Here is a 55,477-nt window from a genome sequence, read left to right on the forward strand (position 1 = left end):
CATCGTCAACCTGATTCACGGCGGGCCGCACTTCTACCTCGGGGTCTACCAGGCCGGTCGGGCGCACGACTTGCTCGACCACCTGCCCGGCATGCTCCTTCTCATACGCGGCAGGTGTGGCCGAGACAAAAATCGCCTGCCGCATCTTGCCTTCGAACTCTTCAAATTTCAGCGGCCGGTTGTCCAGCGCACTCGGCAGGCGAAAACCGTACTCGACCAGCGTCGTTTTGCGCGAGCGGTCGCCGTTGTACATGGCGTTGAGCTGGCCGATCATCACGTGGCTCTCGTCGAGGAACATCACCGCGTCTTTCGGCAGGTAGTCGCACAGCGTCGAAGGCGGCGAGCCCGGCGGCGCGCCGCTCAGGTGGCGGGTGTAGTTTTCGATGCCCTTGCAGTGGCCGATTTCGCTGAGCATTTCCAGATCGAAGCGCGTGCGCTGCTCGATACGCTGGGCTTCGACCAGCTTGCCGTCGCCGACAAACTGCGCGACGCGCTCGGACAGCTCCAGCTTGATGGTTTCGACTGCCGCCATGACCTTGTCGCGCGGTGTCACGTAGTGGCTTTTCGGGTAAACCACAAAACGCGGCACCTTCTGGCGGATACGCCCGGTCAGGGGGTCGAACAACGAGAGTGTCTCGATTTCGTCGTCGAACAGTTCGATGCGTATCGCGAGTTCTGAATGTTCGGCCGGAAAAACGTCAATCACATCGCCCCGTACACGAAAAGTGCCGCGCGAGAAATCCTGATCATTGCGCGCGTACTGCATGCGGATCAGCCGCGAGATGACGTCGCGCTGGTTCATCTTGTCGCCGGTGCGCGCGATGAAACGCATCTGGGTGTAATCCTCGGGCGCGCCGATGCCGTAAATCGCGCTGACAGTCGCCACGATGATGGTGTCGCACCGTTCCAGCACACTTTTGGTGGCCGAGAGCCGCATCTGCTCGATGTGTTCGTTGATCGCCGAGTCCTTCTCAATGAACAGGTCACGCTGCGGCACATAGGCCTCGGGCTGGTAGTAGTCGTAATAGCTGACGAAATACTCGACCGCATTTTTCGGGAAAAACTCGCGGAACTCGCTGTAGAGCTGCGCGGCCAGCGTCTTGTTGGGCGCAAACACAATCGCCGGCCGGCCCAGACGGGCAATCACATTGGCCATGGTGAAGGTCTTGCCAGACCCCGTCACACCCAGCAGGGTCTGGAACACCTCGCCGTCATGGATGCCTTCGACCAGTTGTTCAATCGCCACCGGCTGGTCACCGGCCGGCGGGTAAGGCATGAAGAGCTCAAAAGGCGAGTCCGGATAACGCACAAACTCGCCTTCGGAGGAGGCAGCGCCGGCCTCTGGCATGACTTCAATCAGTTCTGGCATAAAAAACCTATTCCTGGCCCGCTAAAATCTGGGGCAACCAAACAGAATACGACATTTGGCGGGCGCGCGGAACCTTGGGGCCGACGATCTGCCGACTGTCCGCGTAACACCCGGTAAACCAGATGACCTGCCGGACCGTTTGAAACACAAACCACCCTTCAGAGGATTTTCATGTCGCTTTTCACCGCCGTCGAAATGGCCCCCCGTGATCCCATATTGGGCCTGAACGAGCAATTCAACGCCGACACCAACCCCAACAAGGTCAACCTCGGCGTGGGCGTGTATTACGACGACAAGGGCAAGCTGCCGCTGCTGCAATGTGTGCAGATCGCCGAAAAAGCCATGATGGAAGCGCCCAAGCCGCGCGGCTACCTGCCGATGGACGGCGTGGCTGCCTACGACGCAGCGGTAAAGGCCCTGGTGTTCGGCGTCGACAGCGAACCGGTCAAAAGCGGCCGTGTCGCGACGGCCCAAGGCATAGGCGGCACCGGCGGCCTGAAGATTGGCGCCGATTTCCTGAAAAAACTCTCGCCGAATGCAAAAGTTCTGATCAGCGACCCCAGCTGGGAAAACCACCGCGCGCTGTTCGCTCAGGCCGGCTTTACGGTCGAAAGCTACCCCTACTACGACGCGGCCAAACGCGGCGTCAATTTCGACGGCATGCTGGCTGCGCTCAACACTGCGGCTGAAGGCACCATCGTTGTGTTGCACGCCTGCTGCCACAACCCGACCGGCTACGACATCACCGCGGCCCAGTGGGACCAGGTGATCGCCGCCGTCAAGGCCCGCAAACTCACGGCCTTCCTCGACATGGCCTACCAGGGCTTTGGCCACGGCATTCTTGAGGACGGCGCCGTCATCGGCAAGTTTGTCGCTGCCGGCCTCAATTTCTTTGTCTCGACCTCGTTTTCCAAAAGTTTCAGCCTTTACGGCGAACGCGTCGGCGCCTTGTCGGTGCTGTGCGAGAGCAAGGAAGAAGCCGACCGCGTGTTGTCGCAAATGAAAGTCGTGATCCGCACCAACTACAGCAACCCGCAGATCCACGGCGCCACCGTCGTTGCGAACGTGCTGAACAACCCCGAGCTGCGCGCACTCTGGGAAAAAGAACTGGCCGAGATGCGTGTGCGTATCAAGGCCATGCGCCAGAAACTGGTGGACGGCCTGAAAGCCGCCGGCGTCAAGGAAGACATGAGCTTCATCACGACCCAGATCGGCATGTTCAGCTACTCGGGCCTGACCAAGGACCAGATGGTGCGCCTGCGTACTGAATTCGGCGTCTACGGCACCGACACCGGCCGCATGTGTGTGGCTGCGCTGAACAGCCAGAACATCGCCCACGTCTGCGCGTCCATCGCCAAGGTCCTGTAAGCACAAAAAGCCTGATTTGCCGCCGGGACAAGCAGGTATCAGGCACCCAAAGTGGTCTAAGCCCTTATGCAGCGGACTTAAGCAGCTATTAAAACAGGAGCATATGTCAGGGCCTGTTGACCTTAGACCAGCGTCTCGCCACACATGTGCTGGCCCAGGAAGTCCAGGAAAGTGCGTACTGCCGGCACCTGGCCGCGCCGCGAGGTGAACACGGCATGCGTGACCCCGGCGCGTAGCGCCCAGCCGGGCAGCACCGGCACCAGCAACTGCGCCTGCTGCTCGGCCGCGCTCATGGACTCCGGCAAAAAACTCATGCCGGTGCCAGCCAGCACGGCCAGCTTCAGTGTCTGCAAATCGTCGGCCACATAACGCGGTTGGTGCTGCAGCACAAACTCCCTGCCGTCCGGGCCCAGCAGCGTCCAGGCGGCGCGCCCATCGGTCCAGGACATCGCCACCGTATCGAGTTTGTGCAGGTCTTCCGGCTTGTCCGGCACGCCCTGCCTGCGCAGCAGGTCCGGGCTGGCCAACAAATGCCCGGCGCTGGGGCCCAGGTTCTTGACGACTAGGCTGCCGCTGTCGTCCAGCGTGGGCCGCACGCGCAGTGCGATATCCACGCCCTCCTCCACCAGGTCCACCACCCGGTTGGTCACCCGCATGTCCACCTTGACCTGCGGGTACTGCGCCATGAAACGCGGCACCAGGAAACCCAGCGTGCTTTGCGCCAGCGTGACCGGGCAACTGATGCGCAGGGTTCCGCGCGGCTCGACCTGCAGTTGCGCGACCGCCTCGTCAGCGGCCTGCGCCTCGTCACGCATGGCGCTGCAGTGGCGCAGGTAAATCTCACCGACCTCGGTCAGTGACAGCTTGCGGGTGGTGCGCTGCAGCAGCCGGGCGCCCAGCCGCGCCTCCAGCTCGGCCACGCGCCGCGACAGGCGTGATTTGGGCAGGCCCAAGGCGCGTCCGGCAGCGGCAAAACCGCCCCGCTCCACCACCTCTGCGAAATACAACATGTCGTTCAGATCCTGCATGACTTGGCTCCATTGTCCTGTTTATAGAACAATGTATCGCGATTTTGCTGACTTATCAATCAATCGACCCGCCAGCACAATCTATTCATGGCCAAGATTCAGGTGAATCCGCCAACAACCCGAATCAATCTTTCAAGGAATCCACCATGAGCAAACTTCTTCACATCGACTCCAGCATCCTCGGCGGCAACTCGGTCTCGCGCCAACTCACGGCCCAGATCGTGGCCTCCTGGCGCGCCAGCCACCCTGCCACCGACGTCAGCTACCTGGACCTGGCCGCCGACGCGCCCAGCCACCTGTCGGCCGAATCGCTCGGTTTTCGCCTGCCCGACGGCAGCACATTGAGCGATGTTCAGAAACAGGAAAACGCTGTGTCCGAAGCGCTGGTGTCGCAGTTCCTCGCTGCCGACGTGATTGTGGTTGGCGCGCCGCTGTACAACTTCAGCATCCCGACCCAGCTCAAGGCCTGGATTGACCGTGTGGCACAGGTCGGCCGAACTTTCAGCTACACCGACAAGGGCCCGGTCGGCCTGGCCGGCGGCAAGACGGTGATCGTGGCCTCCTCACGCGGCGGCATGTACTCGACCAGCGAAGCCGGTCAAGCCACAGAACACCAGGAAAGTTACCTCAAGGTGGTGTTTGGTTTCTTCGGCATCACCGACGTGCGTTTTGTGCGCGCCGAAGGCCTGGCCATGGGTGAAGCTGCCAAAGCCAGCGCGCTGGCCGCTGCCGAGCTGGAGATCAAAGCCGTCGCCACGCTGGCTGCCAACCAGCCGGAAGCCGCGCTGGCCGCATAAAGGCAGCGCTTAGCCACGAAAAGCCCGCTTTGCGGGCTTTTTTATGCGCAAAAATTACGCGCTGGTCTTGACGAAGGCCACGTAAGCATCGACCCAGGACTGCAGGAATTTTTTACTCGCCTCGCCGATGTTGCCGGCCTCGTCGTACAGGCCTTCCTTGTTGTGAATAAAGGCCTCGGGCTGGCCCAACGTCGGCATGTTCAGGTAAGCCAGGATGTTGCGCAGGTGCTGCTGCGCCAGCGCTGTGCCAATGGGGCCGACCGAGGCGCCGATGACACCGGCGGGCTTGCCGTTCCACACACTTTTGCCGTAGGGGCGCGACGCGTGATCGATGGCGTTTTTGAGCACACCGGGGATGGATCGGTTGTATTCGGGGGTCAAAAACAGCACGCCCTGGGCGGCCGTGATCTCGCCTTTCAGGCGCGTGACCGAGGCCGCCGGGCTGGCGTCGTCGTCCTGGTTGTACAGCGGCAAGTCGTCAATGCGTACATGGGTGAAGCTGAACTCTGCCGGGAACAGCTTTTCAAGCGCCTTGGCGAGCTTGCGGTTGAAGGAGTCCTTGCGGATGCTGCCGACGACGACGGCGATGGTGTATTGGGCCATGGAATGCTCCTGACTGCAGAAAATGGAAAAGTCCATTGTGCAAAGCAGCCAGCGCCCATGCCCTGACCAGCCTGCCGCATCGAATGTAGTATTAATTCCCTTTCTTGCCTTCTTTTTCCGCCACGTCCCGGCGCCTGCGATCTCCCGCCATCAATCAGCAAATGGCAGCGCCCACTGCGCTGCGTCAAAGGCCCTCGGGCTGCTTTCCGGGGCGCCCGGCCGATGCGGCGATCTCCGCCCAGGATTTGCCATCGGCCCTGAGCTGCTCCACCGACGGCCCGGTGGTGTTGCCATACTGCGCCAGGCTTCGGGCCTCGATCACGGCCAATGCCGCCGGCGGTGTTTTGCCGCGGTAAACCTGCTTGAGCCGGTCGCGTTGACCCGCCGCCCAACGCGCGACCTGCTCCTGCGCCACGCCGGCGGCCAGCATGCCCGACACCTGCACACCAAGTTCTGCCACCGCGCGCTCGTACGCCAAACGTAAATCTGCCATGACCCGAATTTAATACCCCGTCCTGTATTTCTTGCGTATCCACCCAGGACTTGGTGGGTTTTCCGAACTGCGAGCCAGATTGGCTGGTTTGAGGCCAGGCCTTGCAACTACTGGCGGTATTGGCTGGCAAGCCCAGCCCTGTCACAACGCTACAAACAAGGCATGCTCCCGTCCCCGCGTCCACACGCCACTGCCAACGCGCAGCCCCGCACCCGGTGCCCGCGCTGGGGCCGCTGGCTGGTGGCCGTGCTCTGGGGTCTGCTGGTCGCCGCCGGCTACAGCGTCTACAGCGGCATACTCACTCTTCCCGAGCGTTTCAACCCTTGGGCGCGGCTGGATGTGGCAGCAACGCCCAACGTTCTCACGCCGTTCAAACTGTCACGCGCCAAAAGCGAACCGGCGCCTTGTCTGGCCGCCTTGGCGCAGACCGGCATGCGCTACAGCGTGCTGCCGGATCGCGTCACCGGACCGGGCTGTGGCTTTGAGAACGCCGTTTTGCTGCGGGAGGCCGGCGTACGACTCGGACCGCCGGTGTCGCTCAGTTGCCCGATGGCCTTGTCGTTCGCCATGTGGGAGCGGCATGCGCTACAACCCGCAGCGCAGTTGCATACCGGCCAGCGGGTGACAGCCATCACCCACCTCGGAAGTTACGCCTGCCGCAACGTCAATGGCGGTGAACCGATAGCGCCCCCACGTTCGTCCACTTCGTGTGACTCTCTGCCCCCCCAGGGGGCTGTGCTTGCTCGGGGCGGCCCTTCGCGGTGTACGCCTGCGCTCAATGCACCCCCAGGAAACCGCAGCCGGCACGCCACCGCCGATGCGCTGGACATCGCGGGCTTCACGCTGGCCAACGGCAAAACCATCGCTGTGCTGCGCCAGTGGCAAGCCGATGATGCGGTCCCCGTGACCGGGCCTGACGCGCTGTTTCTCAAGGAAGCGCACCGCGGCGCTTGCCGCTACTTCAAGGGCGTGCTGGGACCAGACTACAACGCCGCGCACAGCGACCACTTTCACCTGGAGACCGGCGGCTACAACATGTGCCGATGAGCTGATTTGCTCCTCTTTTCATAGCTTCTCGCGACCGTCCGGTAAGGGCTGGAGGCTGTTTTTACTTATAAAGCCTGGCCCGCGCAGCGAAATGTCAGGTTGATACGCCGCCGGCCCAGCAGCGCATGGTCACCGTCGGCCAGCGGCGCCACCCCATGAAAGGCCAGCCGCGCTGGTCCGCCCCAGACCACCACATCGCCATGCTGCAGCCGGTGCCGTTGCGGCCGGTCGCTGCGCTGCGGCGTGCCGAACAGGAAAACCGCGGGCAGGCCCAGCGACACCGACACAATGGGCGCTGAAAAATCGTTTTCGTCCTTGTCCTGATGCAGCGACAGTTTGCTGCCCGGCTGGTACTGGTTGACCAGGCAGGCGTCGGGCGTGAAGCCGCTGAAGCCAGCCTCGGTGGCCGCGCGGGCGGCGAGTGCACGCCAGTTCTCCGGCATGGGCGGCCAGGGCTGGCCCGAGAGCGGGTCTTCCCTGCTGTAGCGGTAGCCGCGCCTGTCGGAGACCCAGCCCAGCGGGCCGCAGTTGCTCATGGCGACCGACATGGTGTGACCGCCCGGCGTGACGAGATGGCGCAATGGCGCAGCGGCCAGCACAGTGTCCAGCGCTGCCAACAGCTCAGCCCCCGCCTCGCGCGCAAAGCCGCGCAGCAGCACGGCGCCGGGCGCCAGCGTCTGATGCGCTGGCTCCGATGTATGGATGTCTTCAAACAGGTCGGCTGTCACGCGTCCATTGTCTACGGACCCGTTCTTATTGAGCGTCATGAAAAATAATGCCCAGTGTGTGGCGCTGGCCGCTGCGCACCTCACTCACGCCGTGGCCCATGTTGACGCGGTAAAAGCCCCGGCTGCCGGCCACCGGTCGCTGGTGCACGGCAAACACCACCGCATCACCCTGAGCCAGCGGCACCACGGTGGCGCGCGACTGCCTGTGCGGCCGTTGCTCGGTCAGCACAAACTCGCCGCCGCTGAAGTCATGCTCCGGCCGCGACAGCAGGATGGCGACCTGCAGAGGGAACACATGCTCGCCGTACAGGTCCTGGTGCAGGCAGTTGTAGTCGCCCTCGGCGTATTGCAGCAGCAGCGGTGTCGGCCGTGTTTGCCCAGCCGCATGACAACGCGCCAGAAACGCTGCATGGTCGGGCGGGTATCGCACATCCATGGCCATGGCCTCGTTCCAGCGGTTGGCCACATTGACCAGCAGCGGGTACAGCGCGCTGCGCAACTGCTGCACCCGCGCGGGCAGCGGGTAGCTGAAGTACTGGTATTCGCCCCGGCCAAAACCATGGCGCGCCATCACCACGCGGCTGCGGAAGTTGTCGGCCTGCGGGTAAAGCCGGCCGATGGCCAAACACTCGTCCAGACCGAGCAACTGCGGCAGCACCACATGGCCGTGCACTTGCAGCGCCTCAGTCAACAGCCCCCAGTCGCGTGCGGCGGGAGAAATTGAAATCGTGGTTGGTGTCATGGCGCGTGGGTTCCGGAAAAGCTTGAGGCAGGGGCACCAGCTTAGGCAGTTCGCCGTGGCCGGGCTCGCCAAAAACGGACATCTCGCCGCCGTGCAGCTTGCTCAGGCCCAAGGAAGGCCGGGATCCAGTTTTTAGCCGCATCTATGCATCAAATCGGGCTCGGGCCCCTACGCAGAAAGCGTGAGCTGCTACTCTATTGATAGCAAGCTGATGCTCTGGCAGAAGCAGGTTGACGCGGTAAAGTCAGCCCTCGGGCGGCAACAGCATGGCAATACGCTCGCTCAGGCCATCGGCCCGCTCGGCGCCCGCGACTTCCTGCACATTGAGAATGATGTCGCGGGCAATCGCCATCATGGATTCACGGTCACGCGCCTCACGCAACTGGTCGCGGTAATGCCTGGCCAGCTCCGGCATCTTTCTGACGAACATACGCTCGCAAATGTCAAACAGAAACATGCGTGTCGTCGCCAGCGAACGTTTGCCTTCAAAGTTATCACCCTGTGGTGCAGGTGCAGGGATAGCTGTAGCCACGGGCAAGGAAGGGCTTGGCAACGGCGGTGCATAAAAGGCCTGCGGCGCCAGTGCCGGATCTTTGGCAGGCGTCATGCCTGCGCCTTCCGCTCCCAGCACGATCAGGTAGCCGTCGGCGATCAACTTTTGCAGGATGCGACCGTCGTCTTGCAGCAGGCCCTGCATTTCGTCGCGCGTCTTGAGGCCGTCCGCGAGAAAAAGCGCTCCGCGCTCACGCACGTTGAGTACGCGCGCCCTGGAGGCTAACTCGAGCTTGGCCTTTTCTGACTTGTGTAGTTGCATGGTGCGACTCAAACGGCCCAGATTGTAAGAATCTGTGAATCGTAGGCAAGGCGTATGTCCGGCACATGACACGCGGCATGGCGCGTATCACGCCGCGCAGAAAAAGCAAGATATCCCGGAGCTCAGAGCGCGTGAAACTTGGCCCAGCGCACGATGTCAGCCGCACCCATGGCGCCGGCCTGGCGCGCGACCTCACGGCCGTTGATAAACAGCGCCAGCGTCGGAATGCTGCGAATGTTGAAGCGAGTACCCAACGCGGGCGACGCTTCGGTATCAACCTTGACGACCCGAAACGCCGGCTCAAGCTGAGCAGCGACGTGCGCGTAGGCTGGCGCCATTTGCAGACACGGGCCGCACCAGGGCGCCCAGAAATCAACGAGCACCGGGATCTGGTTGCGGCTGATGTGACGGTCGAATGCGTCCCCACCGAGCGCCACCGGATGCCCCGCGAACAAGGTCTTGTGACAGTTGCCGCAGTTGGGCACCTTGACCAGGTCGTCCTGGCGGACGCGGTTGGTGGTATGGCAATGCGGGCAGACGATGTGCAGCGGCTCAGCCATCGTGGCCCTTGTTGTCACCCGGTTTTTTCTTCAGCGCGGTCTCAGCTACCGGCCTCGTCCAGCGCCTTGCATGAAGGCGCACAGACGGCGTGCGACTTGCCGAGCACCTTGCGGGTGCCCATTTGTGAACGCGGGCGGTGTTTGCCACACATGAAACACGACATGGTGGCCGCGCCGAAAGAAGCGGACGCCACAAAGGGCGAACCCGATACCTTGGATTTGTAGCGCAGCCCATCGGCGAGGACAGTGGTTTTGGCATCAGCTCTGGCCATAAGGGTTTCCTTTGTTGGATGAGCGCATGGCGCGCTCGATGACTTGCCTGGCTTGCTGCTCGGCGCTGAGGGCGGTTTCCAGCGGGGAGCGGCACAAGCCCGCGTACTGGTAATTGACATTTTCGTACAACTCGGCCGCGGCCGGGTGGGTATCGAGCAAAGCCCCCAGTTCAGCGCCCGGCGGGGCGTCGCCAAAGGCCTCGACCAGATGATGCACGACCGACAGGTATTGCTCCGGCCCGACTGGCTCTTGGCTGTGCTCCAGCCGCTCAAGCAGTTCGGCAAGCACGTGCGTCACGGTCAGGCTGGTGCTGGGAGAAGGGGTATGGATGGTGGTCATGCTTCAGAACTGGGGGTCCCGTGCCGAAAAACAAGCGCCGGACCTGTCATTTTACCAGCAGCTGCAGGCATCCACCGGGCCAGGACAGACTCCGATCACTCTTTTTTTTATAGCAGCTTGTCCAAACGGGACGTGGGCTGGCAGGCATTTTAGCTTCAGGAACTGGCCGCGACGGGCGGCCGGCGCCACGTCAAGCCTCGCGCGGCCGTCGCAGCCCGCCTACACGCGGATGCAGCCGGGGCCGACGGCGCTGGCTGCAGCCACCTGAAACACTTTGTACTGCTGGCGGCTTTGCCGGTATTTGCAGGACCCGCTGTGCATTTCAAGCTTTTTTACCGCCTTGCCCGGCAATCCGTCACCGCCTGGATCGACGACTACGCACCCAGCATGGGCGCGGCGATCTCCTACTACACGGTGTTTTCGATCGCACCGTTGCTGATCATCGTGATCGCCGTCGCCGGGCTGGTCTGGGGGCGCGACGCTGTGCAGGGCGAAATCGTCGCCCAACTGACTGGCCTGATCGGCCGGGACGGCGCAGTGGGTGTGCAGGCCCTGATTGAAAGTGCCAACAAACCCGCCAAGGGCGTGATCGCCACCCTGATCAGCGTGGGTGTGCTGCTGGTCGGCGCGACCACTGTGTTTGCCGAGCTGCAAAGCGCGCTGGACCGCGTCTGGGACGTGCCGCCCTCGCAAAAGGCATCGGGAATATGGGCCACCCTGCGTGCGCGGCTGCTGTCGCTCGGGTTCATCCTCGGGCTGGGTTTTTTGCTGTCGGTGTCACTGGTTTTCAGTGCCGGGGTGGCGGCTTTTGGCGGTTGGGCCACCGGCCTGTTTCCGGGATGGGAACTGCTGCTGCAGGTTGTGAACACCGCCATCTCGCTCGGAATTTCCAGCCTGCTGTTTGCCATGATTTTCAAGCTGATGCCACAGGCCAGCGTGAGCTGGCGCGATGTCTGGGTCGGCGCAGCCGTCACGTCCGTGTTGTTTGAAGTCGGCAAGGCGCTGATCGGTCTGTACATCGGCAAAAGCAGCGTGACCTCGTCTTTTGCGGCCGCCGGCTCGCTGGTTGTGCTGCTGGTCTGGGTGTATTACTCCGCGCAGATCTTTTTGCTGGGCGCGGAATTCACCTGGGTGTTTGCGCACGAACACGGCTCGCGGCGCGGTCAGGTCGATACCCCGGCCACATTGGCTGCTGAAGCTGCAGCGCCCGCGGCCAGCGCAGGCAGCGTGCTCGCGCCAGCGGTCGAAGCGCCGCGCCGCAGTGAATCGGCGGGCAAGACGGTGCCGTCGGCTCCGACCGGTACGCAAACCTCCTCGCCGGCGCGCAGGCGGTCGATCACGCCCACGCTGGTCCAGCGCGCCTGGGTTTACGGCGCGGCGTCCGGCACGCTGGTCCTGCTGTCCCTGCTGCTGAAAAAGCGTCGCCGCGTCCCGCAGCAGCGCATGGACCGGCGTTGACCTGACCCTTTGCATGCCTAGAAGGCCGGCACGCCTGTACCGTCCTCCAGCACCCCCAGCACGGGCCGACCCGGTATGTGCAGGATGAACCAGGAACCGGCCTGCACCCCGCCGACATCGACAAACTGATCGCGCAGTTGCAAGGATTGGTGCACGCCGGCAACACCGTCATCCTGGTCGAGCACGGACTGCGCGTGGCGGCGGCCAGCAACTGGGTCAAGCGACGTCCGCCCTGGTGACGGCGGACAAGGCGTCCGCATCGTGGCCGTCGGCACGTCGGCAGAAATTTGCATGATCACTGGCAGCCGAACCGGGCCCTGTCTGCCTAGACACCGCGACTGATCGGCGACTGGCAACGGAGTCTGGTCATTCTGCATCCGGGACGTTGTCTGTGCCGGGCGATGGCCTTTTAAGGACCGGCGGGTGGAAACCTTCCTAAAATGGTGGATTCAGGGCCACCGGTCTGCTTTCCTTGTCGGGTGCATTGGCATGCGATGGAGGCAAAGAGCGAAATTCTGCAGGCTTGGTCCCGCCGCATTCATAACGTCCCTCACGAAAGAACTCACATGGCACGCACCGTCAACTGCATCAAACTGGGCCGCGAAGCCGAAGGCCTGGACTTTCCTCCCTACCCCGGCCCGCTGGGCAAACGCCTGTGGGAGGAAGTCAGCAAGGAAGCCTGGGCCGAGTGGATGAAGCAGCAGACCATGCTGGTCAATGAAAACCGGCTGAACCTGGCCGATGCCCGCGCTCGCCAGTACCTGGCGCGGCAGATGGAAAACCACTTCTTCGGTACCGGCGCCGACAAGGTGCAGGGATACATTCCTCCGACAACCTGATTGCGGCTGTGCCCGAGCGCATCGAGTGGCTGGCTGACGGTACGCCCTACAGCCCGCGCTTTGGCGACCGTTATCGCAGCGAACTCGGCGGGCTGGCGCAAGCACGCGAGGTTTTTCTGCGCGGTTGCGGGCTGCCTGAGGCCTGGGCCCACCAGCCGCAGTGGCGCATCCTGGAAACCGGGTTTGGCCTGGGACTGAATTTTCTGGTCACCTGGCAGGCCTGGCAAACGGACCCTGCACGCCCACGCATGCTGCATTTCGTCTCGACGGAAGCTTTTCCGGCCGGCGCCGCCGACCTGCTGCGCGCCGCAGCCGCACACCCTGAACTCTTGCCTTTGGCCACACAACTGCAGGCGCAGTGCTGGGGCCTGCTGCCGGGCGTGCACCGGCTGGTGTTTGAAGAAGGCCGGGTGTTGCTCAGTCTGTGCATCGGTGACACCCAGGCCGTGCTGCGCGAACAGCAGTTCGAGGCTGACTCGGTGTACCTCGATGGCTTCAGCCCTTCAAAGAACCCGGACATCTGGGACACACACACGCTCAAGGCGGTGGCGCGCTGCTGCCGACGCGGCACCCGCATTGCGAGCTGGACGATTGCGCGCAGCGTGCTCGACGGCTTGAGCCAGTGCGGCTTCACCGTGCGCAAAGTGCCAGGCCAACCGCCCAAGCGCGACAACCTGCAGGGCGAGTTCGACCCGCGCTGGGAACCGCGCAAGGCGCTGTCGTTCCAACCCTTGGCGCCGGTCACCCCCGCCAGTTGCGTGGTGATAGGCGCCGGCCTCGCGGGGGCGTCTGTGGCCGCCAGCCTGGCGCGGCGCGGCTGGCAGGTCGAGGTACTGGACAGCGAAACAGCGCCGGCAGGCGGCGCCTCGGGGTTGCCGGCCGGCGTGCTGGTGCCGCATGTCTCGCCGGACGATAGTGTGCTGTCCCGGCTGTCGCGCTGCGGCGTGCGCGCCACCTGGCAGCAGGCTGAAGCGCTGCTGCAGGCAGGCTCGGACTGGCAGACCTGCGGCGTGCTGGAGCGGCGCCTGGACGGCAGTGCCGGTCTGCCCGCCGACTGGCCAGAGGCCGGCCGCGACTGGAGCGACATCGCATCCGAGGCGCAACTGACGCAGGCCGGTCTCAGCACGAACGACGGGCCCGCCTGCTGGCACCACCGCGCGGGTTGGATCAAGCCGGCGCGGCTGGTGCTTGCGCTGCTCGCACAGCCGGGCATACGCTGGCGAGGCGGCAACCACGCCGCACGATTGCAGCGAGACCTGGAGACCGGCCACTGGCAAGTGCTGGACGAGCAAGGACACTGTCTGGCGCAGGCGAGCATGGTGGTGCTTGCCGCCGGCCATGCAAGCCGCCTGCTGGTCGAAAGCGGCTTGCAGCTGCAGGCGATCCGCGGGCAGATGTCCTGGGGCCTGCAAGACGACGCGCCGAGCACGGCAACTTTCCCGCCTTTTGTGGTCAACGGCAGCGGCAGTTTTATTCCCGCCGTGCCGACCGATCAGGGCCTGGCCTGGTTCGCAGGCGCGACTTTCGAGCGCGACCAGGACAGTACCGAAATCCGGCCCGCCAATCAACACGCCAATCTTGCGCGCCTGCAAGCGCTGTTGCCAACGACGGCTCAAACACTGGCGCCAATTTTTCAAAGCAACGCAGCACGTGCCTGGGCCGGTGTGCGCTGCGCTGCGCCGGACCGCCTGCCGCTGGTGGGCCGGGTTGACGCCAGCGCTTTGCCGGGATTGTGGGTCAGCACCGCCATGGGTTCGCGCGGCCTGAGCTTTGCCGTGTTGTGCGGCGAGTTGCTGGCGGCCCGCCTGCATGGCGAGCCTTTGCCGCTGGAACAGCGTTTGGCGCAGGCCCTGGCGCCGCAGCGCTTCCGGGCTTGAAGTTCCGAAATTGAGTATCTTTTCAGCCTCTAGCCCATACCCTCCGGGCGTAAGCAGCTATATATTTTGTAGCAAATTCTTGAGTTTTTCGGGATCCAGCGGCTTGGACAAATAGACTTGCGCGCCCGAAAACCGGGCCCGCAGCCCGCGCCGCCAAGCCGGCTCGGCGCCCGTGATGAACAGATGCGCAATCGCTGGCCGGGTACGGTCCACGGCCTTGATCACCTGCCAACTGTCCATGTCAGTCAGGCCCAGGTCCACGATGACTAACTGGTACGCGGCGCTACGCAGCAGTTCCATCGCCTCCGCGCCGCTGGCGGCTTCGTCCACCTCATGCAAACCCGCCGCGGCCAGCTTGGCGCGCAGGTAGAGACGCTCGTCTCGGCCAGCATCCACCAACAGCACACGCCGCGCGGCTGCGCTAGCCGCGCCCTCCAGCGCCATCGGAGCGGTGTCGTCAACACCCTCAAAGTGAACATCCAGATCCGTATCGTGGGCCAGCGCCAGGTCAAGTGACAAGGCTTTTGATGTCACGGGCAAAAACGCCTCGTCCATCGCCTCGATCAGGGCAGACCATTTGACCGGTGACGCAAATACCCGCCAGGCCGAGGCCGGAGCGCCCGCACCCACCCAGGCCAGCTTGAGCTTGTCGTGCGAGGGATTGGCCAGGGCCAGGGCAGCCTCCCAGCTATCACCGTCTACCAGCACGACCTGGGCGGCTTCCGGGCCGTCGGCCGTCCAGGGCGCATACACCACCGGGTGCGATTCAGAGAGCCGAAACAGGGTGTGCAAGGCATGGCGCTCGGCATCGCTGAAGCCGTAGTACTTGACGAATATTGGTTTCACAGCCCCCAGCGCTCCCATGGATGTCATTTGCGGTGGATTATGCGGGGCGCGCGCCGCGGCTCGCAGCGGGCTTGCCCCAATCCAGCGCCGGTGCGGGCTTGGCAGGCCTGAAAGAATCGGGCAGCCAGAACTGTGTAAGCCCGCATGAACACTGATGAATAAGCTTATGCGAATAAGCCAACAACAAATCTGTCGTTTGTTTTCATAAACAGCGGTTTTACAGTCGACCGCATATGCATGATCTTGTTTTTGTCTTCGCCGGTTTTGCGGTGGGCCTGGTGGTTGGCCTCACCGGAGTCGGTGGCGGCTCGCTGATGACGCCCTTGCTGATTTTCTTTTTCGGCGTCAAACCACATCTGGCCATAGGCACCGACCTGCTGTTTGCCGCCTTCACCAAGATGGGCGGCACCGTCAGTCTGGCACGCGCCCGTATTGTCGACTGGAAAATCGTCGGCCAAACCGCCGCCGGCAGCATCCCGGCCGCGCTGGTCACACTGTATGCCCTGCACCTGCTGGGTCCGGCCAGCCCGGCCGCCCATGCGGTGATGACCACCACGCTGGGCATTGCGCTGCTGCTGACCGCTGCCGCGATGCTGTACAAGGCGCTTTACGGCAAGGCCGCGCCACGCCATATCGATGCAGCCGCCCTGGGCGCCGCGACGCAGGCCCGGCACTGGGCCCTGCCGGTGCTGTTCGGCGCGGTGATTGGCGCCATGGTGACCATCACTTCGGTGGGTGCGGGCGCCATCGGCGTGATTGTGCTGATGCTGCTGTACCCCGCCCTGCCGCTACCGCGCATCGTTGCCGCCGACATTGCCCACGCCGTGCCGCTGACATTGGTGGCCGGTCTCGGTCATGCGTCCATCGGTTCGGTGGACTGGGTCTTGCTGGCCAAGCTGCTGGCCGGTTCGCTGCCGGGCATCTGGCTTGGCGCCCGGCTGGTGACACGCACGCCCGACCGCTGGATACGTTCCCTGCTCTCCGTGTTGCTGGCCTATGCCGGCGTCAAACTGATCGCCATCTGAAACCACTTTTTGATCTCTGACAGCCATGTACCAATACACAGAATTTGACCGCCAGTTCGTGCAGGCACGCGCGGACCAGTACCGCGACCAGCTCACGCGCTGGCAATCCGGCCAGTTGGCCGAGGACGAGTTCCGCCCGCTGCGCCTGCAAAACGGCTGGTACGTCCAGCGTTATGCGCCCATGCTGCGCGTGGCTGTGCCCTATGGCGAGTTGTCGAGCGCGCAGGTGCGGGTGCTGGCAAAAATTGCCCGCGAGTACGACCAGCCGAACGCTGCGCTGTTCAATGACGCCCAGGCGGCACAGGACAAGCTCGGCCCGGTCAACCTTAAAAGCGGCCTGTCGGTGGCGTCCAAACTGACCGCCGGTTACGCCCACTTCACCACGCGCCAGAACATTCAGTACAACTGGATTCCGCTCGACAAATCAGCAGACGTGATGGACCTGCTGGCCAGCGTCAACATGCACGGTATCCAGACCAGCGGCAACTGCATCCGCAACATCACCAGCGATGAACGCGCCGGCATTGCGGTCGATGAAATCGCTGATCCGCGGCCTTTCGGGGAGATCCTGCGCCAGTGGAGCACGCTGCACCCCGAGTTCGCTTTTTTGCCGCGCAAGTTCAAGATCGCCATCAGCGGCGCCAGGGAAGACCGCGCAGCCACCGCCTGGCACGACGTGGGCCTGCACCTGATCCGCAACGCCGAAGGTGAACTCGGCTTCAAGGTGCAGGTTGGCGGCGGCATGGGCCGCACGCCCATCATCGGCACTGTGATCCGCGAGTTTTTGCCGTGGCACCAGGTCATGAATTACATCGAGGCCATCGTGCGTGTGTACAACCGCTACGGCCGCCGCGACAACATGTACAAGGCGCGCATCAAGATCCTGGTCAAGGCCGAGGGCCAGAAGTACATCGACGACGTGGAAGCCGAGTACCAGCAGATCATGGAACATGACGGCGGCCCACACACCATCACCCAGGCCGAACTGGACCGCGTCACGGCGTGTTTTGTGCCACCTGCGCTCAAGTGCGACCGCAAGAGTGCCGACGCCAAAATCGCCAACATCCTGCGGGCCGCGGCCGAGGACGACATCGAGTTTGGCCGCTGGCTCAAGCAAAACGTCGCGCCGCACCAGAACCCTGACCTGCGCTGCGTGACGCTCTCGTTCAAACGACTGGGCCAGGCGCCCGGCGACGCGACCGCCGACCAGCTCGACACGGCCGCCGACCTGGCCGACCAGTTCAGTGCCGGTGAGGTGCGCGTCACGCACGACCAGAACCTGCTGCTGCCCTGGGTGCGCTGCGACGAACTCCCCGAGCTGTGGCGCGCCGCACGCAAGTCGGGTTTTGCACGCCCCAACATCCGGCTGCTGACCGACATGATTGCCTGCCCCGGTGGCGACTTCTGCTCGCTGGCCAACGCACGCTCGATCCCGATTGCCGAAGCCATCACCGAGCGTTACCAGGACATGGACGAGCTGCACGACCTCGGTGAGATCGATCTGCACATCAGCGGCTGCATCAACTCCTGCGGCCACCACCACAGCGGCCACATCGGCATCCTCGGCGTCGACAAGGACGGCAAGGAGTGGTACCAGGTCACGCTGGGCGGCTCGGACGGCTCCACCCTGAGCGGTGCGCCCGTGCCTGGCAAGGTGGTCGGACCCTCGTTCTCGGCCGCCGAAGTGCCAGAAGTGATCGAGGCCGTGCTCGAGACCTACCGCCAGCACCGCGAAACCGGCGAAACTTTTATCGCCACCCTGCGCCGCACCGGCATTGACCCGTTCAAGCTGGCCGCCAACAGTGCGCGTTTTCCCGCTGCCGCGTCTGCAGTCGCCTGAGGAGCACACCATGAAACTTTTGCCACTGACCGATCACGCTGCCGCTGAAGACAGCAGCACACTCGTCCTGCCCAACGACGCCGACCCGCTGCAGGCTGCGCTGGACGGCGTGACACGCATCGACCTGCACTTTCCGAAATTCACCGACGGCCGCGCCTTCAGCCAGGCGTTTCTGCTGCGCCGCCGCCGCAGTTTTACCGGCGAGATACGCGCCACCGGTGACGTGCTGGCCGACCAGCTCGCACAAATGGAGCGCAGCGGTTTTGACGTCGCCGTGCTGCGTGCTGACCAGGACATGGCGACCGCCCAGCGTGTGCTGGCGGCTTATCCCGGGCGCAAAGTCGGCAAATACCAGGGCGACGCCGTCAAGGTGCAACCCCACTTCAAGGATGTCCAGGAACGGGCTGCGGCCTGAACACGATGAAGCTTGACCTTGCAAAAATCAACGCAGAACTCGGCCACAACGCGCAGGGCCTGGTGGACTGGGCTGTGGAACTGGGTCGGCCCGCCATCGTCACCACCAATTTCCGTCCCTTCGAGGCGGTCATTCTGCACATGGTGACACGTGCCAACCCCCGCGTGCCCGTGGTCTGGATGGACAACGGCTACAACACCGAGGCCACCTACCGTTTTGCCGACGAAGTCACGAAGCTGCTGAACCTCGATCTGCATATTTACCTGCCGCGCCGCTCGCGTGCGCACCGCGAGGCGGTGGCCGGCCCGACCCCGGCGCTGGACGACCCCCGCCATGCCGCCTTCACCGAAGAAGTCAAGCTCGAGCCCTTTGCCCGCGCCCTGCGCGAAACCGCGCCCCAGGTCTGGTTCACGGCCTTGCGCGCCACCGACACCGCTGTGCGCGCCCAGATGGAGCCGGTCAGCGTCAACCCCGACGGCCTGATCAAGGTCGCGCCTCTCCTGCACTGGTCGTCCAAAGAGCTTTACCAGTACTGCGAGACCCACGGCCTGCCCAACAATTTCGACTACGTGGACCCCACCAAGGGCGAGGACAACCGCGAATGCGGTCTGCACCTTGCACACTGACCTATGAACGCCCGCACACCCTCCAACCTGCTGCCTGCCGACCCGGTGATATCCACCGCCCGGCTGTCCAATACCCACCTCGATGCCCTTGAGGAAGAAACAATTTTCATCCTGCGCGAAGTGGCGGCCGCTTTCGAGCGCCCGACCCTGCTGTTCTCGGGCGGCAAGGACTCGCTGGTCATGCTCAAGTGCGCCGAAAAGGCCTTTGGCGTCGGCCGCATTCCCTACCCGCTCCTGATGATCGATACCGGCCACAACTTCCACGAGGTCACCGACTTCCGCGATCTGCGCGCGAAAGAACTCGATGCCGAGCTGATCGTGCGCAACGTCGAAGACTCGATGAAACGCGGCACTGTGCGGCTGGCGCACCCCGGCGAATCCCGCAACGTGCACCAGTCGGTGACGCTGCTGGAGGCCATCGAAGAGTTTCGCTTCGACGCGCTGATAGGCGGCGCACGCCGCGACGAGGAAAAAGCCCGCGCCAAGGAGCGCATCTTCTCGCACCGCGACAGCTTCGGCCAGTGGCAGCCCAAGGCCCAGCGACCGGAACTCTGGACCCTGTTCAACACCCGGCTGCAACCCGGCGAACACTTCCGCGTGTTTCCGATTTCCAACTGGACCGAACTCGACGTCTGGCAATACATCGAGCGCGAAAACATCGCCCTGCCTTCGCTGTATTACGCGCACCAGCGCAAGGTCGTTGAGCGCAAGGGCTTGCTGGTGCCGGTGACTGAGCTCACGCCAGCACGCGATGGCGAGGAAGTGGTCGAGAAAACCGTGCGTTTCCGCACCGTTGGCGACATCACCTGCACCTGCCCCGTGGACAGCCCGGCCGCCACCGCCGCCGAGATCGTGATCGAAACTCTGGCCGCAGACGTCAGCGAGCGCGGCGCCACACGCATGGACGACAAGACTTCCGACGCTTCGATGGAAAAGCGCAAGAAAGACGGGTATTTCTGATGAGCACTACTGATTTGATAGCTGACGAAGCAATACAGGCAAGGGCTACAGGCAAAAATGACCTGAAATCTGCGCTGAAATTCATCACCTGCGGCTCGGTCGATGACGGCAAGAGCACGCTGATCGGTCGCTTGCTGGTGGACAGCAAAGCCGTGCTGCAAGACCACCTGGCCGGCGTGCAGCGCGGTGGCGAGACCGACCTGGCCCTGCTGACCGACGGCCTGTCGGCCGAGCGCGAACAGGGCATCACCATCGACGTGGCCTACCGCTACTTCAACACCGAAAACCGCAAGTTCATCATCGGCGACGCGCCCGGCCATGAACAGTACACCCGCAACATGGTCACCGCCGCGTCCAGCGCCGACGCCGCCGTGGTACTGGTCGATGCTACCAAGCTCGACTGGAAAAACCCGTCCATGGAGCTGCTGCCGCAGACCCGGCGCCATTCGCTGCTGGTCAATCTGCTGCGGGTGCCGTCCATTGTGTTCGCGGTCAACAAGCTCGACGCGGTGGAAGATTCCGCACAGGCCTTCCGCAACATCAGTGCTGCACTCACAGCATTTGCAAAAGCCGCGTTCATCCCGGTCAAGGCAACCGTTCCGGTGTCGGCCCTGAAGGGCTACAACGTGGTGGATACGCTGCCAGGCTGGTGTGACTACCAGGGCCTGTCACTGCTGCAATTGCTTGAACAGCTGCCCACCACCGCTGCCGAAAGCACCGAAGCTTTCTCCTTCCCGGTGCAGTGGGTCGAAAAATTTTCGTCGTCATCGGATACCTCGCAGGGTCGCCGCGTCTTCTGGGGCCGTGTCGCCACCGGTGGCGTGCAGCCCGGCCAAAACGTGACCGTGCTACCCAGCGGCCAGACCGCCGTCGTGGCCCAGGTGCTGGACCACACTCGCCAGGCCAAATCCATCCTGGCCGGCCACAGCGCGGGTATTGTGCTGGACCGCGAAGTGGACGTGTCGCGCGGCGACTGGCTGCTGGCCGAAGACAGCTTCGAGCCCTCGCGCGAACTGTCGGTCACCATCGCCTGGATGGACGACGAGCCGCTGGTTGCTGGCCGTGTTTACTGGGCACTGCACGGCCACCGCTGGGTCAAAGCCAAGGTCAAACGCATCGTGCACAAACTCGATGTCAACACATTGGCTGAGGAAGATGCCAGCGCGTTGCCGCCCAATGCCATCGGCCACATCGAGCTGAGCCTCCAGGAGCCATTGGCCACCCTTCCCTATGCACGGTCGCGCGTTCTCGGTGCGCTGGTGCTGGTGGACACGGCGTCGAACAAAACATCGGGCGGCGCGCTGATTCTCTGACCGGGATCAGCCGCGCCACCGCATCCATTCACCCTGCTCCCGGAATCCTCTTAAAATCAAGGGTTTCCACCGATCTCCGCCAGAACAACATGACTCACATCGTTTCCGAATCCTGCATCCGCTGCAAGTACACCGACTGCGTTGATGTCTGCCCCGTGGACTGCTTCCGCGAAGGCCCGAACATGCTGGTCATCGATCCGGATGAATGTATCGATTGCGCGGTCTGCATCCCGGAGTGCCCGGTCAACGCAATTTATGCCGAAGAAGATGTGCCGGCCGACCAGATCGCCTTCATCAAGCTCAACGTTGAGTTGAGCCAGGCGGCAGGCTGGAAAAGCATCACCAAGCGCAAGGAAGCCTTGCCCGATGCTGAAGAGTGGAAAGACAAAACCGGAAAGCTGGCCGAGCTGATCCGCTAGACATGAACACCCCTGCCGGATGCTCACTTCGTGTAGCACCACCTCCCCTTGCAGGGGACAGCGCCTGCGGCCGGGCAAAGCCAGTTCCGCGGCGCCTGCTGGCTTGGTAAAGTCAGCGGCATGACCAACACCTCCATGATTCAGACCGATGCGCTGGTCGTCGGCGCGGGGCCTGTCGGTCTGTTCCAGGTGTTCCAGCTGGGCCTGCTGGACATCAAGTCCCATGTGATCGATTCGCTGCCGCATCCGGGCGGCCAGTGCATCGAGCTTTACGCCGACAAACCGATTTACGACATTCCTGGCACGCCGCGCACCAGTGGCCGTGCGTTGGTCGCCAGCCTTCTTGAACAGATCAAGCCTTTCGGTGCCGGCTTCCATCTGGGTCAGGAAGTCAGCGCGGTGGCGCAACAAGCCGATGGCCGCTTCCTGGTGGAAGCCTCTCATGGCACCGTCTTCCTTGCCAAAACCATTTTTATTGCAGCCGGTGTAGGGTCCTTCCAGCCGAAGCGCCTGAAGATCGCCGGGCTGGACGCCTTTGAAAATACCCAGCTTTTTCACCATGTCGACGAGCCGGCTCGGTTTGCCGGAAAAAACGTGTTGGTGGTGGGTGGCGACGAAGCGGCTGTGGACTGGGCGACACGCCTGGCCCAAGCCGGACCGGAGCAGGCGCAGAGCGTGACCTTGCTGCATCGCCGCGATGTTCTGCAAGCCTCTGCACCGGTCCTGGCCCGTTTCGATGCCTTGCGCAACAACGGGGCTGTGCGTTTTCGGGTGGGTCAGGTTACAGGCATAGACACCGAAGACGGCAAATTGAGCGCAGCGCGTATCACCGACGTTGACGGCAACACATCCGCCCTGCCTGTGGACCGGATGCTGGTTTTGCTCGGGCTGTCACCCAAACTCGGACCGCTGATCCAGTGGGGTCTGGACATGGAACGCAAGCAGTTGCGGGTAGACACCGAAAAATTCTCCACCAGCGTGCCTGGCATTTTTGCGGTCGGCGACATCAACACCTACCCCGGCAAGAAAAAGCTGATTCTCTGCGGGTTTCATGAGTGCACGCTGGCCGCTTACGCTGCAGCCGAACTCATCTTCCCGGACCAGAAGATCCCGTTTCAGTACACCACCACCAGCCCGAAACTGCACAAGCTGCTCGGCGTTGGCGCCGACGCGTCCCCGACCGAGCCCGAGGGAAGCTAGACAAGCGGCTTGAGTCGCATCGGCAACGGGGCGTGGCCATGATTGAGCGGACCGCCCCCCGCACCGGTTTTGACGCTGGCCCCCGCGCTCAGTGCCGCGCGCACATAAGCCCGCGCCATCTCCACCGCCTCCAGCAGCGGCATGCCCAGCGCCAGTCCCGAGGCAATCGCCGATGACAGCGTGCAGCCGGTGCCGTGGGTGTTGGGGCTCTGGATGCGCGGCGCTTGCATCCAGTGGCTGCCGCCTTCAGCCGTCACCAGCAAGTCAATCACCGTGTCACCCGGCAGATGCCCTCCCTTGAGCAGCACGGCATGCGCGCCACGGGAAAGCAATTCGCTTGCCGCACGCGCCATGTCCTGCGCATTGTGCAAAGGCCGCCCCACCAGCAAGGCCGCCTCGTCGAGGTTGGGCGTCACCAGCACGGCGCGCGAAAACAGCTCGCGCACCAGCACCGCAATGGCCGGGTTGTCGATCAGCACCGCGCCGCTGGTGGCCACCATCACAGGGTCGAGCACAACTCTCCGGAGTGCATGGCGGTCTATTGCTTCAGCCACCGCCAGCACAATCTCGGGTGCGTGCAGCATGCCGATCTTGACGGCATCAACGCCGATGTCCTCAACCACCGCGTCAATCTGGTGGCGTAAAATTTCTGGTGGCACACCATGAATGGCCCGCACGCCGAGCGTGTTCTGCGCGGTCAGTGCGGTGATCGCCGTCATGCCGTAACAACCGAGCGCGGCAATCGTCTTCAGGTCCGCCTGGATGCCTGCGCCACCCCCGCTGTCAGAACCGGCGATCGACAACACGCGCGGGTATTCGAATTTAAAAATGTCGTCGCTCATGAGGCTTTGCCATCCGGTCGCCCGGATCTTGGTGGAAGGAGTCCGGATTATCGGGCCCGCCCCGCGACCGTCTGGCGGCGGCGGATGAACCGTCTATTTGAAGTGCGTCAGGAAATGCGCCATATCCGCCAGTTCGGCATCTTTGAGCCCGTACAGCGAGGCAGCCATGATGGTGTCGCGCCCGAGGCCCGGATGATCCCGAAATTGCTTCATGGCGTACAGCAAAAAAGCCTCCTGCTGGCCAGCCAATCGCGGAATCTGCTCACGTCCGGAGTAATCAGGCAAGTGGCAGGTACCGCACAACATCCGCTGGGAGGTCTGAAGACCACGCTGATAGGTTGCGCTGTTGACGGACCCCGATGCCTTGGCTGGCGTCTGCGCTGAGAAATAGGTGGCCAGCGCCACGATCTCGGGGTCTTTCACGCCATCGAGAAGCCCCTTCATCTGCGGAATGTCCCGCAAACCTTCCCGGATCAGCACCAGCTGATTTTCAATGAACACCTTGGGTTGGCCTGCCAGTGAAGGCGTCAGGGGGATTTGTGAATTGCCCTGGGGGCCGTGGCAGGCCATGCAAAGGGCCAGCTGCGCGGCGTTGGGCGGTTGCACCTGGGCATGGGCCTGGCCCAGAAAAAAAAGCAGGGCAACTGCTGCCAGTGCCCTGCCCGCCCGCGTGATGTTGCCTGTTTCAGGACCGGGCATAGGTGATGCGGTAGATGGCGCCCAACTGCTCGTCCGACAGCAGCAGCGAGCCATCAGGCAGTTGCAGCATGTACACCGGACGGCCCCAGAATGCATCGGTCTTGTCGTCGAGGAAACCCGTGACGAAAGGAGTGACCTGTGGGTTCTGTCCGTTGGCGTCAGTGCGCACCATGAGCACGTCATAGCCGCTTTTCTTGGTGCGGTTCCAGGACCCCTTGCGGGCGACAAACATCGCGTTTTTGTAATCGGAAGGGAACATGTTGCCCGTGTAGAAATGCACGCCCATGGCAGCGGTGTGGCCGCCCAGCGTCTGCACTGGCAAGGTCACGCCATCGCAGGGCTTGTCCTTCTTGATGTCCTTGTCGGCCACGCCGTTCGCATGGCAGTAGGGGAAGCCGAAGTTCTGACCGACCCGTGTGATGCGGTTGAGCTCGTCCTCAGGAGAGTCGTCACCCATCCAGTCCCGGCCATGGTCGCTGAACCAGAGTTCTTTAGTGACCGGGTGCCAGTCGAAACCCTGCGTGTTCCGTATACCGGTGGCCACCACTTCCATGTTGGACCCATCTGCGTTGTAGCGCCGCAGTTGCGCGTAACCTTCAGCCGGCAGCAGGCAGATATTGCAGGGCGCGCCGAAGGGCACATAGAGCTTGTTGTCAGGACCGAAGCGGATGTACTTCCAGTTGTGGTGCTGCTCGGGTGGCAGATTGAATTTAGCCGTCAGGTCGACCGGCTGCACATTCGGATTGCTCTCGATGCCGTCGTAGCGCAACACCTTGTCGATCGCCATGACATAAAGCGAGCCATTGTGCATGGCGACCGCCGGTTGATTCAGCTTGTCCACCACCACGCGACTCGTGCGCTCTCTGCCGTTGTCGGAGATTTCGTAGACGCGGCCCAGCCCCCGCGTGCCAACGTAGATTTTTCCACTTTCGCCGCGGGCCATGGCCCTCCCTCCCGGCGTGCCATGGGACCAGATCTCGGCTTTGAAGCCCGCTGGCAACTTCAGGTTCTGAAGGGGAATGTCGGCGGCGGCGGTAGCTGTCAATTTGCCCGCATGCGGGGCCAGCCTGGAGCTCGCCATGTCGGCCGACCTGCCCTGTTGCCACGCGGGCGCAGCGGCTGCGGGCGGAGCTGCAGGGGTTGCCGCAGGAGGCGGGGGTGTTTGCGCGCAGCCTGACAAAACACCGATTGCGATCAGTGAGCTCCAGAACGTCCGGTTTTTCGTCATCGAAGATCTCCCTTGGATTGAAATTATTGCAGCGACAATTTGCATGCTAACTTTCGCATCGGAGGGGCTGCAGAGGGTTTCCACCTAGCGGCGATAACAGCCAGCGGAAAGGGCTTTTCCAACAGCGGGCGGCCCATGACGACGGGATTGCGCACAACGACAGAGCCGCCCGGAACAGGCGCTTCGGCGATCATGCAAGCTGGTATTTTTTACGAGGTGCGCAGGCCAGTTCACAAAAGCAAAAGGCCTGCACGAAATGTGCAAGCCCTTGAATTTGGCTCCTCAACCTGGGCTCGAACCAGGGACCTACGGATTAACAGTCCGGCGCTCTACCAACTGAGCTATTGAGGAATACAGCCTAAGATTATAGCCTTAATTATTCGCGCTTCTTCCTCCCAGGATGCACCACGAATGCTGGCAGTGCATTCGAATGGCCCCGTGGAGTACCATTCGCGCAGTCTTCATCGCGACTCTTGGTGTGCCCCTCGCCGAGTGAATCGACAGGCTGGCTCCAAGCTCCTACTTTCATTTGCCTGCGATGCCCAAGTCTCCCCACACCCTGCCATGGCTAGATGCCGACGACGCCTTCCCGCTGGTTGAGACCGCCTGGGGCGAGGGCGATCCGGCGCCGGGCCTGCTGGCGGCTGGGCGGACGCTGGACGTGGCCTGCTTGGTGCAGGCTTATGGCCTTGGCATCTTTCCGTGGTTCAGCGCGGGTCAACCCATCCTGTGGTGGAGCCCCGACCCGCGCATGGTGCTCCGGACACAAAATTTCAGATTGCATCGATCGCTTCGCAAAAGCATCGCGAATTTCCGCAGCGCGCCCATCCACGAGATCCGCTTCGACACGGCATTCGCCAAGGTGATCAGCGCCTGTGCCAACACACCGCGTGCGGGGCAAGCAGGCACCTGGATAGTTCCAGACATGGTGCGGGCCTACATCGCGCTGCACCAGGCGGGGCATGCACACAGCGTCGAGACATGGATAAATGGCGAACTCGTCGGCGGGTTGTACTGCGTGAACATCGGCGGCATGGTGTTTGGCGAGTCCATGTTTGCGCACCGGACCGACGCCTCCAAGCTGGCGCTGGCGGCCCTGGTAGCTTTTTGCCGGGCGCACGGCATCGCCATGATCGATTGTCAGCAAAACACCCGGCACCTCGCGTCGCTCGGCGCAGCCGAAATCCCGCGTGAGGAATTTGTCGCCCATGTGGGGGACCGCAAGGCCCTCACCTCACCCCAGTGGGAGTTTGAACCCCTATACTGGAACCAGTTAATGACGCCCGACGCATGACGTGACGCACCTCAAAGACTTGCCCCTTCAGGCGCTGCAGTTTTATGCCACTGCACCCTACCCCTGCAGCTACCTGCCCGGCCGGCAGGCACGCTCACAGGTCGCCACACCCAGCCACCTGATTCACAACGCAGCCTATTCGGAACTGGTGACCAACGGCTTTCGCCGCAGCGGCATGTTCACCTACCGCCCTTACTGCGATGGCTGTCAGGCTTGTGTGCCACTGCGCGTCCCGGTCGCCACGTTCACGCCCGATCGCAGCCAGCGCCGCGCCTGGAAACGTCACCAGTCGCTGCAGGCGCGCGTGCTCAAGCTGTGTTTCCTGCCCGAGCATTACCAGCTCTATCTGCGTTACCAGAACGGCCGCCACTCCGGCGGTGGCATGGACCATGACAGCGTGGACCAGTACACCCAGTTTCTGCTGCAAAGTCGCGTCAACTCGCGACTGGTGGAGTTCCGTGAAACCCTGCCCAATGGGGAAGCGGGGGCTCTGAAAATGGTGTCAATTCTCGACGTACTTGAAGACGGCGTTTCTGCCGTGTACACCTTTTATGAGCCTGATTCCCAGGCCAGCTACGGCAATTACAGCGTGCTGTGGCAGATTGAACAGGCGCGCCACTTGGGTCTGCCCCATGTTTACCTGGGTTACTGGATCGCACAGAGCCTGAAAATGAACTACAAAGCCCGGTTTTTGCCGAACCAGATCCTGGTTGACGGCGAGTGGGTGACGGCCCCTGCCGGGTAGCGGGCGTCTCGCCAAGTCCACGCGCAGCGCAAAAGACGCAGCGCCCTGGCACTTGCGCCGTATTTCACAGGGTAAAATTTAGCGTCAAGATCCTATGAAAAAACCCGACCCCTCCGCCCCGCCCGCTAAACCAACTGTCCAGGTGTTGGAACGCATGTTCACCTTGCTGGAGATTCTGGCGACGCGTGAGGAAGCCGTCTCGCTCAAGGAGATCAGCGAAAAATCAGGCCTGCATCCGTCCACAGCACACCGCATCTTGAACGATCTGGCGACCGGTCGCTTTGTAGATCGCCCGGTCGCCGGCAGCTACCGCTTGGGCATGCGCCTGCTCGAACTCGGCAATCTCGTGAAAGCGAGGCTCAGCGTGCGCGATGCGGCACTGACACCCATGCGCGAGTTGCACCGCCTGATCCAGCAACCGGTGAACCTGAGCGTGCGTCAGGGTGATGAAATCATTTATGTGGAGCGCGCCTACAGCGAGCGCTCGGGCATGCAGGTGGTGCGGGCGATTGGCGGACGGGCGCCGCTGCACCTGACCTCCGTGGGCAAGCTGTTCCTGGCCTTTGATGATCCGCAACGCCTGCGAACCTATGCCACCCGCACCGGCTTGCCGGGTCAAACCAAAAACAGCATTACCCAGCTGGCCATGCTGGAGCGCGAACTGTCCAAAGCTCGCCAGTACGGCATTGCCCGCGATAACGAGGAACTGGAGCTCGGGGTGCGCTGCATGGCCGCCGGCATTTACGACGACCAGAGCAAACTGGTGGCAGGGCTGTCGATCTCGGCGCCTGCGGACCGGCTGGACGAAAGCTGGTTGCAGAAACTTGAGGCCACCGCGCACGAAATTTCTGCGGCGCTCGGCTACCGATCCGAAAACTTCAAGTAAAAAAAGGCGTTAGCCCTTTTAAAGCAAGCGCAACCAGCTATCAATACGATAGCAAGAAAGTCTGTCGGAACAGCGACAAAACAGGCATTACGTTGTTTCAGCCGTTGCTGGCCCTGCCGGCAGCGCTGATTTTCGGCACATTGACCGGCTGCGATTCGACCCACCGACGAACACGTTCGGCATCACCCAGGCGGCTGAGTTTGCCAGCCGAATCCAGAAACACCATGATCAACTTGCGACCGGCGATTTTTGTCTGCATGACCAGGCACTGGCCAGCTTCGGAGATGTAGCCAGTTTTTTGCAGGCCAATGTCCCAGTCAGGATTTTTGACCAGCCGGTTGGTATTGTTGTACTGCAGGGTCTGCCGCCCCACCGCCACCTGGTAACCGGTGGAGGTAGACAGCTCGCGCAGCACCGGGTCGGCATGCGCCGCATTGACCAGGGTGGCCAGATCCTGCGCGCTGGACTGGTTCTGGCTGGACAGGCCGGTGGGCTCGACGTAACGAGTGCCCTTCATGCCCAGCATTCTGGCCTTGGCGTTCATCAAATTGACAAACGACGCCATGCCACCAGGATAAGTGCGACCGAGCGCATGCGCAGCGCGGTTTTCGCTGGACATCAGGGCCAGATGCAGCAATTCACCGCGGGTCAGACTGGAACCGACGCGCAAGCGCGAACTGCTGCCTTTCTCAGTATCCACATCGTCTTGCGTGATCGTGATGTTTTCGTCCATGGGCAACTGGGCGCCGCTGATGATCATGCCGGTCATCAGCTTGGTCAACGACGCGATCGGCAACACGGCCTGGTCGTTCTTGCTGAACAGCACCTCATGCGTATCCTGATCGATGACCAGCGCCACACTGGACTTCAGATCCAGCGGATCTTGCGCGCCGTGAAGGCCGGCGATCTGCCCAAACGAAGGCCGGGCGGGTATCGCGACGATGACCGGCTTGCGCGGGGACTTTGCGACAAAACGAACGCTCTTGCGGCTGGAGACGACTTTTTTGGAAACCGTCTTGGTCGCCTGAGATTTTTTGACGACCTGGCGTTTGGCGGTAGCCGCCTCCGACGCCACCGGATAAATCAACGCGACCGAGAAAGTAAGAAGTCCAACGAGTTGTAAGCTGCGTTTGAATATCAGGTTCAGGGTGTTGGCCATTGATTCGCCTCCAGTTGCGATTAGTGCGATGCTGGAGTGTATACAAATAGAAAAAGTCACGCAATATCAATCGTTTGCGCGACTTTCCTAAACGCAACAATTAACTCGTCGCGGATTTAGCACGCAACCCAAACCTGATCAACAAAAAATTACTAAGCTCTTGATTTATAAAGACTTTATTATCGAAAAGGTCTAGCCTTGCGCCGCCACCCGGTCAGCTTTGCTCTGCAATTTGCTCAGGGCGCTCAAATAGGCCTTGGCTGAAGCCACCACAATGTCGGGATCGGCACCCACGCCATTGACGACACGGCCACTGTTTTGCAACCGAACGGTCACCTCGCCCTGGCTTTCGGTGGATCCGCTGATCGCGTTGACCGAATACAGCACCATTTCGGCGCCGCTTTTGACGTGCGTTTCGATCGCCTTCAGTGAGGCGTCAACCGGGCCGTTGCCGTCAGACTGGCCTCGAACCTCCTTGCCGTCCACGGTAAACACCACGCTGGCCTGCGGGCGCTCGCCGGTTTCGCTGTGCTGGGACAGAGAAACAAAGCCGTACTGCTCTTTCTCGTGCGTGACGCTCTCGTCGCTGACCAGCGCCAGGATGTCCTCATCGAAAATTTCGCTCTTGCCGTCGGCCAGTTCCTTGAAGCGCGCAAACGCAGCATTGGTGTCGGCTTCACTGTCCATCTGGATGCCCAGATCCTGCAGGCGCTGCTTGAACGCATTACGGCCGCTGAGCTTGCCCAGAACCATCTTGTTGGAGCTCCAGCCCACGTCTTCGGCGCGCATGATTTCGTAGGTTTCGCGCGCCTTGAGCATGCCGTCCTGGTGAATGCCGGAGGCATGCGCAAAGGCATTCGCGCCAACCACGGCCTTGTTGGGCTGGACCACAAAACCGGTGGTCTGGCTGACCATGCGGCTGGCGGCCACGATATGCAACGGGTCAATATTCATGTCGAGCTGGAAATAATCACGGCGCGTTTTCACGGCCATGACAATTTCCTCGAGTGAGCAATTGCCGGCGCGTTCACCCAGGCCATTGATGGTGCATTCCACCTGGCGCGCGCCGCCTATCTTCACGCCGGCCAGCGAGTTGGCCACGGCCATGCCGAGGTCGTTGTGACAATGCACAGACCAGACCGCCCTGTCGCTGTTGGGCACACGCTCACGCAAGGTCTTGATGAAATTTCCATACAGTTCCGGCACCGCATAACCGACGGTGTCGGGCACATTGATGGTGGTCGCGCCCTCTGCAATCACGGCTTCAAGCACGCGGCACAGAAAGTCCACGTCGCTGCGGTAGCCGTCTTCCGGGCTGAACTCGACATCGGCCACCAGATTGCGCGCGAAACGTACCGATTGTTTGGCCTGCTCCAGCACCTGCTCAGGGCTCATGCGCAGCTTTTTCTCCATGTGCAGCGCACTGGTGGCAATGAAGGTGTGAATGCGTGCGCTGTTGGCGCCCTTGAGCGCTTCGGCGGCGCGCGAGATATCGCGGTCATTAGCCCGCGACAGCGAGCAGATGGTCGAGTCCTTGATGGCGTTGGCGATGGCCTTCACCGCCTCAAAGTCACCATTCGAGCTGGCAGCAAAACCGGCTTCGATCACATCGACTTTCAGGCGCTCGAGCTGGCGCGCAATGCGCAGTTTTTCGTCGCGCGTCATGGACGCGCCAGGTGACTGCTCACCGTCGCGCAGGGTGGTGTCGAAAATAATCAGTTTGTCGGTCATGGCTGGCTCCTGTTGCGTGCTCGCTGTACGTCGTTGAGATACGAATCAATCCGCCATGTTAACGGCGGTGGACTGTTGAATGCCGGCGCGCTGCAGACCGGAAACGATGGCCTTGAGCGAAGCCAACACAATGTTGCCGTCCATTCCGACGCCAAACAGGGTCCGGCCATTGATGCGCAGTTCCAGGTACGCCACAGCCTGCGCCGCAGCACCCGAGCCGATGGCATGTTCGTGATAGTCCAGCACACGCACGACACGGCCGGTGGCGCTGTTGAGCCCGGCCACAAAGGCGTCGATGGGCCCGGTGCCTGCCCCGGTCACCTGCTGGTTGATCCCATTGATCTGCACATCGGCGCGAATATTGAAGGTCTTGGAGCCTGCAGCCGTGACAAGCTCTTCGCTCACGAGGTGTTGCGGCGCCGGGATGCTCTGCACACCGTATTCCTTCTCAAACAGCGCAAACAGGTCTTGCGCGGTGAGCTCCTTGCCAGTCGCGTCCATCACACCCTGCACCACCTGGCTGAACTCGATCTGCAGGCGGCGCGGCAACTCCAGGCCAAACTCACTTTCGAGCAAGTAGGCAATGCCGCCCTTGCCGGACTGGCTGTTCACCCGGATCACCGCCTCGTAGCTTCGGCCCAGGTCTTTCGGGTCGATCGGCAGGTAAGGCATGTCCCAGATGTCGCCGTCTTTGCGCGCAGCAAACGCCTTCTTGATCGCGTCCTGGTGCGACCCTGAAAACGAGGTGTAGACCAGGTCACCGGCATAGGGGTGGCGCGGATGCACCGGCAACTGGTTGCAATGCTCGACGGTGCGGCGGATCTCGTCGATTTCTGAAAAATCCAGTCCCGGTGACACGCCCTGCGTGTAGAGGTTGAGTGCAATATTGACGAGGTCGACATTGCCAGTGCGCTCGCCGTTGCCGAACAGGCAACCCTCAATGCGGTCGGCCCCCGCCATCAGGGCAAATTCGCCAGCGGCGGTCCCGGTGCCGCGGTCGTTGTGCGGATGCACCGACAGCACAATCGCGTCGCGCCGCGCCAGGTGGCGATGCATCCATTCCATCATGTCGGCAAAGATATTGGGCGTGGAATGCTCCACCGTCGAAGGCAGGTTGATGATGCACTTGCGCTCAGGCGTGGGTTGCCAGACTTCGGTGACGGCATCAACCACACGCTTTGAAAACGCCAGTTCAGTGCCGGACCACATCTCGGGTGAATACTGGAAGGTCCACTGCGTGCCCGGCTGGTCTGCAGCCATCTCGCTGAAGAGCCGGGCATTGCTGGTTGCCAGTTCGACAATCTCGTCCTCGTTCATGCCGAGGACTACCCGGCGCATGGCCGGCGCGGTCGCATTGTAGAGATGCACGATCGCGCGCGGGACGCCCTGCAGCGCTTCGAAGGTACGTCGGATCAGCGGCTCGCGTGCCTGGGTCAGCACCTGGATGGTGACATCTTCCGGAATCAGGTTTTCGTCGATCAGCCTGCGCAAAAAGTCGAACTCGACCTGGGACGCCGAAGGGAAACCCACTTCGATTTCCTTGAAGCCGATCTTGACCAGCATTTCAAACATCCTGAGCTTGCGCGGTATGTCCATCGGCTCGATCAGCGCCTGGTTGCCGTCACGCAAGTCCACACTGCACCAGATCGGCGCCTGGGTCAGCACCACATCCGGCCAGTTGCGGTCGGCCAGGCGAACCGGGGGAAAGGACTTGTATTTGCTTGAAGGTGTTTTCAACATGTTGATCTCATCGCCTGTGTGACATTCCAAAACCAGCAACCCAAAGAAAAACGGCCCGTTGCTGGTGCAAACGGGCCGTTGAATTGGGTGTACGCGTGCGCGCTACCGTCTCCGCCCGTTGGCAGATAGCAGTAGCACTAGCGACATCTTGTTCATGACTGGCAATGTATCACAAAATTATTCAGGGCTCGCTCTCCGCAACTCCGCAGCAAACTGTCCTATTTGTGCAGCCCACGTTCATCGGGTTCATCGGTCGAGGTCGAAATCACGCTGGTCTGCAAGCCCTTGGCCTTGCGCCAGCCGTAAAGCACATAGCCCGAAAAACCGTAAATCACAAACAAGCCGAACATCACGGTTGGAGGGTCGATGTTGATCACGGCAATGCCCAGAGCGATCAGCACGATCACGGCAAACGGAACACTGCGCTTGAGACTCAGGTCCTTGAAGCTGTAAAAGGGCACGTTGGTCACCATGGTGAGGCCGGCATACAGGGTCAGCGCAAACATGACCCAGCGCACCTCCTGGCCAGATACACCGGCTTCCGTCATCAGCCAGATGAATCCGGCCACCAGCGCCGCCGCAGCGGGCGATGGCAGTCCCTGGAAAAAGCGCTTGTCGACGACCGCTGTATTGACGTTGAAACGCGCCAGCCTGAGTGCGGCGCAGGCGCAATAGACAAAGGCCGCGATCCAGCCCCAGCGCCCCAGCCCGGTCAAGGCCCAAATGTAGGCAATCAGCGCGGGCGCTGCGCCAAAGGACACCATGTCGGCCAATGAATCCATCTGCTCGCCAAAAGCACTCTGCGTATTGGTCATTCGCGCCACGCGGCCGTCGAGGCTGTCGAGCACCATGGCAGAAAACACGCCAATCGCCGCCTGATCAAAACGCCCATTCATCGCCATCACGATGGCATAAAACCCGCCAAACAGCCCAGCCAGCGTGAACAGGTTGGGCAGGATGTAAATGCCCTTGCGCCGCTTGCGCGGAACAACTTCCTCAGCATCGATGTCAGGGTCGTGGCCGTCATGCATGGAAGATGCTCCGGGTGTCGGGAAAAGTGACGCGCCCAGTGTGCGACGCTATGGAAGATAGGTTCATGCCCAGAGGATACCAAACGGTCGCCAGCGAAAACGAAAAAGCCGCGCAAGTGTTTTGCGCGGCTTGAAGCTCAACCTGGCCGGGCCTGCTGGGACCCGGCAGCGTCATCAGTTGCGGGTCTGATCAACCAGCTTGTTCTTGGCAATCCAGGGCATCATGGCGCGGAGTTTCTCGCCCACGATTTCAATCTGGTGCTCTGAATTGAGGCGGCGGCGGCTCAACAGTGTCGGTGCGCCGGCCTGGTTTTCAAGCAGGAAGCTCTTGGCGTACTCACCGGTCTGGATGTCCTTCAGGCACTTGCGCATGGCTTCTTTCGTGGCCGAGGTCACGATGTTCGGGCCGGTCACGTACTCGCCGTATTCGGCGTTGTTCGAGATCGAGTAGTTCATGTTGGCGATGCCGCCTTCATAAATCAGGTCGACGATCAGTTTGAGCTCGTGCAGGCATTCGAAGTAGGCCATTTCAGGCGCGTAGCCGGCTTCCACCAGGGTCTCGAAACCCGCCTTGATCAGCTCGACGGTGCCGCCGCACAACACGGCCTGCTCGCCGAACAAGTCGGTTTCGGTTTCTTCGCGGAAGTTGGTTTCGATGATGCCGGCCTTGCCGCCACCGTTGGCCATGGCGTAGCTCAAGGCCAGGTCACGGGCCTTGCCGCTCTTGTCCTGATGAACTGCCACCAGATGCGGCACGCCGCCACCCTGGGTGTAGGTGTTACGCACGGTGTGACCGGGCGCCTTGGGCGCGACCATCCAGACGTCGAGGTCGGCGCGCGGGATCACGGCACCGTAATGCACATTGAAGCCGTGGGCAAACACCAGCGAAGCGCCCTGCTTGATGTTGGGAGCCACGTCATTGGCGTAGACCTTGCCAATCTGCTCATCAGGCAGAAGGATCATCACAACGTCAGCCGATTTGACGGCGTCAGCGACTTCAGCAACCTTGAGGCCGGCTTTTTCGACCTTGGGCCATGACGCGCCGCCTTTGCGCAAACCGACCACCACCTTGACGCCGCTGTCGTTCAGATTTTGCGCGTGGGCGTGGCCCTGGCTGCCGTAACCGATGATGGCGACGGTTTTGCCCTTGATCAGGCTCAGATCGCAGTCCTTGTCGTAAAAAACTTTCATTTCTCTCTCCGTAGATGTCGTTGATGGATTCTGGCGAAAATGCCCTTCGACAGGCTGAGGGCGAACGGTAAACACACATCGCCACTTCCGTCCGTTCGCGCCCCGCCTGTCGAAAACGCGCGCGCGGACTACTGAAAATCAGACCCTGAGAATCCTCTCGCCGCGGCCAATGCCACTGGAGCCGGTACGCACAGTTTCCAGGATCGCGCTGCGGTCAATCGCTTCCAGGAAGGCGTCGTTTTTGGACTGGTCGCCGGTCAGCTCGATCGTGTAGCTTTTCTCGGTCACGTCGATGATTCGCCCGCGGAATATATCAGCCATGCGCTTCATCTCTTCGCGCTCCTTGCCGACGGCGCGGACCTTGACCATCATCAGCTCGCGCTCGGTGTAAGCGCCTTCGGTCAGGTCCACCACCTTGACCACCTCGATCAGGCGGTTCAGATGTTTGGTGATCTGTTCGATCACGTCGTCAGAGCCGGTGGTCTGTATGGTCATGCGCGACAGGCTGGCGTCTTCGGTCGGCGCGACGGTCAGGCTTTCGATGTTGTAGCCACGCGCCGAGAACAGGCCAACCACGCGGGAAAGGGCGCCGGGCTCGTTTTCGAGCAGAACGGCAATGATGTGTTTCATGGAGAGATTCCTCTTTTCGGTGCCCTCCCCGTCCGGCGGTAACTGGACGGCTTGGCAACCAATAGATTCTTCGGATTTGTCATGCCGAACTTGATTCGGCGTCCATGCTGGGTTGCCAGCATGGATTGCGGGTCAGGCCCGCAATGACAGGCTTTGTTGTTTAAAGGTCTTCGCTCCCGAGCAGCATTTCGGTAATGCCCTTGCCGGCCTTGACCATCGGGAACACGTTTTCAGTGGGGTCGGTGCGGAAGTCCATGAACACGGTGCGGTCCTTGAGCTTGCGCGCCTCGCGCAGCGCCGGTTCGACGTCCTGCGGCTTTTCAATCAACATGCCGACGTGGCCATAGGCCTCAGCCAGTTTGACGAAGTTGGGCAAGGCGTCCATGTAGCTGCTGCTGTAGCGGCCTTCGTAATCAATCTCCTGCCACTGGCGAACCATGCCCAGATAGCGGTTGTTCAGCGACACGATCTTGATCGGCGTGTTGTACTGCAGGCAGGTCGACAGCTCCTGAATGCACATCTGCACCGAACCTTCGCCAGTGATGCAATAAACCTCGCTGTCAGGCTTGGCCAGCTTGATGCCCATGGCGTAGGGAATGCCTACACCCATGGTACCCAGGCCGCCCGAGTTGATCCAGCGACGCGGTTCGTCAAACTTGTAATACTGCGCCGCCCACATCTGGTGCTGACCCACATCAGATGTGATGTAGGTATCAGCGTCCTTGGTCATGTTCCAGAGCGTCTCCACCACATATTGCGGCTTGATCACATCGCCTTGGCCCAAGCTGTATTTCATGCAGTCGCGCTTGCGCCAGCCTTCAATGGTTTCCCACCAGTTGCCCAGCGCATCGCCGTCGGGTTTCAGGCCGGACTCACGAATCATGGCGATCAGCTCTGTCAGCACGTCCTTCACATCGCCGACGATGGGGATGTCCACCTTGACGCGCTTGGAGATGCTCGACGGATCGATGTCAATGTGAATGATCTTGCGTTCGTTCTGCGCAAAGTGCTTCGGGTTGCCGATCACGCGGTCGTCAAAACGTGCGCCGACGGCCAGCAACACGTCGCAGTTCTGCATCGCGTTATTGGCTTCCATGGTGCCGTGCATGCCCAGCATGCCGAGAAACTTTTTATCGCTGGCCGGGTAAGCACCCAGGCCCATCAGCGTGTTGGTACAGGGGTAACCCAGCATGTCCACCAGCGTACGGAGCTCCTGCGACGCATTGCTCAGCAACACGCCGCCGCCGGTGTAGATGTAAGGCCGCTTGGCCGTCATCAACAACTGCAAGGCCTTGCGAATCTGCCCGCCATGGCCCTTGCGCACCGGGTTGTAGGAACGCATTTCGACGGTTTGCGGATAACCGGTATACGTTGTCTTGTTGAAGGACACATCCTTGGGAATGTCCACCACCACCGGGCCGGGCCGACCGCTGCGCGCAATATGGAAAGCCTTCTTCATGGTTTCCGCCATCTGCCGCACGTCCTTGACCAGGAAGTTGTGCTTGACGATGGGACGCGTGATGCCGACGGTGTCGCACTCCTGGAAGGCGTCCAGGCCAATTGCATGCGTGGGCACCTGGCCGGTGATGATCACCATCGGAATGCTGTCCATGTAGGCCGTGGCGATACCGGTGACCGCATTGGTGACGCCGGGCCCGGAGGTGACCAGGGCCACGCCGACTTCACCCGTCGCACGCGCATAACCGTCCGCGGCATGCACTGCCGCCTGTTCATGGCGCACCAGCACGTGCTGAATCGTTTCCTGCTTGTAGAAAGCGTCGTAAATGTGAAGGACTGCGCCGCCCGGATAACCCCAGACGTGTTTGACACCCTCGGCCTGCAGGGCCTTGATGAGGATTTCCGCGCCGCGGAGTTCTTGCGGATGGGTTGGGGCAGACGCTGCCGCCGCTGCCGAAGCGAGTTCGGCCTTTGTGATTTCCATGATGAACCTTTGTGAATTTCTCTAACGAAATACCTTGGGTGCCTCTTCACCCACTCTTGTGGAGTAGCGTCGAGACTTGAGGCCAAAACCATGGGCGGAAACATAAACCGCCGGGTCATGACCCGTTTGCTGTTTGAATTGCAAGCAGGATTATAGGGCACGGGCTGGCGCGCCGACGCAAGCAGCCATCAAGTCCGGACGAGTGGCGCTTGATGCGATAATTTTGCTGCCAGTGCGTATTGCTGGCACAAAGGCCTGTCGGGCCGGCCGCACTCCAGAGCGACCGGCAACAAGTAAAACAAGGACAGCGTCGGGACAAACCGGAAATTTACCGTTGGCAACCGAACAAGAACTTTCCGACTTTCTGAAAAGCGTCGAAAAACGCGCTTTCAAGCGCAGCGTTTACCACGTTCGGGACGACGAGGCGGCGCTGGACATTGTCCAGGACAGCATGATGAAGCTGGCGCACCACTATGGCGACAAGCCCGCCGCCGAACTGCCCATGCTGTTCCAGCGCATCCTGTCCAACACCACGCTGGACTGGTTCCGTCGCCGCAAGACCCGCAACGCGCTTTTCTCCAACATGAGCGACTTCGAATCGGCCGGTGAAGACGGAGATTTCGATTTACTTGAAACTTTAGAGTCTTCCACCAACTCAGAAGGAACAGAGAGCGCCCAGGACGCGACGGAGCGGGCCCAAATCTTGCGCGAGATAGAAGTGGAGATCAAGGAGCTGCCCGGCCGTCAACGGGAAGCCTTTCTCATGCGTTACTGGGAGGAAATGGACGTGGCTGAAACGGCTGCTGCCATGGGCTGTTCCGAAGGTAGCGTGAAAACGCATTGTTCGCGAGCCGTTCATGCACTCAGTAAAGCTTTGGCCGCCAGGGGAATCAAACTATGAACCGCTCACCGCAAAACCACACCGATATCCTGCAGGACCGTTACGGGCTGAAAACTGCTTCTTACCTGTCCGCAGGCGCTGCCGACCTGCCTTACGACATCTCTGAGCGTCTGCGGGCCGCGCGTGCACAGGCCGTGGCCGCGCGCCGGATCGCCAAAGTGCAGCCTGCACGCGTTGGCGCCACCTCCAGCATGGGCGGCGGCACGCTGGCCTGGGGATCGGACGAAGGTTTCAGCCTGTGGAGCCAGATCGGCTCCGTGCTGCCGCTGATTGCGTTGGTGGTGGGCCTGCTGGCCATCAACTCCCTGCAAACCGACAAACTCGTGCAGGAACTGGCCGAGGTGGACTCGGCCCTGCTGACCGACGAACTGCCGCCGGATGCTTTTTCCGACCCCGGTTTTGTGCAGTTTCTCAAAACAACGCTTTGAACCTGCCATTGACCTTTGCCTCTGTCGAACCCTTCCTCACCCGTAGACATGACTGTGCCAACCTGCCTCGCTGACGACGTGTATTGCCTGCCCGGCAAGCAGCGCGCGCGGCCGGCTGGCCGGTGGGCGCTGCTGCTTTTGGTGGCAGCCTCGGCGATCTCCACCGCCCAGACCGTCTCGCCTGCGCCAGCGGCGGCACCAGCAAAAACCGTGGTCGCCCAGGCGTTTGCCGGACCGGGCTGGAACGAGTTGACCCCGGCGCAGCGCGAGATCCTCAATCCCCTGGCATCCGCCTGGCCCTCTTTGAGCCAGAGCCACAAGCGCAAGTGGCTGGAAATGACCCGCAGTTATGGCTCCCTGCCTGCTGACGAGCAAACGAAAATGCAGGGTCGAATGAAAGAATGGGTGGCGCTCAGCCCCCAGCAACGGATTCAGGCCCGACTGAATTTTGCAAAAACCAAAGAGTTGTCCAAAGAGCTGACGGCTGAAGAGAAAAAAGCCAAGTGGGAGGCTTACCAGTCGCTCAGCACTGAGGAAAAGCAAAAACTGGCTGACAAGGCACCGACCAAGCCGGTCGGTGCAGCGCCAGCCTCCAAACCCGTCGCCAGGCAAAAACTGGCCACCATTCCTTCGGCTGAAGAGCAGGCCAAGGCCAAGGCTGCGCCTAAAATCGCAGTTTCGCAGTCGATGGACACCCCGCCCGGTCTGGCGCCCGCCGCCACACCTGCCAGCCCGAACGGCACGCCGCCTCAGCCCCAGTAAGCTTGAAGGGTCGCATGCCGTACGGCGCCCTAGTTTCAGGGTCAATCGCGCTGTAGCCCTTATCTGCCCTCACCTGGTCGCTACCAAATTGATAGTAAATTCGGTTCCCCAAGCTGTTACACCGTCGCTGCGCAGGCGCCTGGCCTGCTGGATGTACGAAGGATTGCTGATGTTCGGCGTGGTCTTCATTGCCGGTTACCTGTTCGGCACGTTGAGCCAGACGCGCAACGCGCTCGACAACCGCCACGCGCTGCAGGCCTTTTTGTTTGTTATTTTCGGCATCTATTTTGTCTGGTTCTGGGCCAAAGGCCAGACCCTAGCCATGAAAACCTGGAACATCCGGGTGGTGGACAAGCAAGGAGCGCCCATTAGCCAACGGCGCGCCTTGCTGCGGTACGTATTGAGCTGGTTGTGGTTTTTGCCGCCACTGGGTGTCAGTTGGCTTCTGGGGCTGCCTGGCCGCGAAGCCGCCGTGCTGGCCTTGGGCTGGGTGCCCATTTGGGCGATTCTGGCGCGTTTTCATCCCGACCGGCAGTTCTGGCATGACGCCCTCGCCGGCACCCGGCTGGTTACCAGTCTGCCGACGGGCAAACCGCCCAAAGCGGCCTGAGGCAGGCGGCATGCAGGCCTCACATCAAACTGCCACAGAGTCGGGCCACAATCGCCGGATGCCCGATTCCGCTTCCTTCCGTGTTCCCGATGCTGTCCCTCCTGCGCCGGCCTCCCCCGTCAACCCGCAAAAAGACCGCAAGGGCTTGAACCGTGTCTGGCACGCGCTCGGGTATTCGGTGGCCGGCCTGCGCGCCGGTTGGCACGAAACCGCCTTCCGACAAGAGGCCATCGCCTCGCTGGTGCTGCTGCCGGCGGCTTTCTGGCTGGGCCGCAGCTGGGTCGAAACCGTGTTGCTGGCCGGCTCGGTCATCCTGGTGATGATCATCGAGCTGCTCAACACCGGCATCGAAACCGCGATCGACCGCATCGGCCCCGAGTGGCACGACCTGTCCAAACGCGCCAAGGACATGGGCAGCGCGGCCGTGTTGCTGAGCTTGCTGCTGTGCGCCGGAACCTGGGCGCTGGCGCTGTTTCACCGGTTTGTGGCATGACGCCGGCTTTTTCGCTGTGTGTCTATTGCGGCTCCCGCCCCGGCGTGGAGCTGGTATTTGCCGAGACCGCCCGCGCCGTCGGCACCTGGATAGGCGGCCATGATGGGCAACTGGTCTACGGCGGCGGACGCAATGGCCTGATGGGCATCGTGGCCGACGCCACCCTGGCGGCTGGCGGGCGCGTGATCGGCGTGATCCCGAAAGCGCTGGTGGAAAAGGAATGGGCGCACACCGGCTGCACCGAGTTGCACATCGTCGACACCATGCATGAGCGCAAACGCATCATGGCTGAACATGCCGATGCCTTTTTGTCACTGCCCGGCGGGATCGGCACACTGGAAGAGTTTTTTGAGGTCTGGACCTGGCGCCAGCTCGGCTACCACGCCAAGCCGGTGGGCCTGCTCAACTTGAACGGCTATTACACCGATCTGCTGGCCTTTCTGGCCTCATCGGTCAAAAGCGGCTTCATGAGCGACTGGCAGATGGAACTGATCCACGTTGGTGCCGAACCGGAGGCCTTGCTGGAGCAACTGGTGCAGGTCGCGGGCATGGCGCCCGAAGGCTCAAGGCTGGACCAGATTTAGCTTCCGGTCAGACTGCGGCTTCGTCCTCTTCGCCGGTGCGGATGCGCACCACACGCTCGACGCTGGTGATGAAAATCTTGCCGTCACCGATCTTGCCGGTGCGCGCGGCCCGCACGATAGCGTCGACACAGCGGTCCACATCTTCGGTTTTCACCACCACCTCAACCTTGACCTTGGGCAGGAAGTCGACCACGTATTCCGCACCGCGATACAGCTCAGTGTGGCCCTTCTGGCGGCCGAAACCCTTGACTTCGGTCACCGTCAGGCCGGTCACGCCGCATTCGGCCAGGGCTTCACGGACTTCTTCGAGCTTGAAGGGTTTGAGGACGGCGGTAATTTGTTTCACTGAATATCTCCGTTGGTTTTGATGGGCTCCGGCGCAGGGGCTCAGGCGCGGAATTTACTGGTAATAGGATAGCGCCAATCCTTGCCGAAACTTCGGTGGCTAACCCGGATGCCGACCGGGGCCTGTCGGCGCTTGTACTCGTTGATCTTGATCAGCCGTGTCACCCGCTCGACCACCGCGCGGTCAAAACCGGCGGCAAGGATGCTCTCTATGCTTTCGTCGTTTTCCATGTAGCGTCGCAAAATCGCGTCCAGCACCTCGTAGGGCGGCAGGCTGTCCTGGTCGGTCTGGTCGGCGCGCAGCTCGGCACTCGGCGGACGCGTGATGATGCGCTCGGGGATCGGGTTGCTGCCGGTGCCATAGGGGTCGTTTTTGTTGCGCCACTCGGCCAGCCGGAACACCGTGGTCTTGAGCAAATCCTTGATGACGGCAAAACCGCCCGCCATGTCACCGTACAGCGTGCAGTAGCCGGTCGCCATCTCGCTCTTGTTGCCGGTGGTCAGCACGATGGCGCCGAACTTGTTGGACAGCGCCATCAGGAACACGCCGCGAATCCGCGCCTGGATGTTTTCCTCGGTGGTGTCCTCGGGCAGGCCCTTGAACTCGCCGGCCAGCGAAGCCTTGAAGGCCTCGAACTCCGGAACAATCGAAATCTCGTCGTAACGCACCTGCAGCCGCGCGGCCATCTCGCGGGCGTCTATCCAGGAGATGTCGGCCGTGTAGGGCGAAGGCATCATCACGGTGCGCACCTTGTCGGCGCCCAGCGCATCGACCGCAATCGCCAGCACCAGCGCCGAATCAATGCCGCCCGACAAGCCGAGGATGGCGCCGGGAAAGCCGTTTTTACCGAGGTAATCGCGCACGCCCAGTACCAGCGCGTCCCACAGGTCGGCCTCAGCGCTGCGCTCAGGCGCAACATCCGCTACCAATTTGATAGCTGTCTGCCCACGCTGCGCCTGGGCTAGAAACAGATTTTCCTTGAAACTTTCGGCCCGGCCGGCGAGCGACCCGTCGGCCTGCAGGGCAAACGAATGGCCTTCGAAAACAATCTCGTCCTGCCCGCCGACCAGGTGCGCATAGACCATGGGCAGGCCGGTGGCCAACACACGCTCGCGCATCATCAACTCACGCTCGCCGCCTTTGCCCACATGAAAAGGCGAGGCATTGATGACCGCCAGCAGCTCGGCGCCAGCCTCTTTGGCCAGCCGCGCTGGCTCCTCGAACCAGGCGTCCTCACAGATCAGCAGGCCGATACGCACCGAATCAACGCCCTCTCCGGCCTCGAACACACAGACACCCTCGCCCGGCGTGAAATAACGCCGCTCGTCAAAAACCTGGTAGTTGGGCAACTCGCGTTTGGCATAGGTGGCGACGACCGCGCCTTCGCGCAACACACGCGCGGCATTGTGGCGCTGCTGCACCTCCACACTTTTGGTACGCAGCGCCTTGCCGCTGTCGCCATGGGTGGGCGTGCCCACCACCACCGTCAAACCCTTTAACCCGGCCAGCTCACGGGCGATGTGATTCACGGCATCATCACAGGCTGCGATGAAGGAGCGGCGCAAAAACAGGTCTTCGGCGGCATAACCGCAAATCGCCATCTCGGGCGTGAGCAGCAGGCGCACGCCGTCGGCATAGGCCGAGCGGGCTGCATCAATGATTTTTTGCGCGTTGCCCGGCATGTCGCCAACGCAGTAGTTCAATTGGGCAACGCAGATCTTGAGAGTCATGGAAAAAGAAGAAAACGGTGGATGCTGTGACTGAAAACGATTATGTCATCCGGGTGCTGGACGCGCCGGGGCTGGTCGATGGCGCCGCCTGGAATGCCCTGCTCGCGTCGCAGGACCCAGCAGGCGGGCTCAACCCCTTCATGCGGCACGAGTACCTGAGCGCCATGCACGCCAGCGGCAGCGCCACCCCGGCCACCGGCTGGACCCCGCGTTTCATCACCCTCTGGCACGCCGATGAGCTGGCAGGCGCCTGCGCGCTCTACCTCAAGGACCACTCCTACGGCGAATACGTCTTCGACCACGCCTGGGCCAATGCCTACCACCAGCATGGGCTGAGTTATTACCCGAAAGCGCTGGTGGCGCCACCCTTCACGCCGGTGCCCGGCCCCCGCCTGCTGGCGCGTGATGCGGCCGCGCGTACGCTGCTGGTGAAAGCGCTGGTGGCCTGGTGTGGCGAAGAGGGTTTGTCTTCTCTGCATTTGCTGTTCACCAGCGATGCGGATGTGGCGGCCTGTGAGGAAGCGGGTTTGATGCTCAGGCACAACGTGCAATTTCACTGGACAAACCTTGCCCCCACACTTGGCACTGGCGTGTCCTCGCTGCCCCCCGAGGGGGCGCATTTCGCCTTGGGACGGCCCGGCGGCGAAACCTCCTCACCCGGCTACCGCGACTTCGACGATTTCCTGATGTCGCTGAGCCAGGACAAGCGCAAGAAGATCCGCCAGGAGCGGCGCAAGGTGGCCGAGGCCGGGGTCAGCTTCCGCTGGTCGCTGGGTGCCGACATCACCTCCGCGGACTGGGACTTCTTCTACAGTTGCTACGAGCGCACCTATTACGAACACGGCAACGCGCCCTACCTGAGCCGCGACTTCTTCCGGCGCATGCAGGACGACATGCCGGAGAACTGGCTGCTGTTCGTCGGTGAACGCAACCATGCCCTGATCGCTACAAGTTTGATAGCTGTCAGTCAAGGCGGGACAGGAGCTGCAGGCCAATTTGGCACCGAATCCGGCGCCAGGGTCGCCTACGGCCGCTATTGGGGCGCGACTGAGCGCGTGGACTGCCTGCACTTCGAAGCCTGTTATTACCAGCCGCTGCAGTGGTGCATTGAGCATGGTTACCAGCGCTTCGAAGGCGGCGCCCAGGGTGAACACAAGATGGCGCGCGCCCTGCTGCCGGTCAAAACCACCAGCGCCCACTGGCTGGCCCATCCAGCTTTTGCCGACGCGGTCGAGCGTTTCCTCGAACGTGAAGGCGAAGGCATAGGCGCTTACATGGATGAGCTGGACCGCCGCAACCCCTTCCGGCAAACCGGCAGCCCTGCCGGCGGCTGAGACCGCTTCAGTTTTGATAGCAAGCTGCGCAGGGCCGCCATGGGCTGACAGCCTGTTTGGCTTGTGAAACAGGCTGTTTTAAGCTGTCGGCCTGAACCAGACTTTTTCAGCATGCTTGATCCATCCTCCGCAATTTCCGAGTCCACACCTTCCATCGGGCCGGCCGCCGTACTCGGCAAAATCCACGCGCGCCGCCTGCGCGAGATTTACCGCTCGGCTGGCTGGCCCTGCCAGGACCTGATCGAGATCGAACTGCTGGCGGGCGGCTTGCTGCAGCGCGTGGCTGGGCCGGCAGGCCACGAGACTTTGCGCGTCACCGACGCCGGTGTCAGCTACCTGGCCACCACGCTGGTGCGCACCCGCTCGGCGCTGTCGGCCCATGAGGCGCTGGTCGAACGCATCGCCTGCGAGATGCTGCGCGCCGGCCGCATCACCTGGCGCGGCCTGGGGCTGCGGGCGCAGCTTCCACCGCTGGAAGAAGGCGGCAAGATCCGCTGGTGCATTGCCAAACCCGATGTCTTCTCCATCCGCAATACTTCGGTCGCCGAGTATGTCGATCCGGTGGTTCACGAAATCAAGGTGCGTCGCTCCGACCTGCTCGGCGACTTGAGGCGTCCCGACAAACGCGCCGCCTACCTCGACCTGGGCGGCGAGTGCTGGTATGTGCTGGGATGTGATGCGAAGGGACGATGCATCGCCGACCCCAGCGAGGTGCCGGCCGAATGCGGTGTGATGGTGATTGAAAACGGGCGTTTCGCCGTCGCCCGCGCAGCGCCCCGGCACATGCGCCAGCAACTTCCGTTTAGCGTCTGGGTGGCCCTGGCCAAGGCCACGCCGGTGGTGGGTTTGAATGACGATGAGCAGGCCATGCTGGCTGATGCGCAATCTCAGTGCAGTTGACTCGCGTCCCCGGCAAACCCTAGTGGTCCGGGACTGCCGACTCGGTTAATGTCTCCCCCACGGAGACACCCCAACAATGAAATCCCTGACCGGCCTCGACGCCACATTCCTCTACCTCGAAACCCCCGAGATGCCCATGCATGTGGGCTCGCTCAACCTGTGCGAGTTGCCGGCTGACTTCAAGGGCAGCTTTCACAAGGCGGTCAAGGCGCACATTGCCAGTCGCATCCACCTGGCGCCCATCTTCAGTCGCAAGCTGCTGTTCATGCCTTTCGACATCGGCCACCCGCTGTGGGTAGAGGCTGAATCGGTGGATATTGACTTCCACATCCGGCGCGTGCCCTGCTCCGCGCAAAAACCCATGACACTGGCACAGGCGCACACCCTGGTGGCCAAACTGCACAGCGAGTTGATCGACCGCGCGTACCCGTTGTGGGAGTTTTACGTGTTCGACGCGATCAAGCTGCCATCGGGCGAACGTGTGGGCGGCTTTTTCTCGAAGATTCACCACGCGGCGCTCGACGGCAGGGGCGGCGTGATGCTGGCCAATGCGATGCTCGATGTCGGCCCGGTGCCACGCGAGGTAGTGCCACCCGATCCGGCAAGGCGCGGCAAAACGGCGGCTGATCTGAAAGTTGGCAAGATGATCGGCTCGGTCTTCTCCAACTCGCTGGCGCAAGTGGCCAAGCTGGCCAAGTCCCTGCCCTCGGCCGCCAGCACCCTGGGCAGCACGCTGGCCAAACAGTCCCTGCAAGGCGGCACGGGTCGGCCCAAGATGCCGATGAAGCTCGCGCCCAAAAGCCCGTTCAACACCGCCGTGACGCAGGGCCGGGTGTTTGTTGCGGCCACGGTGCCGCTGGCCGAATGCAAGGCCATGGGCAAGGCGGTCGGCGGCAGTTTCAACGACGTCGCGTTGTGGATCTGCTCGACCGCGCTGCGCAGCTACCTGGCGCAACACAACAGCGTGCCCGCCAAGTCGCTGGTCGCGGCCATGCCGGTGTCCTTGCGCGAAGCCGGCGCCAGCGACGCCAGCGACCTCGGCAACCAGGTCAGCATGAGCCTGGTCGAACTCGGCACCCACATTGCTCACCCGCTCAAGCGCATGAACGCGATCATGGCGTCCACAGCCAAGGTCAAGAGTTCGATGCAAAGCCTCAAGGGCCTGCTGCCGACCGACTACCCTTCCCTGCTGGCGCCCTGGCTGGTCGGCGGCGCGGCGAAAGCCGCACTCAACGCCTACGGCAAGACCGGGTTGGCGAGCCGCCTGCCGATGGTCGCCAACCTGGCGATCTCCAACGTACCCGGCCCACCGGTGCCTTTGTTTCTGGCTGGCGCGAAGATTGTGAGTTTTCATCCGCTGTCCATCGTGATACATGGGCTGGCGCTCAACATCACGATCCAGACCTACGCCGGCCATGTGGATTTTGGCATCGTCGCTGGCAAAAAAGCCTTGCCTCATGCGCAGGACCTGGCGCGCGCCATCACCGCTGCTTTCCATGAGGCACAGGCGCTGCTGGGCGCCGCAGCACCGGCCACACCCCCTGAAACGCGTGTCGCCTCAGCGACGCTTTCAGGGAAGTCTCGCTCTGTGAAAAGCGCCGGTGGTCCCAAGATAAGTGTCATCAAAAACAAAGCTCATCCATCCAATGCATCCAGCCATGGCACAACCCGCACCCCGGCAGTCGGCGCAAAACCCAAACAAAAAGCAAGCCCTGCACGACGGCCCGCCGCCTAACGCCTGGCTGCTGGCGCTGGAGTTCCGTGCCTTCTGGGAGTTTGGCGCTTTGCTGCCGGCCTGGCCGGTGCTGGCCCGAGCGCCGCGCGGCGACGGCCACGGTGTTGTCGTTTTCCCCGGCCTGTCGGCCAACGACGGCTCCACCATCCCGCTGCGCCGCTACCTCGACTCGCTGGGCTACGCCACCAGCGGCTGGGAGCAAGGCTTCAACTTCGGCCCGCGCGCCGGTGTGCTTGAAGCGGCCCGGGCCCAGGTCACTCGCGCCTTCCATGAGACCGGGCACAAGGTCAGCCTGATCGGCTGGAGCCTGGGTGGGATCTACGCGCGTGAGCTGGCCAAGGAGTTTCCGCACATGGTGCGCGGTGTGATCACCTTGGGCACGCCGTTTGCCGGCTCGCACCGTTCCACCAACGCCTGGCGTATTTATGAACTGACCAGCGGCCGCAAGGTCGAGCGCGAGACTGAAAACTATGACCTGCCGGTGGCGCCGCCGGTGCCCACCACCAGCATCTATTCACGCAGCGACGGCATCGTGGCCTGGCAAGGCAGCATCCAGAAAGCGGCCGCCGATCACCCGCAGACCGAAAACGTGGAAGTCGTTGCAAGCCATGTCGGCCTGGGCATCAACCCAAGCGCCTGGTGGGCAGTGGCCGACCGGCTGGCGCAGCCCGAGGACGCGTGGAAACCGTTTGCACGCAAGGGCACATTTCTGCACGGACTGATTTACCCCGACCCGACCCGCGCTGGCTGAACCCAGGGCAGTCAACAGCCTTTCAGTTGGTCATCTCGGGCTTGACCCGGGATCCGTGCAACAGGACATACAGGCGCGGGCAGGCGCTGCATGGATTGCGGTTCGAGTCCGCAATGACAATGAGGTCGCCCCCTTTTTGATAGCTACCATCCCTTGCAGGACAAGGGTCGGAGGGCTAAATCACCTGAAAATCAGGCTTCGGGGTGTTCCTTGCGGTAGTTGGCGATACCGTCGGTGATTTCCTTGTGGGCCGCGTCAAGGCCTTCCCAGCCATTGATCTTGACCCACTTGCCTTCTTCGAGGTCCTTGTAGTGCTCGAAGAAATGCGCAATGGTTTTCAGGCGCAGCGGATTCATGTCTTCGGGTTTTTGCCACTGCGTGTACAGCGAACACTTCTTGTCGATAGGCACGGCCAGCACCTTGCCGTCTTCGCCGGCTTCGTCGGTCATCTTCAGGATGCCGATGGCGCGGCAGGTCACCACCACGCCAGGGATCAGCGGCACCGGCGTGATCACCAGCACATCGACCGGGTCGCCGTCGCCGCTCAGGGTCTTGGGCACATAACCGTAGTTGGTCGGGTAGTGCATGGACGTGCTCATGAAGCGGTCCACAAAAATCGCGCCGGACTCCTTGTCGACTTCGTACTTCACCGGGTCGGCGTTCATCGGAATTTCGATGATGACGTTGAACGAGTCGGGGGCGTTTTTGCCGGGGGTAACTTTATCGAGTGACATGGTCGCTTTGCGTAGAGATAAATAAAAAGGATGAGGGCTGCGTGATCAGTATTTACCCTCATTTTACTGATTCAGACCTGACGCTTCGCGAACTTGTCACGTTTTGGCGTTAAATTTCGACAGTTGGCCAATCGTCTCCACGCATGTTGAGAGCAACGAGGAAGCAACGCAGCGGGGGCTCCGCTAGCGTGGCGCCCCCTCCAAGCGAAAAACAACGTAGGAGATTTCTCTATGACAGGCAACTCAGCGCTCATTCTTGCGCTCGTCTGCGGCTTCATCGCCGTCGGGTACGGTTTCTGGGCCCGCAGCTGGATTCTTTCCCAAGACGCAGGCAACGCGCGGATGCAGGAGATTGCAGCCGCCATTCAGACCGGCGCCGCCGCCTACCTGGCGCGTCAATACAAAACCATCGCCATCGTCGGCGTCGTGCTGGCGGTCCTGATCGCCATCTTCCTGGATGTGCCCAGCGCCATCGGCTTCGTTGTCGGCGCGGTGCTGTCGGGCGCCTGCGGTTTTATCGGCATGAATGTGTCGGTGCGCGCCAATGTGCGTACCGCACAGGCGGCAACCCGCGGCATTGGCCCTGCACTCGACGTCGCCTTCCGAGGCGGCGCCATCACCGGCATGCTGGTGGTGGGGCTGGGTCTGCTGGGCGTCACGGCGTTTTACTGGTTTCTGGTGGGCAACGGCAACTACACCCCCGATGCGAAGCTGGCCAACCTGCTGAACCCGCTGATCGGTTTTGCCTTCGGCTCATCGCTGATTTCCATCTTCGCGCGTCTGGGTGGCGGCATTTTCACCAAGGGCGCCGACGTGGGCGCTGACCTTGTGGGCAAGGTCGAGGCCGGCATTCCGGAAGACGACCCGCGCAACCCGGCCGTGATTGCCGACAACGTCGGCGACAACGTCGGCGACTGCGCCGGCATGGCCGCCGACCTGTTTGAAACCTACGCGGTGACGCTGATCGCCACCATGGTACTGGGCGCCCTGCTGCTGGGCACCGCCGGCACCGCTGCGGTGGTGTATCCGCTGGCGCTGGGCGCGGTGTCCATCATCGCCTCCATCATCGGCTGCTTCTTCGTCAAGGCATCGCCTGGCATGACCAACGTGATGCCGGCGCTTTACAAGGGTCTGGCTGTGGCCGGTGGCCTGTCGCTGATCGCGTTCTACTTTGTCACCACCTGGCTGATTCCTGACAACGCCATCAAGGCTTCAGGCACCCAGATGGCGCTGTTCGGCGCCTGCGCCGTTGGCCTGGTGCTGACCGGCGCGCTGGTCTGGGTCACCGAGTACTACACCGGCACGCAGTACGCGCCGGTCAAACACATCGCCCAGGCATCGACCACCGGCCACGGCACCAACATCATCGCCGGCCTCGGCGTGTCCATGCGTTCGACCGCCTGGCCGGTGATTTTTGTGTGTATCGCGATCTGGGTGTCGTTCTACCTCGCCGGCCTGTACGGCATTGCGATTGCCGCGACCTCCATGCTCAGCATGGCCGGCATCGTGGTGGCGCTGGACGCCTACGGCCCGATCACCGACAACGCCGGCGGTATCGCTGAGATGGCCGACATGCCGCCCGAAGTGCGCGCAGTGACCGACCCGCTGGACGCCGTGGGCAACACCACCAAGGCGGTGACCAAGGGTTATGCCATCGGTTCGGCCGGTCTGGCGGCGCTGGTGCTGTTTGCCGACTACACCCACAAGCTCGAAGCCTACGGCCGGGCCATCACCTTCGACCTGAGCAACCCGATGGTCATCATCGGCCTGTTCATCGGTGGCCTGATTCCCTATCTGTTTGGTGCCATGGCGATGGAAGCCGTGGGTCGCGCCGCCGGTGCGGTGGTGGTCGAAGTGCGCCGCCAGTTCCGTGACATCAAGGGCATCATGGACGGCACCGGCAAGCCCGAGTACGACACCGCTGTTGACATGTTGACCACCGCAGCCATCAAGGAAATGATGATCCCCTCGCTGCTGCCAGTGGTGGTTCCGATTCTGGTCGGCCTGCTGCTCGGCCCCGCCGCGCTGGGTGGCCTGCTGATGGGCACCATCGTGACCGGTTTGTTTGTGGCGATTTCCATGTGTACCGGCGGCGGTGCCTGGGACAACGCCAAGAAATACATTGAAGACGGCAACCACGGTGGCAAGGGCTCCGAAACGCACAAAGCTGCCGTGACCGGCGACACCGTGGGTGACCCCTACAAGGACACGGCGGGCCCGGCCATCAACCCGCTGATCAAGATCATCAACATCGTGGCGCTGCTGATCGTGCCGCTGATGATGAAGTTCCACGGTGGCCCCGCCACGGCCGCACCGGTCGCACCGACCGCAGCGCCAGCGATGACCAGCGCGCCAGCGGCGCCCGTCACCACAGTGACTGCACCTGCCGGCATGCCGGCACCCGCACCCACCCAGGCGGCCGATGCCGCAGCGACGCCCACCGGCGGGCCTGCACCGGCAGCGTCCGCAGCGAAATAAAAGAAGAAGCCGCGTTTTGCCTCAGCCCGCTTCGGCGGGCTTTTTTACGCGCGGTGATTACTCGGGCACGGCCAACACGGCCCGCACCAGTGCGCTGCAGGGTTGCGTGAGTTCCACCAGATCGGCCGTGCGGCCCGATTCAATCGCCTGCAGCACCAGCTCGTTGATGCCGCCGACCACCGCCATCGCCATGGTGGTGTGGCGCGCCGCGTCCTGCGGCGTATGCACATGGCCGGCATGCACCACCTGCACCACGAAATCGGCCAGTTCCTGGTTCATGCGGCGGCGCACCTGCAGGCCGGGGTCGCCCAGGCCCAGAATTTCAATAAACAGGGTGCGCAGCAGCGCCGGGTTGCTGGCCAGGCAAGCCAGGTAAGCACCCAGGGCATGCTCCACTTGGGTCTTCCAGTCACGGCGCGGGTCGATGGAATCCTTCAGCACCTTGAGCGCGCCATGGCTGGCCGCAACGTAAAGCGCGATCAGGCATTCGTCCTTGCTTGCAAAACACTCGTAAAAACTGCGTTTGGAGGCACCGGCCTCACGCACGATGTCGGCCACCGTGGTGTCGGCGTAGCCTTTGGCTGCCACGCTGTGCGCCATGCCTTCAATCAGGCGCGCGCGATAGGGGTTGGCTGGCGCTTCGGCTTGGCGGGTGGTTTCAGGGGGCATGGATAAAACGCAATCAGTTTTTGGTACTTGACAGTACCACAGCATGGTCTTACAGTCATCCTCACTGGTACCACGCGGTACCAACCACTTTCCCCTTGGAGATGACCATGAGCGAACTTGTTGTACGGCGCCTGCTGATTGACCTCGAAACACCGCTGCCGCGCCACTGGTGCGCCGGTGATGCTTTCCGCACGGCTTTTTTCAATGCGCTGTCCATGAGTTTCCCGGTCGGCGAGCAGTTTTTCATTGACGCAGTGCGCAACGGTTTGAAGGCCCTGCCCGCGCCACAGCAGGAAAAATACAAGGCGGAAGTCCAAGGTTTCATTGGCCAGGAGGCCACCCACCGCCGCATCCACAGCCTGTTCAACGGCCATCTCGGCAGCCACAGTCTGGTCAACGACTGGGCGCCGCGCGCCGAACGCAACATGCAGATGCTGGCCGGCACCAACCCGCTGCATGCGCTGGCGATCACCGCTGCCAATGAACACTTCACTGCGATATTTGCCGAGTGGCTGCTGCGCAACCCCGACTTGCTGGCACCCTGCGAGCAACGGCTGCAAACCATGTGGTTGTGGCACAGCGCCGAGGAGTCAGAGCACAAGAACACCGCCTTCGACATCTATGCGGCGCTGGGCGGCAACCATGCATGGCGCATCAAATGGTTCCGCCGCATCACCATCGTCTTCGTGAGCGACACCGTGCGCCAGACCGTCAACAACCTGCGCCATGACGGTACCTTGTGGAAGTGGTCGACCTGGACAAGCGCCGCCAGCTTTTTGTTCGGCCAGCGCGGTCTGGTGCGCCAGACCTTCAAGCCCTGGCGCGCTTATCTGCGCGGGGATTTTCACCCCGACCAGCAGGCGACCGAGTTGTCGGCGCGCTGGCTGGCAACCCACGGTGATCATTACGTGCAGGTGGGTGTATAGCCGGTTACAGCAGGCTTTCGGGCACCACGGTCCCCAGCAGCCGGTTGTAGAACCGCTGCAACCAGCTCGACTCGGGCTCTGTCGAAAGCACCACTTCCTTCTCGTCGTCCACGGTCAGCCATTCAATGGCGCCGGCCGTGCCGACCAGCCGGAGCCGGTAGGCATTTTCCAGCTTGCTGATGTTGATGATGCGCAGCATCTCACGCGCGAGCTGGGGGCTGTCCACCATGATGCCGAGTTCGGTGTTTTTGGTGGCCGAGCGTGGATCGAGATTGACCGAGCCGATAAACATCATTCGCCTGTCGATGACTGCCGTTTTGGCATGCAGCCGCCCCAGCGAGCTACCAAATCGTTCAAGTCGTTTGTTGCGGGTGGTACGGGCGGGGCTCAACTCGTACAGATCAATACCCGCTTGCAGCAGCCTCTGGCGGTAACGCACATACCCGGTATGAACCAGCGGCTCGTCGGTAGCAGCGAGCGAGTTGGTGAGCAAAGTAAGCGCGACTCCGCGCTGACGCAGCTCCTCGAAAGCAGCCATGCCCTTCTCACCTGGCACCAGGTAGGGTGAGGTCATCAACACCTCCTTTTCCGCCGTCAGAAGCTGGCCCCAGACCCGCATGGTGACGCTGGTAGCAAGTGCCTCGGCCTCGGTCATGGAGCGCAGTTTGTGCGGCGGGTCGGCAACCGCCGTGGCGCGCCCCCACAGGAAACCGACCCGGCCAGCGGAGAGCTCCTCGCCGATGGGACCGTAGCCGAGCACGTCCGTGGGTGGCAGATCCAGACGGGGTGGCGGGTCTGCCATGCCCACCGTGTCGTCAAAATCGCTGGCCATCACTGCGCGCAAGTCGCGGGAACGGACGATGGCAGCGACCGGATACACCTCTTCGCTGTTCCAGTAGGCGTCGAAAATCGCCGTCAGCTCGCTCATGACCTGCCCCACCACCAGCGCATCCATGTCGATGAAATTCTGCGCGGTGTTCAGGGTGAAGTATTCATCGGCGATGTTGCGGCCACCGGCCACCGCCATCACGCCGTCGGCGATAAAAAGCTTGTTGTGCATGCGGTGGTTGAGCCGGGCAAAATCAAAAGCCGAAGTGATGAACCGCCCCGCGAGCTGCTCGCGCGCGCAGCAAAATGGATTGAACAGCCGCACTTCGATATTCGGCGTCGCGCCCAGCGCCAGCAACAACTGCTGGGTGCGGGCGGTATAGAGATCATCGACAAGCAGCCTCACGCGCACCCCGCGCTGTGCGGCTTCCTTGAGTGTGCGAAGCAACAATCGGCCTGCACCGTCGTTTTCAATCACGTAATACTGAACATCCAGGCTGTACCTGGCCCGCCGGGCCAGCTCCAGCCGCGCGTCAAGTGAATACACCCCCAGCGGCATCAGACGAAAGCCGGAATGTTCTCCCGGAGGCGTCGAAGCTGTCACGATTTTCGCCAGATCGCCCGACGCATCAACCTTCAAGGCGTACGTGGGAGGCATCTCCTTGACCGCGGGCAGGCTCCCACACGCGGTGACGAAGGCTGCAGCGCCCAGCACCAGGACGCGACAGAGCAGGCGCGAAAAACTTCGTTGCAATAAGATGGGAAACATTACTCTGGGCGATCTCTATGAAGCTGCTGGCAAGAAAAATACTTTCAACAGGAGCCATCATGCTCGCTTTTGCGCCGTTGGTTCCGGTGCAGGCTGCACTGGACATTGGCGACACCGTCCCAAAATTCAGCGCGCCGGCCGCTCTCGCCGGAAAAACTTTCACCTTCTCCCTTGCCGCAGCGCTTGCCAAGGGGCCTGTAGTGGTCTATTTCTTCCCGGCAGCGTTCTCGACAGGATGCTCGATTGAAGCGCACGCCTTTGCCGATGCCATTGAACAGTTCACCTCGCTGGGCGCCAGCGTCATTGGTGTTTCCACCGACGACATCGACACGCTTTCCAAGTTCTCCAGCCAGGCTTGTCAGGGCAAGTTTCCCGTTGCCTCGGATGAAAACAAGACCATCA

At 62.1% G+C, this 55,477-nt stretch carries 57 protein-coding genes and 1 tRNA gene (1 of these 58 cut by a window edge); 31 read left to right on the forward strand and 27 right to left on the reverse strand.

The window, feature by feature from the left end:
- The coding region (locus ACH2CW_RS15525; RefSeq protein ID WP_395059753.1) for a DEAD/DEAH box helicase family protein at positions 1-1,369 on the reverse strand (1,369 nt) is incomplete at its 3' end.
- 171 nt (positions 1,370-1,540) lie between these two features.
- Here ACH2CW_RS15525 and ACH2CW_RS15530 point away from each other — a divergent pair.
- On the forward strand, positions 1,541-2,737 hold the full coding sequence (locus tag ACH2CW_RS15530; protein ID WP_395059755.1) for an amino acid aminotransferase: 1,197 nt from the start codon (positions 1,541-1,543) through the stop codon (positions 2,735-2,737).
- Between the two features lie 122 nt (positions 2,738-2,859).
- On the opposite strand, the gene ACH2CW_RS15535 is transcribed toward ACH2CW_RS15530, so the two are convergent.
- Positions 2,860-3,765, reverse strand: coding sequence for a LysR substrate-binding domain-containing protein (locus ACH2CW_RS15535; RefSeq protein WP_395059757.1), 906 nt, complete (start codon positions 3,763-3,765; stop codon positions 2,860-2,862).
- Between the two features lie 146 nt (positions 3,766-3,911).
- Between ACH2CW_RS15535 and ACH2CW_RS15540 the strand changes: the two genes are divergently transcribed.
- Positions 3,912-4,562 carry an FMN-dependent NADH-azoreductase gene (locus ACH2CW_RS15540; protein WP_395059759.1) on the forward strand — a complete coding sequence of 217 codons (651 nt, stop codon included), beginning with the start codon at positions 3,912-3,914 and terminating at the stop codon, positions 4,560-4,562.
- A 54-nt stretch (positions 4,563-4,616) separates the two neighbouring features.
- Here ACH2CW_RS15540 and ACH2CW_RS15545 read toward each other — a convergent pair whose 3' ends face one another.
- Both ACH2CW_RS15545 and ACH2CW_RS15550 read right to left on the reverse strand, forming a co-directional pair.
- Positions 4,617-5,165 (reverse strand): NADPH-dependent FMN reductase, encoded by a 549-nt coding sequence (locus ACH2CW_RS15545; protein ID WP_395059761.1) that lies wholly within the window; start codon positions 5,163-5,165, stop codon positions 4,617-4,619.
- 184 nt (positions 5,166-5,349) lie between these two features.
- On the reverse strand, positions 5,350-5,658 hold the full coding sequence (locus ACH2CW_RS15550; protein WP_395059763.1) for a hemagglutinin: 309 nt from the start codon (positions 5,656-5,658) through the stop codon (positions 5,350-5,352).
- A 162-nt stretch (positions 5,659-5,820) separates the two neighbouring features.
- Here ACH2CW_RS15550 and ACH2CW_RS15555 point away from each other — a divergent pair, with 162 nt between their 5' ends.
- Positions 5,821-6,705: an extensin family protein gene (locus ACH2CW_RS15555; protein ID WP_395059765.1), complete on the forward strand. Its 885-nt coding sequence runs from the start codon at positions 5,821-5,823 to the stop codon at positions 6,703-6,705.
- A 65-nt stretch (positions 6,706-6,770) separates the two neighbouring features.
- On the opposite strand, the gene alkB is transcribed toward ACH2CW_RS15555, so the two are convergent.
- From alkB to ACH2CW_RS15585, 6 genes are all read right to left on the reverse strand, one after another.
- A complete protein-coding gene (gene alkB, locus ACH2CW_RS15560; RefSeq protein ID WP_395059931.1) occupies positions 6,771-7,433 on the reverse strand; it encodes a DNA oxidative demethylase AlkB in 663 nt (220 codons plus the stop codon).
- Between the two features lie 25 nt (positions 7,434-7,458).
- Positions 7,459-8,175, reverse strand: coding sequence for a 2OG-Fe(II) oxygenase (locus tag ACH2CW_RS15565; RefSeq protein WP_395059767.1), 717 nt, complete (start codon positions 8,173-8,175; stop codon positions 7,459-7,461).
- Positions 8,176-8,419: 244 nt separating this feature from the next.
- Complete coding sequence (locus ACH2CW_RS15570) at positions 8,420-8,989, reverse strand: hypothetical protein (RefSeq protein WP_395059769.1); 570 nt, start codon at positions 8,987-8,989, stop codon at positions 8,420-8,422.
- Positions 8,990-9,111: 122 nt separating this feature from the next.
- Positions 9,112-9,549 carry a thioredoxin TrxC gene (trxC, locus tag ACH2CW_RS15575; RefSeq protein ID WP_395059771.1) on the reverse strand — a complete coding sequence of 146 codons (438 nt, stop codon included), beginning with the start codon at positions 9,547-9,549 and terminating at the stop codon, positions 9,112-9,114.
- 41 nt (positions 9,550-9,590) lie between these two features.
- Complete coding sequence (locus ACH2CW_RS15580) at positions 9,591-9,821, reverse strand: hypothetical protein (RefSeq protein ID WP_077594459.1); 231 nt, start codon at positions 9,819-9,821, stop codon at positions 9,591-9,593.
- Entirely contained in the window at positions 9,808-10,161 is a 354-nt protein-coding gene (locus ACH2CW_RS15585) for a hypothetical protein (RefSeq protein ID WP_395059773.1), read from the reverse strand. Before ACH2CW_RS15585 ends, ACH2CW_RS15580 begins: the two co-directional genes overlap by 14 nt.
- Positions 10,162-10,476: 315 nt before the next feature.
- Here ACH2CW_RS15585 and ACH2CW_RS15590 point away from each other — a divergent pair, with 315 nt between their 5' ends.
- The 4 genes from ACH2CW_RS15590 to mnmC all read left to right on the forward strand — a co-directional run bounded on the left by ACH2CW_RS15590 (position 10,477) and on the right by mnmC (position 14,335).
- Positions 10,477-11,619: a YihY/virulence factor BrkB family protein gene (locus ACH2CW_RS15590; protein ID WP_395059775.1), complete on the forward strand. Its 1,143-nt coding sequence runs from the start codon at positions 10,477-10,479 to the stop codon at positions 11,617-11,619.
- A 77-nt stretch (positions 11,620-11,696) separates the two neighbouring features.
- A complete protein-coding gene (locus ACH2CW_RS15595) occupies positions 11,697-11,858 on the forward strand; it encodes a hypothetical protein (RefSeq protein WP_395059777.1) in 162 nt (53 codons plus the stop codon).
- 327 nt (positions 11,859-12,185) lie between these two features.
- Positions 12,186-12,458 (forward strand): oxidative damage protection protein, encoded by a 273-nt coding sequence (locus ACH2CW_RS15600; RefSeq protein WP_395059779.1) that lies wholly within the window; start codon positions 12,186-12,188, stop codon positions 12,456-12,458.
- An 8-nt stretch (positions 12,459-12,466) separates the two neighbouring features.
- On the forward strand, positions 12,467-14,335 hold the full coding sequence (mnmC, locus tag ACH2CW_RS15605; RefSeq protein WP_395059781.1) for an FAD-dependent 5-carboxymethylaminomethyl-2-thiouridine(34) oxidoreductase MnmC: 1,869 nt from the start codon (positions 12,467-12,469) through the stop codon (positions 14,333-14,335).
- A 57-nt stretch (positions 14,336-14,392) separates the two neighbouring features.
- Here mnmC and ACH2CW_RS15610 read toward each other — a convergent pair whose 3' ends face one another.
- Positions 14,393-15,181 carry a response regulator gene (locus ACH2CW_RS15610; RefSeq protein ID WP_395059783.1) on the reverse strand — a complete coding sequence of 263 codons (789 nt, stop codon included), beginning with the start codon at positions 15,179-15,181 and terminating at the stop codon, positions 14,393-14,395.
- 233 nt (positions 15,182-15,414) lie between these two features.
- On the opposite strand from ACH2CW_RS15610, the gene ACH2CW_RS15615 reads away from it, so the two are divergent.
- From ACH2CW_RS15615 to ACH2CW_RS15650, 8 genes are all read left to right on the forward strand, one after another.
- A complete protein-coding gene (locus ACH2CW_RS15615) occupies positions 15,415-16,206 on the forward strand; it encodes a sulfite exporter TauE/SafE family protein (protein ID WP_395059785.1) in 792 nt (263 codons plus the stop codon).
- Between the two features lie 25 nt (positions 16,207-16,231).
- A complete protein-coding gene (locus tag ACH2CW_RS15620) occupies positions 16,232-18,046 on the forward strand; it encodes a nitrite/sulfite reductase (RefSeq protein WP_395059787.1) in 1,815 nt (604 codons plus the stop codon).
- Positions 18,047-18,056: 10 nt separating this feature from the next.
- Complete coding sequence (locus ACH2CW_RS15625) at positions 18,057-18,461, forward strand: DUF934 domain-containing protein (RefSeq protein WP_395059789.1); 405 nt, start codon at positions 18,057-18,059, stop codon at positions 18,459-18,461.
- 5 nt (positions 18,462-18,466) lie between these two features.
- A complete protein-coding gene (locus ACH2CW_RS15630) occupies positions 18,467-19,087 on the forward strand; it encodes a phosphoadenosine phosphosulfate reductase family protein (RefSeq protein ID WP_395059791.1) in 621 nt (206 codons plus the stop codon).
- A 3-nt stretch (positions 19,088-19,090) separates the two neighbouring features.
- Entirely contained in the window at positions 19,091-20,047 is a 957-nt protein-coding gene (cysD, locus tag ACH2CW_RS15635) for a sulfate adenylyltransferase subunit CysD (RefSeq protein ID WP_395059793.1), read from the forward strand.
- Complete coding sequence (locus tag ACH2CW_RS15640) at positions 20,047-21,360, forward strand: sulfate adenylyltransferase subunit 1 (protein ID WP_395059795.1); 1,314 nt, start codon at positions 20,047-20,049, stop codon at positions 21,358-21,360. Before cysD ends, ACH2CW_RS15640 begins: the two co-directional genes overlap by 1 nt.
- 89 nt (positions 21,361-21,449) lie before the next feature.
- Complete coding sequence (gene fdxA, locus ACH2CW_RS15645; protein WP_395059797.1) at positions 21,450-21,779, forward strand: ferredoxin FdxA; 330 nt, start codon at positions 21,450-21,452, stop codon at positions 21,777-21,779.
- A 120-nt stretch (positions 21,780-21,899) separates the two neighbouring features.
- The gene (locus ACH2CW_RS15650) at positions 21,900-22,979 is read left to right on the forward strand and encodes an NAD(P)/FAD-dependent oxidoreductase (protein WP_395059799.1); all 1,080 of its coding nucleotides are present in this window, start codon (positions 21,900-21,902) and stop codon (positions 22,977-22,979) included.
- Here the strand turns inward: ACH2CW_RS15650 and thiD are convergent.
- The 4 genes from thiD to ACH2CW_RS15670 form a co-directional block, all read right to left on the reverse strand.
- Positions 22,976-23,821 (reverse strand): bifunctional hydroxymethylpyrimidine kinase/phosphomethylpyrimidine kinase, encoded by an 846-nt coding sequence (thiD, locus tag ACH2CW_RS15655; RefSeq protein WP_395059801.1) that lies wholly within the window; start codon positions 23,819-23,821, stop codon positions 22,976-22,978. The two genes, ACH2CW_RS15650 and thiD, sit on opposite strands and share 4 nt — an antisense overlap.
- A 93-nt stretch (positions 23,822-23,914) precedes the next feature.
- Positions 23,915-24,520, reverse strand: a complete 606-nt coding sequence (locus tag ACH2CW_RS15660) for a c-type cytochrome (RefSeq protein ID WP_395059803.1) — start codon at positions 24,518-24,520, stop codon at positions 23,915-23,917.
- Entirely contained in the window at positions 24,507-25,601 is a 1,095-nt protein-coding gene (locus tag ACH2CW_RS15665) for a PQQ-dependent sugar dehydrogenase (protein WP_395059805.1), read from the reverse strand. The genes ACH2CW_RS15660 and ACH2CW_RS15665 overlap by 14 nt, the downstream gene beginning before the upstream one ends.
- 422 nt (positions 25,602-26,023) lie before the next feature.
- Positions 26,024-26,099, reverse strand: a tRNA-Asn gene (locus ACH2CW_RS15670).
- A 187-nt stretch (positions 26,100-26,286) separates the two neighbouring features.
- Here ACH2CW_RS15670 and aat point away from each other — a divergent pair.
- From aat to ACH2CW_RS15685, 3 genes are all read left to right on the forward strand, one after another.
- Entirely contained in the window at positions 26,287-27,042 is a 756-nt protein-coding gene (gene aat / locus ACH2CW_RS15675; RefSeq protein WP_395059807.1) for a leucyl/phenylalanyl-tRNA--protein transferase, read from the forward strand.
- A 1-nt stretch (position 27,043) separates the two neighbouring features.
- Complete coding sequence (locus ACH2CW_RS15680) at positions 27,044-27,787, forward strand: arginyltransferase (protein ID WP_395059809.1); 744 nt, start codon at positions 27,044-27,046, stop codon at positions 27,785-27,787.
- 94 nt (positions 27,788-27,881) lie between these two features.
- On the forward strand, positions 27,882-28,673 hold the full coding sequence (locus ACH2CW_RS15685) for an IclR family transcriptional regulator (protein WP_395059811.1): 792 nt from the start codon (positions 27,882-27,884) through the stop codon (positions 28,671-28,673).
- Between the two features lie 97 nt (positions 28,674-28,770).
- On the opposite strand, the gene pbpG is transcribed toward ACH2CW_RS15685, so the two are convergent.
- The 7 genes from pbpG to ACH2CW_RS15720 form a co-directional block, all read right to left on the reverse strand.
- Positions 28,771-29,832 (reverse strand): D-alanyl-D-alanine endopeptidase, encoded by a 1,062-nt coding sequence (pbpG, locus tag ACH2CW_RS15690; protein ID WP_395059813.1) that lies wholly within the window; start codon positions 29,830-29,832, stop codon positions 28,771-28,773.
- Between the two features lie 192 nt (positions 29,833-30,024).
- Positions 30,025-31,563 carry a 2-isopropylmalate synthase gene (locus ACH2CW_RS15695; protein ID WP_395059815.1) on the reverse strand — a complete coding sequence of 513 codons (1,539 nt, stop codon included), beginning with the start codon at positions 31,561-31,563 and terminating at the stop codon, positions 30,025-30,027.
- Between the two features lie 45 nt (positions 31,564-31,608).
- Positions 31,609-33,303 (reverse strand): 2-isopropylmalate synthase, encoded by a 1,695-nt coding sequence (leuA, locus tag ACH2CW_RS15700; RefSeq protein ID WP_395059817.1) that lies wholly within the window; start codon positions 33,301-33,303, stop codon positions 31,609-31,611.
- Positions 33,304-33,521: 218 nt separating this feature from the next.
- Positions 33,522-34,334 (reverse strand): CDP-diacylglycerol--serine O-phosphatidyltransferase, encoded by an 813-nt coding sequence (gene pssA / locus ACH2CW_RS15705; protein WP_395059819.1) that lies wholly within the window; start codon positions 34,332-34,334, stop codon positions 33,522-33,524.
- A gap of 174 nt (positions 34,335-34,508) precedes the next feature.
- Positions 34,509-35,525 carry a ketol-acid reductoisomerase gene (ilvC, locus tag ACH2CW_RS15710; protein ID WP_395059821.1) on the reverse strand — a complete coding sequence of 339 codons (1,017 nt, stop codon included), beginning with the start codon at positions 35,523-35,525 and terminating at the stop codon, positions 34,509-34,511.
- A 138-nt stretch (positions 35,526-35,663) separates the two neighbouring features.
- Complete coding sequence (gene ilvN / locus ACH2CW_RS15715; RefSeq protein ID WP_068832534.1) at positions 35,664-36,155, reverse strand: acetolactate synthase small subunit; 492 nt, start codon at positions 36,153-36,155, stop codon at positions 35,664-35,666.
- A gap of 160 nt (positions 36,156-36,315) precedes the next feature.
- Positions 36,316-38,097, reverse strand: coding sequence for an acetolactate synthase 3 catalytic subunit (locus ACH2CW_RS15720; protein ID WP_395059824.1), 1,782 nt, complete (start codon positions 38,095-38,097; stop codon positions 36,316-36,318).
- 334 nt (positions 38,098-38,431) lie between these two features.
- Between ACH2CW_RS15720 and ACH2CW_RS15725 the strand changes: the two genes are divergently transcribed.
- The 6 genes from ACH2CW_RS15725 (at position 38,432) to ACH2CW_RS15750 (ending at position 41,875) form a co-directional block, all read left to right on the forward strand.
- On the forward strand, positions 38,432-38,998 hold the full coding sequence (locus tag ACH2CW_RS15725; protein ID WP_395059826.1) for an RNA polymerase sigma factor: 567 nt from the start codon (positions 38,432-38,434) through the stop codon (positions 38,996-38,998).
- The gene (locus ACH2CW_RS15730; protein ID WP_395059828.1) at positions 38,995-39,426 is read left to right on the forward strand and encodes a DUF3619 family protein; all 432 of its coding nucleotides are present in this window, start codon (positions 38,995-38,997) and stop codon (positions 39,424-39,426) included. The genes ACH2CW_RS15725 and ACH2CW_RS15730 overlap by 4 nt, the downstream gene beginning before the upstream one ends.
- Before the next feature lie 48 nt (positions 39,427-39,474).
- Positions 39,475-40,188: a DUF3106 domain-containing protein gene (locus ACH2CW_RS15735; RefSeq protein WP_395059830.1), complete on the forward strand. Its 714-nt coding sequence runs from the start codon at positions 39,475-39,477 to the stop codon at positions 40,186-40,188.
- Between the two features lie 127 nt (positions 40,189-40,315).
- The gene (locus ACH2CW_RS15740; protein WP_395059933.1) at positions 40,316-40,798 is read left to right on the forward strand and encodes an RDD family protein; all 483 of its coding nucleotides are present in this window, start codon (positions 40,316-40,318) and stop codon (positions 40,796-40,798) included.
- A gap of 58 nt (positions 40,799-40,856) precedes the next feature.
- Positions 40,857-41,291: a diacylglycerol kinase gene (locus tag ACH2CW_RS15745; protein ID WP_395059832.1), complete on the forward strand. Its 435-nt coding sequence runs from the start codon at positions 40,857-40,859 to the stop codon at positions 41,289-41,291.
- Positions 41,288-41,875: a TIGR00730 family Rossman fold protein gene (locus ACH2CW_RS15750; protein ID WP_395059834.1), complete on the forward strand. Its 588-nt coding sequence runs from the start codon at positions 41,288-41,290 to the stop codon at positions 41,873-41,875. Before ACH2CW_RS15745 ends, ACH2CW_RS15750 begins: the two co-directional genes overlap by 4 nt.
- A 7-nt stretch (positions 41,876-41,882) precedes the next feature.
- On the opposite strand, the gene ACH2CW_RS15755 is transcribed toward ACH2CW_RS15750, so the two are convergent.
- Both ACH2CW_RS15755 and ACH2CW_RS15760 read right to left on the reverse strand, forming a co-directional pair.
- Positions 41,883-42,221, reverse strand: coding sequence for a P-II family nitrogen regulator (locus ACH2CW_RS15755; protein WP_096665314.1), 339 nt, complete (start codon positions 42,219-42,221; stop codon positions 41,883-41,885).
- A gap of 41 nt (positions 42,222-42,262) precedes the next feature.
- A complete protein-coding gene (locus tag ACH2CW_RS15760; RefSeq protein WP_395059836.1) occupies positions 42,263-43,951 on the reverse strand; it encodes an NAD+ synthase in 1,689 nt (562 codons plus the stop codon).
- 26 nt (positions 43,952-43,977) lie between these two features.
- On the opposite strand from ACH2CW_RS15760, the gene ACH2CW_RS15765 reads away from it, so the two are divergent.
- The 4 genes from ACH2CW_RS15765 to ACH2CW_RS15780 all read left to right on the forward strand — a co-directional run bounded on the left by ACH2CW_RS15765 (position 43,978) and on the right by ACH2CW_RS15780 (position 48,671).
- The gene (locus ACH2CW_RS15765) at positions 43,978-45,285 is read left to right on the forward strand and encodes a GNAT family N-acetyltransferase (RefSeq protein WP_395059838.1); all 1,308 of its coding nucleotides are present in this window, start codon (positions 43,978-43,980) and stop codon (positions 45,283-45,285) included.
- A gap of 111 nt (positions 45,286-45,396) precedes the next feature.
- The gene (locus tag ACH2CW_RS15770) at positions 45,397-46,185 is read left to right on the forward strand and encodes a hypothetical protein (protein ID WP_395059840.1); all 789 of its coding nucleotides are present in this window, start codon (positions 45,397-45,399) and stop codon (positions 46,183-46,185) included.
- A gap of 76 nt (positions 46,186-46,261) precedes the next feature.
- A complete protein-coding gene (locus ACH2CW_RS15775) occupies positions 46,262-47,920 on the forward strand; it encodes a wax ester/triacylglycerol synthase family O-acyltransferase (RefSeq protein WP_395059842.1) in 1,659 nt (552 codons plus the stop codon).
- Positions 47,844-48,671 carry an alpha/beta hydrolase gene (locus ACH2CW_RS15780; protein WP_395059844.1) on the forward strand — a complete coding sequence of 276 codons (828 nt, stop codon included), beginning with the start codon at positions 47,844-47,846 and terminating at the stop codon, positions 48,669-48,671. The genes ACH2CW_RS15775 and ACH2CW_RS15780 overlap by 77 nt, the downstream gene beginning before the upstream one ends.
- A gap of 191 nt (positions 48,672-48,862) precedes the next feature.
- Here the strand turns inward: ACH2CW_RS15780 and ppa are convergent, their stop codons facing one another.
- Complete coding sequence (ppa, locus tag ACH2CW_RS15785) at positions 48,863-49,405, reverse strand: inorganic diphosphatase (protein ID WP_395059846.1); 543 nt, start codon at positions 49,403-49,405, stop codon at positions 48,863-48,865.
- Positions 49,406-49,636: 231 nt separating this feature from the next.
- Between ppa and ACH2CW_RS15790 the strand changes: the two genes are divergently transcribed.
- Positions 49,637-51,883: a sodium-translocating pyrophosphatase gene (locus ACH2CW_RS15790; RefSeq protein WP_395059848.1), complete on the forward strand. Its 2,247-nt coding sequence runs from the start codon at positions 49,637-49,639 to the stop codon at positions 51,881-51,883.
- 57 nt (positions 51,884-51,940) lie between these two features.
- Here ACH2CW_RS15790 and ACH2CW_RS15795 read toward each other — a convergent pair whose 3' ends face one another.
- The gene (locus tag ACH2CW_RS15795; RefSeq protein WP_395059850.1) at positions 51,941-52,552 is read right to left on the reverse strand and encodes a TetR/AcrR family transcriptional regulator; all 612 of its coding nucleotides are present in this window, start codon (positions 52,550-52,552) and stop codon (positions 51,941-51,943) included.
- Between the two features lie 107 nt (positions 52,553-52,659).
- Here ACH2CW_RS15795 and ACH2CW_RS15800 point away from each other — a divergent pair, with 107 nt between their 5' ends.
- Complete coding sequence (locus ACH2CW_RS15800) at positions 52,660-53,478, forward strand: metal-dependent hydrolase (RefSeq protein WP_395059852.1); 819 nt, start codon at positions 52,660-52,662, stop codon at positions 53,476-53,478.
- 4 nt (positions 53,479-53,482) lie between these two features.
- On the opposite strand, the gene ACH2CW_RS15805 is transcribed toward ACH2CW_RS15800, so the two are convergent.
- Positions 53,483-54,964 carry a phospholipase D family protein gene (locus tag ACH2CW_RS15805; protein ID WP_395059854.1) on the reverse strand — a complete coding sequence of 494 codons (1,482 nt, stop codon included), beginning with the start codon at positions 54,962-54,964 and terminating at the stop codon, positions 53,483-53,485.
- A gap of 137 nt (positions 54,965-55,101) precedes the next feature.
- On the opposite strand from ACH2CW_RS15805, the gene ACH2CW_RS15810 reads away from it, so the two are divergent.
- Positions 55,102-55,477, forward strand: the 5' portion of a protein-coding gene (locus ACH2CW_RS15810; protein WP_395059935.1) for a peroxiredoxin. Its footprint extends 176 nt past the window's final position; only the first 376 of its 552 coding nucleotides appear in the window; its start codon is at positions 55,102-55,104; its stop codon lies beyond the right edge, outside the window.

Origin of the sequence: Polaromonas sp., from assembly GCF_043778355.1 — a bacterium.
GTDB lineage: Bacteria > Pseudomonadota > Gammaproteobacteria > Burkholderiales > Burkholderiaceae_C > Polaromonas.

Excerpts from the sequence above, each read along its gene's own strand:
- ACH2CW_RS15530 (WP_395059755.1), top strand. The coding sequence starts at position 1,541 with ATGTCGCTTTTCACCGCCGTCGAAATGGCCCCCCGTGATCCCATATTG.
- ACH2CW_RS15535 (WP_395059757.1), bottom strand. The coding sequence starts at position 3,765 with ATGCAGGATCTGAACGACATGTTGTATTTCGCAGAGGTGGTGGAGCGG.
- ACH2CW_RS15540 (WP_395059759.1), top strand. The coding sequence starts at position 3,912 with ATGAGCAAACTTCTTCACATCGACTCCAGCATCCTCGGCGGCAACTCG.
- ACH2CW_RS15545 (WP_395059761.1), bottom strand. The coding sequence starts at position 5,165 with ATGGCCCAATACACCATCGCCGTCGTCGTCGGCAGCATCCGCAAGGAC.
- ACH2CW_RS15550 (WP_395059763.1), bottom strand. The coding sequence starts at position 5,658 with ATGGCAGATTTACGTTTGGCGTACGAGCGCGCGGTGGCAGAACTTGGT.
- ACH2CW_RS15555 (WP_395059765.1), top strand. The coding sequence starts at position 5,821 with ATGCTCCCGTCCCCGCGTCCACACGCCACTGCCAACGCGCAGCCCCGC.
- ACH2CW_RS15565 (WP_395059767.1), bottom strand. The coding sequence starts at position 8,175 with ATGACACCAACCACGATTTCAATTTCTCCCGCCGCACGCGACTGGGGG.
- ACH2CW_RS15570 (WP_395059769.1), bottom strand. The coding sequence starts at position 8,989 with ATGCAACTACACAAGTCAGAAAAGGCCAAGCTCGAGTTAGCCTCCAGG.
- trxC (WP_395059771.1), bottom strand. The coding sequence starts at position 9,549 with ATGGCTGAGCCGCTGCACATCGTCTGCCCGCATTGCCATACCACCAAC.
- ACH2CW_RS15580 (WP_077594459.1), bottom strand. The coding sequence starts at position 9,821 with ATGGCCAGAGCTGATGCCAAAACCACTGTCCTCGCCGATGGGCTGCGC.
- ACH2CW_RS15585 (WP_395059773.1), bottom strand. The coding sequence starts at position 10,161 with ATGACCACCATCCATACCCCTTCTCCCAGCACCAGCCTGACCGTGACG.
- ACH2CW_RS15600 (WP_395059779.1), top strand. The coding sequence starts at position 12,186 with ATGGCACGCACCGTCAACTGCATCAAACTGGGCCGCGAAGCCGAAGGC.
- ACH2CW_RS15615 (WP_395059785.1), top strand. The coding sequence starts at position 15,415 with ATGCATGATCTTGTTTTTGTCTTCGCCGGTTTTGCGGTGGGCCTGGTG.
- ACH2CW_RS15620 (WP_395059787.1), top strand. The coding sequence starts at position 16,232 with ATGTACCAATACACAGAATTTGACCGCCAGTTCGTGCAGGCACGCGCG.
- ACH2CW_RS15625 (WP_395059789.1), top strand. The coding sequence starts at position 18,057 with ATGAAACTTTTGCCACTGACCGATCACGCTGCCGCTGAAGACAGCAGC.
- ACH2CW_RS15630 (WP_395059791.1), top strand. The coding sequence starts at position 18,467 with ATGAAGCTTGACCTTGCAAAAATCAACGCAGAACTCGGCCACAACGCG.
- cysD (WP_395059793.1), top strand. The coding sequence starts at position 19,091 with ATGAACGCCCGCACACCCTCCAACCTGCTGCCTGCCGACCCGGTGATA.
- ACH2CW_RS15640 (WP_395059795.1), top strand. The coding sequence starts at position 20,047 with ATGAGCACTACTGATTTGATAGCTGACGAAGCAATACAGGCAAGGGCT.
- fdxA (WP_395059797.1), top strand. The coding sequence starts at position 21,450 with ATGACTCACATCGTTTCCGAATCCTGCATCCGCTGCAAGTACACCGAC.
- ACH2CW_RS15650 (WP_395059799.1), top strand. The coding sequence starts at position 21,900 with ATGACCAACACCTCCATGATTCAGACCGATGCGCTGGTCGTCGGCGCG.
- thiD (WP_395059801.1), bottom strand. The coding sequence starts at position 23,821 with ATGAGCGACGACATTTTTAAATTCGAATACCCGCGCGTGTTGTCGATC.
- ACH2CW_RS15660 (WP_395059803.1), bottom strand. The coding sequence starts at position 24,520 with ATGCCCGGTCCTGAAACAGGCAACATCACGCGGGCGGGCAGGGCACTG.
- ACH2CW_RS15665 (WP_395059805.1), bottom strand. The coding sequence starts at position 25,601 with ATGGCGAGCTCCAGGCTGGCCCCGCATGCGGGCAAATTGACAGCTACC.
- aat (WP_395059807.1), top strand. The coding sequence starts at position 26,287 with ATGCCCAAGTCTCCCCACACCCTGCCATGGCTAGATGCCGACGACGCC.
- ACH2CW_RS15685 (WP_395059811.1), top strand. The coding sequence starts at position 27,882 with ATGAAAAAACCCGACCCCTCCGCCCCGCCCGCTAAACCAACTGTCCAG.
- pbpG (WP_395059813.1), bottom strand. The coding sequence starts at position 29,832 with ATGGCCAACACCCTGAACCTGATATTCAAACGCAGCTTACAACTCGTT.
- ACH2CW_RS15695 (WP_395059815.1), bottom strand. The coding sequence starts at position 31,563 with ATGACCGACAAACTGATTATTTTCGACACCACCCTGCGCGACGGTGAG.
- leuA (WP_395059817.1), bottom strand. The coding sequence starts at position 33,303 with ATGTTGAAAACACCTTCAAGCAAATACAAGTCCTTTCCCCCGGTTCGC.
- pssA (WP_395059819.1), bottom strand. The coding sequence starts at position 34,334 with ATGCATGACGGCCACGACCCTGACATCGATGCTGAGGAAGTTGTTCCG.
- ilvC (WP_395059821.1), bottom strand. The coding sequence starts at position 35,525 with ATGAAAGTTTTTTACGACAAGGACTGCGATCTGAGCCTGATCAAGGGC.
- ilvN (WP_068832534.1), bottom strand. The coding sequence starts at position 36,155 with ATGAAACACATCATTGCCGTTCTGCTCGAAAACGAGCCCGGCGCCCTT.
- ACH2CW_RS15720 (WP_395059824.1), bottom strand. The coding sequence starts at position 38,097 with ATGGAAATCACAAAGGCCGAACTCGCTTCGGCAGCGGCGGCAGCGTCT.
- ACH2CW_RS15730 (WP_395059828.1), top strand. The coding sequence starts at position 38,995 with ATGAACCGCTCACCGCAAAACCACACCGATATCCTGCAGGACCGTTAC.
- ACH2CW_RS15735 (WP_395059830.1), top strand. The coding sequence starts at position 39,475 with ATGACTGTGCCAACCTGCCTCGCTGACGACGTGTATTGCCTGCCCGGC.
- ACH2CW_RS15745 (WP_395059832.1), top strand. The coding sequence starts at position 40,857 with ATGCCCGATTCCGCTTCCTTCCGTGTTCCCGATGCTGTCCCTCCTGCG.
- ACH2CW_RS15750 (WP_395059834.1), top strand. The coding sequence starts at position 41,288 with ATGACGCCGGCTTTTTCGCTGTGTGTCTATTGCGGCTCCCGCCCCGGC.
- ACH2CW_RS15760 (WP_395059836.1), bottom strand. The coding sequence starts at position 43,951 with ATGACTCTCAAGATCTGCGTTGCCCAATTGAACTACTGCGTTGGCGAC.
- ACH2CW_RS15770 (WP_395059840.1), top strand. The coding sequence starts at position 45,397 with ATGCTTGATCCATCCTCCGCAATTTCCGAGTCCACACCTTCCATCGGG.
- ACH2CW_RS15775 (WP_395059842.1), top strand. The coding sequence starts at position 46,262 with ATGAAATCCCTGACCGGCCTCGACGCCACATTCCTCTACCTCGAAACC.
- ACH2CW_RS15780 (WP_395059844.1), top strand. The coding sequence starts at position 47,844 with ATGGCACAACCCGCACCCCGGCAGTCGGCGCAAAACCCAAACAAAAAG.
- ppa (WP_395059846.1), bottom strand. The coding sequence starts at position 49,405 with ATGTCACTCGATAAAGTTACCCCCGGCAAAAACGCCCCCGACTCGTTC.
- ACH2CW_RS15790 (WP_395059848.1), top strand. The coding sequence starts at position 49,637 with ATGACAGGCAACTCAGCGCTCATTCTTGCGCTCGTCTGCGGCTTCATC.
- ACH2CW_RS15795 (WP_395059850.1), bottom strand. The coding sequence starts at position 52,552 with ATGCCCCCTGAAACCACCCGCCAAGCCGAAGCGCCAGCCAACCCCTAT.
- ACH2CW_RS15800 (WP_395059852.1), top strand. The coding sequence starts at position 52,660 with ATGAGCGAACTTGTTGTACGGCGCCTGCTGATTGACCTCGAAACACCG.
- ACH2CW_RS15805 (WP_395059854.1), bottom strand. The coding sequence starts at position 54,964 with ATGCCTCCCACGTACGCCTTGAAGGTTGATGCGTCGGGCGATCTGGCG.